Genomic DNA, 56004 nt, shown 5'->3' with positions numbered 1-56004 from the left:
TCGACCATCGCCTCCGTGGCCGGCGGGAACATCGCCACGTACTTCCAGATCGACGACCCCGTGAAGCCCACCACGGTGTCGACGCCGAGCCGCGCCGCCAGCCGGGCGGTGTGCTTCATCTCCTCCGCGGCGCGCTGCCGCACCCCCTCCGGGTCGCCGTCGCCCCACACGACGTCCGGCAGGATGTCGCGGTGCCGCTCGTCGATCGGGTCGTCGCAGACGGCCTGGCCCTTGAGGTGGTTGGAGATGGCGTACACCTTCAGCCCGTGCCGCTCCAGCAGGTCGAGACGGGACTGCACGTACGCGTCGTCGTCCCACCGCCACGGGTCCAGGTGGTCGCCCCAGCAGGCGAGCTCGAGGCCGTCGTAGCCCCAGCCCGAGGCGAGGCGGGCCACCTCCTCCAGGGGCAGGTCGGCCCACTGGCCCGTGAACAGGGTGATCGGTCGTGCCATGGTGCGGTTCTCCTCGTCGAGACGGCGGTGCGGGTGGTGGCGGCGAGCTGGTGACGTGGGAGCGGGGCGTGGTCAGCCGGGCAGGTCGACCCAGGCGTGGCCGGCGTCCGAGCTGCGCTCGACGGCGTCGAGCACGCGCTGCACGGCGAGCCCGTCGGCGAACGACGGGGTCGGCTGCTTCCCCGCCGCCAGGTCCTCGACGAGGTCGACGACCTGGTGGGTGAACGCGTGCTCGTAGCCGAGACCGTGGCCGGCGGGCCACCAGTGCCCGCCGTACGGGTGCTCCGGCTCGGTGACGACGATGCGGCGGAAGCCCGCGACCTCCGCGTCGTCCTCGGCGTCGAAGTAGTGCAGGAGGTTCATGTCCTCGAAGTCGAAGGCGAGCGAGCCGCGGGTGCCGCTGACCTCGAGCCGGATGGCGTTCTTCCGCCCCCACGCGTACCGCGTGGCCTCGAAGGTCGCCGTCCCGCCGCCCGACAGCCGGCCGAAGAAGATCGCGGCGTCGTCGACGGTGACCGGGCCGGTGCCCTCCCCCGCCTCCCCCGACAGGCCGGAGAAGGACGCCGGGACCGGCCGCTCGCGCACGAACGTCTCGAGCATGCCCGCCACGCCGACCAGCCGCTCCCCCGTGACGAACTGGGCCAGGTCGACCACGTGCGCGCCGATGTCACCCAGCGCCCCCGACCCGGCCTTGGCCTTGTCGAGCCGCCACGACAGCGGCGTGGCCGGGTCGGACAGCCAGTCCTGCAGGTACTGCGCGCGCACCTGTCGCACCTCGCCGATCCGGCCCTGCTCGACCAGGCGTCGCGCGAGCTGGATCGCCGGGACGCGGCGGTAGGTGAACCCCACCGCCGCGAACACCCCGCGCGCGGCCGCGGCGTCGGCCGCGCGGACCATCTCCTCCGCCTCGGCCACCGAGTTCGCGAGCGGCTTCTCGCACAGCACGTGCTTGCCCGCCTCGAGCGCCGCGACGGCGATCTCGGCGTGCGTGTCGCCCGGCGTGCAGACGTCGACGAGGTCGACGTCGTCCCGGGTGACGAGCTCGCGCCAGTCGGTGACGGCGTCGTCCCAGCCGAGCCGGTCCGCCGCCGCGCGCACCCCCGCGGCGGTGCGGCCCGCCACGACCCGCATCCGCGGGGCGAGCGGGAGGTCGAAGAACCGCGGCGCCGTCCGCCACGCCTGCGAGTGCGCGGCCCCCATGAACGCGTATCCGACCATCCCGACGCCCAGCGTCGGCGTGCCCCCTGCCGTGGCGTGCTCGCTCATCGAGCGACCTCCGTTTCCTCGTGCGGCTGTCGTGCTTCCGTGCGTGCTCTGCGGGTCGGGCCTGACGTCAGGACCGGAACCCGATGGACATGTACTGGTCGACGTTGTCCGCCGTGACCACCGGCGCGTACAGCTGGGTGGTGCGCGGGACCCCGGCCGAGACCAGGTCTCCCATGTTCTTGTTGTGCACCACCAGGCGGGCCAGCTTGATGCCGTCGGCCGCCTGCGTCGACGGGTAGACGACGGTCGCCTTCAGCACCGAGTCGTCCGCCTGGATGTGCTCCATGACGTCGAGGGACCCGGCGCCGCCGACCATGAAGAACTCGTCCCGGCCGGCGTTCTCGATCGCGGCGAGGACGCCGACACCCTGGTCGTCGTCATGGTTCCAGATGGCGTCGATCTGGGGCTCCGCCTGCAGCAGGTTCGACGTCGCCGTCTCCCCGCCCTGGACCGTGAAGTCCGCCGCGACCCGGCGGTCGACGTCGAGCCCGCAGTCGGACAGCGCGTCCTCGAACCCCTTGCTGCGGTCCTGGGTGAGCGGGAGCGACTCGATGCCCTGGATCTCGGCGACGATCGCGTCCGGGTTGTCGCCGAGCTGCTCGCAGATGTAGGTGCCGGCGCTCACGCCCATGCCGTAGTTGTCGCCGAGCACCGTGGCGCGCGCGGCGAACGGGCTGGAGAACTCGCGGTCGACGTTGATGACCGGGATGCCGGCCTCCATCGCCTTGGTCGCGACCTCGGTGAGCGCGGCGCCGTCGAACGGCAGCAGCACGATGGCGTCGACCTTGTCGTTGATGAACTGCTCGATCTGGCTGATCTGCACGTTGACGTCGTTCGTCGCCTCGGCCTGGCGGAGCTCGACGTCGGAGTACTGCTCGGCGGTGTCGACCGCCGACTTGGTGATGGCGCCCATCCAGCCGTGGTCGGCGGCGGGGGCGGAGAAGCCGATGACGACCTTCTCGCCCGGCTCGTCGTTGCCCTCGGCGGCGACCTGCGGGGCGGCCGAGCCCTCGTCCTCGGGCGGCTCGTTGCTGGTGCAGCCGGCGGCGAGCAGGACGGCGGTCGCGGCCGTCGCGGCCAGCGCGACGACGCGACGGCCACGGGTAGGACGCTCCAGCGCGGTGCGTGCGGACATGTGATCATCCTCGATTCGGTCCGGCCGTCCCGGGCGGGTGGCCCGGTGCGGGATGGTGCTGGGGTGGAGCTGGGGTGGTGCGGGGAGGTTCGGGAGGGCGGTGCGTCAGGTGGACGCGGAGCGCCGGGCGAAGCGCTGCTGGAGCAGGACGGCGACCACGATGATCGCGCCCTTGGCGACGTTCTGGGCGGAGATCGACAGGTTGTTGATCGTGAAGACGTTGGTCAGCATCGCGAAGATGAGGACGCCGATGACGGTGCCCACGATCGTGCCGCGGCCACCGATGAGCAGCGTGCCGCCGACGACGACGGCCGCGATCACCTCGAGCTCGTAGTACAGGCCGTTCGTGGAGGTGCCCGCGGTGGTGCGGCCGAGCATCATCACGCCCGCGATGCCGGCGGCCAGCCCGGACAGCGCGTAGACGTACAGCAGGTGACGCTGCACCTTGATGCCCGCGAGCCGCGACGCCTCGAGGTTGCCGCCCACGGCCACCGTGCGGCGGCCGAACGTGGTGCGGTTGAACAGGAACCAGCCGGCGACGGCGACCACCGCGAAGATCCACACGAGCACCGGCACGCCGATGAAGTCGGCGCGGAAGAAGTCCAGGAAGCCGTCCACGTTGACGACCTGCGTCTGGCGGCCCGAGATCATCTCCGCGAGGCCGCGGGCGGCGATCATCATCGCCAGCGTCGCGATGAAGGACACGACCTTCCCGTACGCGATGATCAGGCCGTTGACGATGCCCGCCGCGGTGCCGACCACGAGCGCCGTGAGCACCATGACCGTCCAGTGCACGTCCTCGGCCATCGTCTGCGTGGCGAGCGTGCTGGCCCACACCGAGGCGAGCCCCGTCAGGGAGCCCACCGAGAGGTCGATCCCCCCGGCCGTGATGACGAACGTCATCCCGATGGCGAGGACCCCGGTCACGGACGCGAGCCGGAGGATGGTCATGACGTTGTCGAGGCTGGCGAAGCGCTCGCCGCCCGTGATCACGCCGACGACGGCGACGAGAGCCAGGGCCACGACGAGCCCGATCGTGCGGCCCGCCGGGCCCGACAGCCACGAGGGCCGCGACGTGCCGGCGGCCGGCGACTCCACCTGGGTGCTCATGCGGTGGTTCCTTCCATGACGAGGTCGAGCACGCCGTGCTCGTCGATGTCCTGCGCGGGTGCCCGGTGCACCACCCGCCCTTCGGAGACCACGAGCACGTGGTCGGCGAGGCCGAGGACCTCGGGGATCTCGCTGGAGACGACGACCACCGCCGTCCCGGCGTCGGCGAGGCGGCGCACGAGCGCGTACAGCTCGGACCGCGCGCCGACGTCGACGCCGCGGGTGGGCTCGTCGAGGAGCAGCACGTCGCAGCCGTGCACGAGCCATCGCCCGAGCAGGGCCTTCTGCTGGTTGCCGCCGGAGAGGGTGCGGGCCGCCCGGTCGACGTCGGTGGGCCGCAGGTCGAGGGCGGCCACCTGCTCGCGCGCCGCCGTGCGCTCGGCGCGCTCGTCGAGCCAGCCGCCGCGGGCGAACCGGGCGAACGTCGAGAGGGTGACGTTCCGGTAGACGGGCTCGTCGAGGACGAGGCCCTGGCTCTTGCGCTCCTCCGGGCACAGCCCGATGCCGGCGGCGACCGCGGTGTCGACCGAGCCCGCGCGCAGGGCGCGGCCCTTGACCGCGACGGTGCCCGACGACCGGCGGCGCGCGCCGTAGAGCGTCTCGAGGATCTCCGACCGCCCGGCGCCGACGAGCCCGGCCAGGCCGACGATCTCCCCGGCCCGGACCTGGAACGACACGTCCTCGAACGTGCCCGCGAGGCCCAGTCCCTCGACGTCGAGCACCACGGGCGCGTCGTCGGGGACGCCGGGGCGCTCGGGGAACGCGTACTCGACGTTGCGGCCGGTCATGAGCCGGATGAGCTCGGTCGTGGGCGTCGTGGCGGCCGGGAGGTCGCGGCCCACCGTGCGCCCGTTCTTGAGGACCGTGATGCGGTCGCCGATCTCCCGGATCTCCTCGAGGCGGTGGGAGATGTACACGACCGCGACGCCCTGGGCCGTGAGCGCGCGGACGACGCGGAACAGGTTCCGCACCTCCCCGGCGTCGAGCACGGCGGATGGCTCGTCCATGACGATGACGCGCGCCTCGTGGGAGAGCGCCCGCGCCATGGACACGACCTGCTTGCCCGCGGCGGAGAGCTGGCCGACCTCGCGGTGGGGCGAGATCTCGGGGTGGCCGAGGCGTGCCAGCAGCTCCCGGGTGCGGGTGGCGACCTCGCGGCGCTGGGTGAACCCGCCGCGCGCGAGCTCGTGCCCGAGGTACACGTTCTCCGCGACGGTGAGCCCGTCGACGACGTCGAGCTCCTGGTAGATCGTCGCGACCCCGCGCTGCAGGGCCGCGACCGGGTGCGGGACGACGACCTCCTCGCCGTCGAGCACGATCCGGCCCGCGGTGGGCTGGTGCGCCCCGGCGAGGACCTTGATGAGCGTGGACTTCCCGGCGCCGTTCTGCCCGAGCAGGCAGTGCACCTCGCCCGGCAGCACGTCGAGGTCCACCCCGTCGAGCGCCTTGGCGCCCGGGAAGTGCTTGACGATGCCCTCCATGCGCAGCAGAGGGGCGGGGGCGTCGCTGCCCTCCGGCGGTGCCGCGTCGTCGCGGTCCACGTCGACCATGGCTCGAACCTAGGACGCACTTCTGTCGATCGTCAAGCAAAAGACGGGTGTTATTCGATCGTGATTGACTACGGTCATGACGGAAGGCGCAGCGGCCGGACCTCGCACGCCCGGGGCCGGCGAGATGTTCCAGCTCCTGCGCGACGGCCGGGCCCGCACCCGCGCCGAGCTCGCGACCCTCACCGGCCAGGCCCGGTCGACCGTCGCGGGGCGGATCGACGCGCTCATGGCGGCGGGCCTCATCGCCCCTGCCGGCGAGGCCACCTCGACCGGGGGGCGCCCGCCCGCCACCTTCGCGTTCAACCCGTCGTCGCAGGTGGTGCTGGGGGTCGACCTCGGTGCCACCCACGCCCGGCTCGCCGTGACCGACCTCGCGTCCACCGTGCTCGCCGAGCTCGACGCGCCCCTCGCCATCGCCGACGGACCGGAGCCCGTGCTCGGCTGGGTCGCGGACACCGGGCGCAAGCTGCTCGAGACCGCGGGGCGCTCCGTCGGCGACCTCGCCGGCGTGGGCGTCGGCCTGCCGGGCCCCGTCGAGCACGCGACCGGGCACCCGAACAACCCGCCGATCATGCCCGGCTGGGACGACGCCGACGTGCCCGGCATCCTCCGCGGCCACTTCGACGCCCCCGCGCTGGTCGACAACGACGTGAACATCATGGCGCTCGGCGAGCACCGCATCGCCTGGCCCGACGTCTCCGACCTCATCCTCGTCAAGGTCGCCACCGGCATCGGCGCGGGCATCATCGCCGACGGCGCGCTGCGGCGTGGCGCCCAGGGCGCCGCCGGCGACGTCGGGCACATCGCCGTGCCCGGGGCGGAGGACATCGTGTGCCGGTGCGGCAACGTCGGCTGCCTCGAGGCGATCGCGAGCGCCCAGGCCCTGGCCGTGCGGCTCGGCGCCGAGGGCCTGGACGTGTCCGGCCCCGCGGACGTCGTCGCGCTGGTCCGCGGCGGCGACGTCACCGCCGGCCGTGCCGTGCGCCAGGCCGGGCGCGAGATCGGCAGCGTCCTCGCGGCGACGGTCAGCCTGCTCAACCCCTCCGTCATCGTGCTCGGCGGCATCCTCGCCGAGGCGGGCGAGCACCTCCTCGCCGGCATCCGCGAGGTCGTCTACCGGCGGTCGCTGCCGCTGGCCACCCAGCACCTGCGCATCGCCGTCGCGCGCACCGGCGCGCAGGCGGGCGTGCTCGGAGCGGCCGCCATGGCGGCCGACCACGCCTTGTCGCCCGACGCCGTGGACGCGCTGACCGCCTGACGCCGCCGTCCGTACGATGCGCGGCATGACCTCGGCGTTCACCGGACTCCTCGCCTACCCGATCACCCCGCTGGCCGAGGACGGGGAGGTGGACCTGGACGGCCTGGAGGCCCTCGTCGGCGCGGCCGTGTCCGCCGGCGCGGACGGCGTCGTCGTGCTGGCGACCTCCGGCTCCGGGGTGTCGTTCGACGACGACGAGCGCGACGCCGTGGTCCGGATCGCCGTGGCGGCCGCGGGCGGCGCGCCGTTGCACGTGGGCGCCGCCGCGGAGTCGGCGCACCGGGTCGTCGCGCGGGCACGCCGCGCCCGCGAGGCCGGTGCCGCCGGGCTGGTGCTGCCCCCGTTCGCGTACCTCCCGCTCGACGACGCGGAGGTGCGCGCCCTGTACGCACGGGTCGCGGCCGCCGTGCCGGGCACGCCGGTGTGCTTCTACAACAAGCCCGTGCAGCTCGGGTTCGACGTCTCTGCCGAGATGCTCGCGGCGCTGCACGACGACGGCTCCGTGGTCGCGGTGAAGGACCCGGCGTCGCAGCCGTCCCGACCGGGCGGACGCGTGGCCGCGCTGCGGACGGCGGGGGTCGCGGTGGGGCTCAGCGGCGACACCGCGCTGATCGGCGACGCCGAGCCCGCGGACGCCTGGCACACCGGGCTCGCGGCGCTCGCGCCGGCCGAGTACGTCGCCGTCCGGCGGGCCCGGGTCGCGGGGACCGTTGCCGCCGACGCGGCACGGGACTGGCTGCTCGACGTCGCGCGGGCCGTGGCGGACACGGGGCGCCCGGTCGCCGCGCTGCACGCCGTCGCCGCCCTGCTCGGTACGCCGACCGCGCCGCCGCGCGACACGCTCGTGCCGCTCACGGCCGCGGACGACGCCGAGCTGCAGGCCGTCGTCGCGCGACGCCCCTGACGCACCGCCGGACGTCAGGACGTGCGGTCGAGGACCGCGACGTGCAGGTCCAGCAGGGCCGCCGTGCGCTCGCTCGGGCCGCGGCCGAAGCCGCACTCCGTGGCGACGCCGACGGTCCGGTCGCCCAGCACCTGCGCGGCCGCGGCCAGCCGGCGCGCGGCCCCCTCGACGCCGTCCTCGTGGTGCAGGACGCCGAGGTAGAGCTCGGTGGCCGGGTCGAGCGCGAGGTCGCCGAGCGGCGCGACGTACGCGACGTCGTCGCGGTCGATCGGGACGGGCAGGTGCACCCACGTGATCGGGCGCGGGAGGGCCGCCACCAGGGCGTTCGCCATCTCCACGAGGTGTCCCGTGTCGGCCGGCTCGACGAAGTGCTTCTCGGCCACGTCGCCGTAGCAGAGGTGGAAGCCGAGCTGGACCCCCTCGGGCACGTGCGCCGCGAACCGCGCCGCGCGGGCGGCACAGCCGCGCACGACGTCCTCGTCCCCGCCGGCGTCGCGATCGAACCAGGCCCGCGCGGCACCGCCGCCGAGGTTCGCGCCCTCGACGAACGCGAACTCGGTGGCCAGGTCCACCTGCACCGCGAGGTCCTCGGCGGGGATCGCGGCGACGATCTCGTCGAGCTCGCGCACCAGCGCCGCCTCGTAGACCGGGTGCACCGCGGCACGGTCGGCCGGCGCGACGAACGTCGTGACCGCGGCCAGCGGCGACGGCAGGCAGACCTGGAACCGCGTGCCGGGCGCGATCACGCCCTCGGCGCGCAGGGCCGCGAAGTCGGCGTACGACGCGAGCGCGGCCTCCGCGTAGCCCAGCGGCCCGAACCGGAGCTCGTCCGCCGGCACCGAGCCGTCGAGCACGTGCGGCCGCACGTCGAAACCGGCCACGACGACGGGCGCGTCGCCCACGCGCACCAGCCCGTCGACCACCTCGAACCGCGCGCCCTGGAACAGGATCCAGTGGAACCGCTCGCCCACCTCGCCGTCCGGGATGCGGCGGGCGTGGGGGCCGAGCCGCGTCGCGACCGTGCGCAGCGTGTCGCGCGCCGAGGGGAGGTTCACGGAACCCACCAGGTGGGCGCCGCGCAGCGTCAGGGTCGAGGCGGTCTGGGGCGAGGAGAGCGTGTCGGGCACCCGCGCATCGTAGCTCCGGGCGTCAGACCTCCTCGGCGGCGTCCGCGCTCTCCTCTGCGCCGTCCTGCGCACCATCGCCCAGCGCGGCCGGACCGCCCTGCAGCAGGCGCGTGAACGCCGCCTCGTCGAGGATCGGCAGGCCGAGCTCCTCCGCCTTCGCGGCCTTCGACCCGGCGTTGGCGCCGACGACGACGTAGTCCGTCTTCTTCGACACCGACCCGGCCGCCTTGCCGCCCGCGGCCAGGACGGCCTCCTTGGCGCCGTCGCGGCTGTAGCCCTCGAGCGAGCCGGTGACCACCACCGTGAGCCCGGCGAGCGGCCCGGTCGGGCCCTTGTCGGCCGCTGCCGCCATCGCCTCGGGGCCCGGGTGGTCGGGGATCCACGTGCGCACCCCGGCCGCCTGCCAGCGGTCGACGATCTCGCGGTGCCACTCGACGTCGAACCAGGCCAGCAGCGCGTCGGCGATGATCGGGCCCACGCCCTCGACGGCGGCCAGCTCCTCGCGCGACGCCGCCCGGATCGCGTCGAGCGAGCCGAACCAGCCCGCGAGCGCCCGGGCCGCCACGGGCCCGACATGGCGGATGTTGAGGCTGACGAGGATGCGCCACAGGTCCTTCGTCTTGGCCAGCTCCAGCTCCTCGAGGAGCTTGGTGGCCGCAGCGGTGGGCTCGAACTCGGGCAGGGCCTCGCCCGCCGCCTCGGCCTCGGCGCGGCGGGCCCTGGTGACCGTGACCTTCTTGCGGAACGGGGTGCGGCGCCGCGCGACGCCGTCGTCGTCCGCCCTGGGCAGCCCCGTCTCGGCGTCGCGCACGACGACCTCGATGGGCAGCAGCTGCTCCAGCGTGAGGTCGAACAGGCCCGCCTCCGTGCGCAGCGGAGGCACCTCGGGCACCTCGGGCTGCGTGAGGGCCGACGCCGTGACCTCGCCGAGCGCCTCGACGTCCAGCCCGCCGCGCGAGCCGATGTGCTCCACCCGGCCGCGCACCTGCGCCGGGCACGTCTCGGCGTTGGGGCAGCGCAGGTCGACGTCACCCTCCTTCATCGCCCGCAGCGGGGTGCCGCACTCGGGGCATTCGGCGGGCATGACGAACTCCTCGCGCGGGTAGCCGTCGTCGGCCAGCGCCGTCACCGGGCCGAGGATCTCGGGGATGACGTCGCCCGCCTTGCGCAGCACGACCATGTCGCCGATGCGCACGCCCTTCGCCTTCACCACGTCCTGGTTGTGCAGGGTCGCCTGGCGCACGGTGGAGCCTGCGACCAGGACCGGCTCCATCACCGCGTACGGGGTGGCGCGGCCGGTGCGCCCCACGCCCACCTGGATCGCCACGAGGCGGGTCGTGACCTCCTCGGGCGGGTACTTGTAGGCGATCGCCCAGCGGGGGGCGCGGCTCGTCGCGCCGAGCCGGCGCTGGTCGTCGAGGGCGTCGACCTTGACGACGATGCCGTCCAGCTCGTGCTCGATGTCGTGCCGGTGGGCGCCGAACCACTCGATCATCTCGACGACGCCGTCGACACCCTCGACCACCCGGTTGTGCGGGGAGACCGGCAGCCCCCACCGCGCGAAGTGCTCGTACGCCTCCGACTGCCGGGCCAGCTCCGTGTGCTCGCCCGCCGTCCACTGCAGCGCGCCGATCCCGTGCACGTACAGGCGCAGGGACTCGACGCGGGCGACGCCCGCCTCGAGCTCCATGCCCTCCTTCTTGTCGAGCAGCTGGCGAAGCCCGCCGGCCGCCGCGTTGCGCGGGTTGGCGAACTGCGGGAAGCGGCGGAGCGCCGCGACGCGGGCCCGCTCCTCGTCGAACGGGCGGGCGGCGGAGGCCCGGCCCTCGTGCCGCGCCCGCGACTCGGCCACGACGCGCTCGCGCAGCTGCCCCTGCAGCTCGTTCAGCCGCTCGAAGGAGGCGACGGGGATGAAGACCTCGCCGCGGACCTCGACGAGGTCGGGGTGTCCGTCGCCCGCCAGCCGCCGCGGGATGTCGGCGATCCGCAGCGCGTTCTGCGTGACGTCCTCGCCCGTGCGGCCGTCGCCGCGGGTCGCCGCGCGCACCAGGCGCCCCTTCTCGTACAGCAGGGCGATGGCGAGCCCGTCGATCTTCACCTCGGACAGGTAGCCGACGTGCTCCGCGCCCAGGTCGCGGGCCACGCGCGCGTCCCACGCCCGCAGCTCGTCGACGGAGAACACGTTGTCGAGGCTGAGCATCCGCTCGACGTGCTCGACCGTCGCGAAGCCGGCGGCGGCCGCGCCGCCCACCCGCTGCGTCGGCGACTCGGGCGTCTGGAGCGCCGGGTGCGCGGCCTCGATCGCCTCCAGCTCGTGCATCCGCGCGTCGTACTCCGCGTCGGACACCCGGGGGGCGTCGTCCTCGTAGTAGGCGCGCTGGTCCTCCTCGACGAGGGCGACCAGCTCGGCCCAGCGACGCTGGGCGGCGGCTTCGTCGAGCAGGGTGTCCGGCGCTGAGTCGAGGCCGGTGTTCTCGGTGTCCGTCACGGGCCCATCTTGCCGCGCGCCGCCGACACCGGCCGGGTCGGGCGCCCCGTCCCGCCCGACCTGCGAGAAGGCCTGTCCCGATCCCTGTCCGAACCGCTACGATTCTGGCGATTTGGCCCCTCTCGACCGACAGCAAGGACGCTCATGAAGATCGCCGTCGTCGGCGCCGGCTTCGCCGGCCTGGCCAGCGCCAAGGTGCTCCGCGAGTTCGGGCACGACGTCACCGTGCTCGACAAGGCCCCCGACGTCGGCGGCGTGTGGAGCGCGAGCCGCCGTTACTCGGGCCTGACCACGCAGAACAACAAGGGCTCGTACGCCTTCTCGGACCTGCCCATGCCGAAGGACTACCCCGAGTGGCCCAGCGGCCAGCAGGTGCAGGCGTACCTCGAGCGGTACGTCGACCTCCACGACCTGCGCGGCTCGCTCCGGCTGTCGACCGAGGTCGTGCGCGCGGAGCTCACGCCCGCGGAGGACGGCTGGTCCGTCACCGCGCGGCGCACGGGCGAGCCGGTCGGCGAGCCGGAGCGCTTCGACCACGTCGTGGTCGCGAACGGCATCTTCTCCGACCCGGTGATCCCGCGCTTCGAGGGCCTGGCGCAGCTGCTGCGCGCCGGCGGCAAGGTGGTCGCCTCGAGCCAGCTCACGTCCCTCGAGGACGCGCGCGGCAAGCACGTCGTCGTCGTCGGCTACGGCAAGTCCGCGTGCGACGTCGCCGCCGAGATCGCCCCGGTCGCCGCGAGCACCCAGGTCGTGGCGCGGCACCTGCTGTGGAAGCTGCCCAAGCGGCTCGGCAACGCGCTCAACTACAAGTACCTCCTGCTCACCCGCATGGGCGAGGGGCTGTTCCGCTACGAGACGCTGTCCGGGGGCGTGGAGAAGTTCCTGCACGGGCCGGGCGACGGCGTCCGCCGGTCGATGCTCGCCAGCGTCGGCGCGGTCTCGGTCAAGCAGTTCCGCCTGAAGGAGCTCGGGCTCGTGCCGCGCGGCGAGTTCGCCGACATCGCCCGCTCGACGGTCTCGCTCGCCACCGACAGCTTCTTCGAGCAGGTGTCCGAGGGACGGATCGACGTGCACCGCGAGTCCGAGATCGAGCGCTTCGCCGTGGACGACGACGGCGCCCCCGTCGCCGTGCTCGACGACGGCACCACCGTGCGCGCCGACCTCGTGGTGTGCGGCACCGGCTTCCACCAGCGCGTGCCGTTCCTCGACGACGACCTCCAGGCGCGGCTGCTCGACGACCGCGGCAACTTCCAGCTCTACCGGCAGGTGCTGCCGCACGACGTGCCGCACCTGACGTTCGCCGGGTACAACTCGTCGCTGTTCAGCCCGCTGTCGGCCGAGGTCGCCGCGCTGTGGACCGCCGCCCACCTGGCCGGCGCCGTCGACGTCCCCCCGGTCGAGGAGCGCCGCGAGCTCGTCGCGAGCCGCGTGGACTGGATGGAGAAGCGCACCGAGGGCAAGCACGCCCGCGGCACCAACGTCATCCCGTTCTCGCTGCACCAGATCGACGAGATGCTGACGGACCTCGACCTGCAGCTGCCCGCGGCCACCCGCGCCGGCCAGTGGCTGCTGCCGGTGGACCCGAAGGCGTACCGGCACCTGCCCGGCCGGCTGCGCGAGCGGATCGGCTGACGCGGCCGGTCACCTGAAGCGCACGGGGAGCGCGCTCGGGTAGCGCACCCACGCGGAGCGCACGGGCACGACGTCGGCCGGCGCGACGGTCAGCTCCACGTCCGCGACCCGGGCGAGGAAGTGCCCCACGACCGTCCGGGTGATCAGCGGCGCCGTGCGGTGCGCCGGGCACGCGTGCGCGCCGGTCCCCCACGTGAGGTGGAAGCGCGCGTCGGCCTGCTCCCACGGGTCCGCGGCGCGGACGGTGCGGTCGGCGTTGGCCGCCGCCACCGCCGGCACGACGGCGTCGCCCGCCGCGATCGCCTGGCCGCCCAGCTCGCCGTCGGCGAGGGCGTAGCGCGGCCGCAGGTGCGGCAGCGGGGGCGCGTCCCGCGCCACCTCGTCGAGCGCGTCGTCGAGCGAGAGGCGGCCGCCGTGCAGACGGCCGGCGAACCCCGGGTCGGCGAGCAGCCGCTGCACCGCGGTCGCGATCCACGCGATCTCGGCGTCGTGCGCCGTGGCGAACACGAGCGCGACGGCGGCCATCACCTCGAGGTCGTTCTCGTGGGCGGGGTGGGCGAGCAGCGCGGACGTCAGGTCGTCGCTCGGCTCCGCGCGACGCCCGGCGACGAAGCCCGCGAGCAGGTCCTCCGCCTCGAGGGACGCCGGGTACGCGTCGTCGGTGCCGGAGCGCTGGGCGACGGTGAGCTCGTGCATCCGGCGGGCGTCCGCGAGCGTCATGCCGAGCAGGTCGGCCAGCACCCGCACCGGCACGTCGACGGCGTACTCCGCCACCAGGTCCGCCGTGCCGCGGGCGGCCAGGCGGTCGAGCACCGAGGTGCAGGCGACGTCCGCCGTCCGCCGCACGCGCTTGTCCTCCACGGCGTCGAGCGCGTCGGCCAGGGGTGTGCGCAGGCGCCGGTGCTCCGCACCGTCCCGGTCGTGGGCGCCGTCGCGCGAGGCGAGCAGCGCGCGGGTCGCCGAGCGCCGCCCGACGAGTCCCTCCGCCTCGTACCGCCAGTGCCGCGCGTCGCGGGAGAACATCGCCTCGTTGCGCAGGACGGCGGCGACCTCCGCGTGGCCGAGCGCGAGCCACGCGGGCACGCCCGGCTCGAGGTCGACGGGCGCGAGGGCCCCCCAGCGCGAGCGCAGCGCCTCGTACCGCGCCGCCGGGTCGGGCGCGCCGACCAGGTCGGCGAGGAGCGGCCGGTCGGCCACGTCCTCGAGGCGCACCACGCGCACCGCGCCGGTGAGGCTCATGCCGCGGCGCCCGCGCGGGCGAGGCGCACCGCGTGCGCGACGAGCGCCTGGAGCGCCTCGACGGCCTGCCGCCGTTCGCGCAGGTCGCCGGCGACGACGGGGGTGTCCGGCGGCAGGTCGAGCGCGGCGCGCACCGCGTCGGTGCCGTGCCGCGGCGCGTCCGGGAACTCGTTGACGACGACCGTGACCGGCAGCGCCGTGTGCTCCTCGAGCTGGTCCAGCACCTCGAAGCTCTCCTCCAGGCGGCGCGTGTCCACGACCACGAGCGCGCCGACCGCGCCGTCCGCCAGCCCCGCCCACAGGTCCCAGAAGCGCTTCTGCCCGGGCGTGCCGAACAGGTAGAGGGCCGTGGTGCCGCCCACCGTGACGCGCCCGAAGTCCATCGCGACCGTCGTCGTGCTCTTCTCCCCCAGCCGCGGGTCGACGCCGACGCTGGCCGCCGTGATCGTCTCCTCCGTGCTCAGCACGGGGATCTCGCTCACCGCGCCGATGAGCGTCGTCTTGCCGACGCCGTACGCGCCGACGACGAGCACCTTCACCGAGCGCTCGACCGTGGGCGCCAGGTGCAGGGAGGCCGGGTCGACGGGCGGTGCCTCAGAACCGGCGGAGACCATCGAGGACCTCCTCCAGCAGGCCGACGCCCGGCAGGTCGTGATGCGCCGACGACCGGACCGCCAGGTAGCCGGCGTCGAGCAGGTCGGAGGCGAGGACGGCGACCAGGCTGGTGGGCAGGTGCAGGTACGCGGCGAGCTCGGCCAGGGCGAGCGTGCCGCGGCACGTCTCGAGCAGGGCGCGCTCGTGCCGCCCCGCGCCGACGGGCAGCTCGCGGCCGTCGTCCACCGCGCACAGCAGCGTCTCGGGCCGCAGCGTGTTGCGGCTGGGGTGCGCGCGCCCGCCCGTGAGGACGTACGAGCGCACCGGGTGGTCGCGGTAGCCGCCCGTCATCGCGTCCCCTCCGCAGCGGGAACGGCGGGCACGCCGGCGGGCGTGGCTGCGGGGCGCAGGACGTCCGTGCCGAGCGTCCGCTCGCCGATCATCAGCACCTGGGCCTGCATCTGCTGGGCCACGAGCCCCGGGTCGACCGCCGCGTCGGTGACGACCGCCAGCCGCGAGCCGTCGCCCGCGCCGCGCACGAAGAGGAAGCCGCCGTCGAACTCGACGAGCACCTGCCGCAGCGCGTCGCCGGCGCCGAACTCCCGGCCCATGCTCATGCCGAGCGCCACGAGGCCGGCGCACGCCGCCGCGACCTTGTCGGCCGTGTCCGGCGGCGTGACGTCCGTGCGGACCTTCACCAGGCCGTCCGAGCTGAGCACGACGACGTGCCGCACGCCGCGCACCCCCGCGACGAGGTCGAGCATCCAGCTGTCCGGGTGCGCGGGCGCGGGGGTCGCGTCGGTGGTCGAGGTCGTCATGTGTCCTCCGAGGTCACGTCCGGCACGGCGGACGGCTGCTGGCTGGGATGGTCGGTGGTCGGGGTCCCGGCGGCGTCGTCGGGTGCGCCGGCGGAGGCGTCCCGGTCGGCGGAGAAGAACGCGCCGATCCACGCGCCGGCCTCCTCCGCCGTCTGTGCCGGGACCGCCGCGGTCGGGGCGGTCGGCGGCGCGCCGGGCACCGCGCGCTGGGTCCCCGTGGCGGGGCCGCGGCGCGAGCGCCGCTGCGGCAGGGTCGGGGCGCCGTCCGGCCCCGGCGTCCCGCCGCCGTGGGCCTCGGGCGCCGCCGGCCCGGGCCGCACCTCCGGGGCTGGCTGCTGCGGCCAGGGCTCGTCGACGCTCGGGGCGAGGGTGTCGGGCGCCGCGGCGGCCGCGGTGACGAGCTCGGCCGGCACCATGACCACGGCGCGCAGGCCGCCGTACACGGACTCCGTGAGGTCCACGCGCAGGTCGAGGGCACGGGCGTACGAGCCCACGACCGCGAGGCCGGTCTGCGGCACCTCGCCGAGGTCGGCGATGCCGACGGACCGCGCGCCGGACGCGACGGCGCGCACCCGCTCCAGCTCGCGGGCGGCCATCCCGACGCCGCAGTCGTCGACCTCGACGACCGCGCCCCGCTGCACCTGCCGGATCGCGACGAGCACCTGGGTGCTGGGGGGCGAGCACTGGGTGGCGTTGGCGAGCAGCTCGGCGAGGACGTGCACGACCGGCTCGACCGCGCGGCCGACCACGGCCAGCCCCGGGTCGCCGGACACCTCGACGCGCTGGAACGCCGTGATCCGGCCGGCGGCCGCGCGCACGACGTCCGGCAGGGCGAGCGGGTCGTCCCACGTCTGCCCGGGCCGCCGGCCGCACAGCGCGACGAGGTTCTGCGCCTGGCGCGCGTGCTGCGCGGCGGCGTGGTCGATCCGCATGGAGGTCTGCAGGACGTCCGGGTCGGCCGCGTGCCGCTGCACCATCCGCGCCGCCTCCTCCTGGATGCGGTGCGCCGACGCCTGCACCTTGCGCCCCAGGGCGACGACGGCGGTCTCCACGGCGGAGCGCTGGTCGTCGCGGGCCTCGCGGGTGCGCGCGAGCTCGGCCGTCGCGTCGTCCAGCGCACCGGCGGCGGCGGCGAGCTCCGCCGCGCGCGCGTCGCGCTCCGTCCGCAGCACGGCGCGGTCGCGGTCCCCGCGCGCGACGGCGCGGGACAGCGCCACCACCGCGACGACGACGAGCAGCGCGGCGGCTCCGGACAGCGCCGCCGCCCCCTCGGGCGGGAGCCGGTCGCCGAGCACCGGCACCGCCGCGAGGCACAGGACGGCCGCGGCCGCGCAGAGCTGGGCCGGGACGCGCGCCGTCGCGCGCGAGCCGGCAGAGGTCGTCGTGCTCACCGCACCCCCGTGGGTGGAAGGGTCGGGTCCCGGCGGCGGTGACCGTGCCGCGCGAAAGCGGCTTTTTCCGCGAAACCCTTGGATCGTCCATAGCGGGATCAATGCCCTGACCAGGAGTTTCTACCACGGGCACCCCCCGGGTGAAAGGCACCGCCACCCCTCGGCGCGCCCGGCGGCTAGGGTGCCGGACATGACCGCCGAGCGACTCGAGCCCGCACCACCGTCAGCCCTGGACGCCGCACCGCCGACCCCGCTCGACCCGACCCGCCCGGACCCGTTCGCGTGGCTCGAGGAGGTCGAGGGCGCCGAGGCGCTGGCGTGGGTGCGCGGCCGCAACGACCACGCGCACGCGACCGTCGGAGGCGCCCCCGGCTTCGCCGCGACGGAGGCGGCGGTCCGCGAGGTGCTCGACTCCGACGAGCGCATCCCCGACGTCTCCCGGATCGGCGACCACCTGTACAACTTCTGGCGCGACGCGGAGCACGAGCGCGGGATGTGGCGCCGCACCACCCTCGACTCGTACCGGACCGACTCCCCCGCCTGGGAGACGGTGCTCGACCTCGACGCCCTCGCCGCGGCGGAGGGCGAGAGCTGGGTGTGGCACGGCGCGTCGCTGCTGCGCCCGACGCCCGCGCAGCTCGCGGCGGGCGAGCCCTCGCGCCGCGCGCTGGTCGACCTCTCCCCCGGCGGCTCCGACGCGGACGTCACGCGCGAGTTCGACCTCGTCGACAAGCGGTTCGTCCCCGCCGCCGAGGGCGGGTTCGAGCGCGACACGGCGCGCGACGACGGTCGTACCGGCGCCAAGGGCGGCCTGGCGTGGGCCGACGAGGACACGGTGTACGTCTTCACCGACTTCGGCCCGGGCACGACGACGCCGTCCGGCTACCCGCGGACCGTGCGGCTGTGGCGGCGCGGGACGGCGCTCGAGGACGCGCCGCTGGTGTACGAGGGCGCCGACGACGACATGTACATCTCCGCGCGCCGCTCGCGCACGCCCGGCTTCGAGCGCGACCTCGTGAGCCGCTCGATCGCCTTCTACCGGTCGGAGACGTTCCTCGTCGAGGCGGTCGGGACGCCCGAGCAGCGGCTGGTGAGGATCGAGGTGCCCGAGTCGGCGGAGGTCGGCTTCCACCGCGAGTGGCTGCTGGTGGAGCTGCGCGACGACTGGACGCCCGCGGCCACCACCTACGCCGCCGGGTCGTTGCTGGCCGCGCCCGCGGACGCGTTCCTCGCCGGCTCGCGCGACCTCACGGTCCTGTTCGCGCCCACGCCGTCGACGTCGCTGGTCGGTGCCTCGTGGACGCGCCACCACCTGGTCGTCAACGTGCTCGACGACGTGAAGAACGCCGTGCACGTGCTCACCCCGCCCGCCGACACGTCCCTCGACGCGGCGGCCGGCGTGCCCTGGACCCGCTCGGAGCTCCCGCTCGGCGGCGGGCTGCTCACCGTCGGGGTGCGCGCCGTCGACCCCCTGGACGGCGACGACGTCTGGGTCACGACCACCGGGTACCTCACGCCGTCCACGCTCGCGCTGGCGACCGTCGCCGGTCCCGACGCGGAGCCGGGCGAGCCGGAGCCGCTGAAGGCCGCGCCGGCCTACTTCGACGCGGACGGCATGGTCGCGGTGCAGCACTTCGCCACCTCCGACGACGGCACCCGCGTGCCGTACTTCGTCGTGGGCCGCCAGGACCTGGTCGAGCCCGCCGACCCGACGACGCCGGGGACAGGGCCGGGCACCGCGCCCACGCTGCTGTACGGGTACGGCGGCTTCGAGATCCCGCTGCTGCCGGGCTACTCCGGCACGGTGGGGCGGGCGTGGCTCGCCCGCGGCGGCGTGTACGTCGTCGCGAACATCCGCGGCGGCGGCGAGTACGGCCCCGCGTGGCACCAGGCCGCGCTGCGCGAGCGCCGGCACAAGGCCTACGAGGACTTCGCCGCCGTCGCGCGCGACCTCGTGGCCCGCGGCATCACCACGCCCGAGCACCTCGGCGCGCAGGGCGGGTCCAACGGCGGCCTGCTGGCGGGGAACATGCTCACGCAGTACCCGGACCTGTTCGGCGCGGTCGTGGTGCAGGTGCCGCTGCTCGACATGTTGAGGTACTCCCACCTGCTCGCCGGCGCGTCGTGGGTGGCTGAGTACGGCGACCCCGACACCGAGGACTGGGAGTTCGTCCGCACCTTCTCGCCGTACCACCTGCTCGACGGCGACCGCAGCTACCCGCCGGTGCTGTTCACGACGTCGACGAAGGACGACCGCGTGCACCCCGGCCACGCGCGCAAGATGGCGGCGCTGATGCTGGCCGCGGGCGGGCCGGCCGGGCGGGACGTGACCTACTACGAGAACGTCGAGGGCGGCCACGGCGGCGCCGCCAACAACGCGCAGGCCGCGCACATGTCCGCCCTGGCCTGGACGTTCCTGCACGAGCGCCTGGCCTGACCGGCCGGTCCCGGCGGGCGAGCCCGCCGGGACCCGGCGTCAGGCCGGCCCGAGCGCCGCGCGCACGGACGTCCACGACGCGAGCTGCGCGCGCACGTCCTCCCGCGACTCCGTGGCCAGGGCCTCGGCGTAGGCACGCTCGAGCAGGTCGTCGACGAGGACCTTCGCGCCGGTGGCGGCCGACTCGACGGCCGCGGCCACCATGACGAGGCTGAGCACGTTCTCGTGCACCTCGCCCATGGGCGTGGGACCGCCGTCGAGCGCCGCCAGGAAGGTCGCCAGCGACCCGGCGATCCCGTCACCGGGGTCCACGCCCTGCGCCGCGTCGTGCGGCCTGTCACTCGGCCCCTCGACGACCGGCTCGTGGTCGCCGTCCCAGAGGGCGGTGCCGTCCCGCCCGGAGAGCCGCCAGGCCCCGTTCCACGACGTCTCCTGGCCGGGGCTGCACCAGCTGCCCGTGTAGGAGTAGCGGACGCCGCCCGTCATCTCGAACACCGCGGTGGCCGCGGCGTCGCCGGCGTACCAGCTCCACGACGGGTTGAACTCCTCGCAGTACACCGAGACGGGCTCGGCGCCCAGCAGGAACCGGGCGGTGTCGAAGGGGTGGATCGCCATGTCGAGCAGCAGCGGGTGCGCCATCGCGTCGCGGAACCCGCCGAAGCGGGGCGCCTTGAAGAACTCCGTGGTGAGCACCCCCAGGTCGCCCAGCGTGCGCGCCTGCTCCCGGAAGGCGAAGAGCTGCCGGTTGTAGCGGCGCGACTGGCTCACCACGAAGAGCTCCCCGGTCACCTCGGCGGCCGCGGCGAGCGAGAGCGCGCGCGGCACCGACTCGGCCACCGGCTTCTCGCCGAGCACGGGCAGCCCCGCGAACAGCGCGGCCGTGGTGACGGGGTGGTGCGCGGCCGGGACGGTGACGTTCACGACCGCGCGCGCCCCGGTCTCCCGGGCGAGCGCGACGGCGTCCGTCCCGACCGGGACGTCCGCCAGCCCGGCCTCCGCGAGCGCCCCGCGAGCCGCGTCGAGGTCGAGGTCGACGACGCCGGCCAGCTCCGCCCCCGGCTCGGCCCGGATGGCGGACAGCCACGCCCGGCCCATGCCCCCGGCGCCGACGAGGACCAGCGGGGTGCTCACAGCCCGGCCTCCGCCGCGGCGGCACGAGCGTCGTCGTTCAGCGCGCCGCCGTAGCCCTGGCCGCGGTAGAAGTCCTCGGTCTCGTAGCGCAGCAGGGTGGGGGTGGTGCGCTCGGGGCGCAGGGTCACGGCCCACTCGACGGCGTTGGAGATGACCTTGCGGACCCCGTCGTGGAAGTACGTCGGGTACTCCTGGTCGCCCGGGCGGAAGTAGAAGATCTTGCCGAAGCCGCGCCGGTAGGTGATGCCGGAGCGGAAGACCTCGCCGCCGGAGAAGGTGCTGAGGAAGACGGTCTCGTCCGGGGCGGGGACGTCGAAGAACTCCCCGTACATCTCGTCCTCCTCGATGATCATCGGGTGCGGGATCCCCTGGGCGATCGGGTGGGTCGGGTCGACCGTCCACACCAGCTCCCGGTCGTGCTCGGCGCGCCAGCGCAGGGTGCAGGTGGTGCCCATGAGCTTCATGAAGATCTTCGACCAGTGGCCGGAGTGCAGGACGACGAGCCCCATGCCCTCGAGCACGTGGCGGTGCACCCGCTCGACGACCTCGTCGGAGACCTCGCCGTGCGCGGCGTGCCCCCACCAGGTGAGCACGTCGGTGTCGCGCAGCACCTCCTCGGTGAGCCCGTGCTCGGGGTCGTCGAGCGTCGCGGTGCGCACGCGCACGCCGGCGCCGAGGTGCTCCTCGATGCCCTGCGCGACGGCGCCGTGCATCCCGTCGGGGTAGCGGGCGGCGACGGACGGCTCGAGCTGCTCGTGGCGGTTCTCGCCCCAGACGGTGACGCGGATCGGTGCGGGGGTGGTGGTCATGAGGGTGCTCCGTTTCTCGGGGAGGGTTCTGCGGACAGGTTCTCGGGGAGGTGCCGGGGCGCGCCGCCGAGCCTCACTTGACGGCCCCGCCGGTGGCGCCGGCGGCGACGTACTTCTGCGCGACGACGAGGAGGACGATCGCGGGGACCGACGCGAGGACGGCGGTCGCCATCACCGCGCTCCAGTCGTTGACGTAGGCGCCGAGGTAGTTGTAGATGCCGAGCGTGACCGGCCGGACGTCCTCGGTGGTGGTCAGGGTCAGGGCGAACAGGAAGTCGCTCCAGGTGAACAGGAAGGTGAAGAGGCCCGCCGTGATGAGGGCGTTGCGGCTGATGGGCAGCACGACCGAGACGAACGCGCGGACCGGCCCGGCGCCGTCGACGAGGGCGGCCTCGACGACGGCCGGCGGCAGCGACTGCATGAAGGCGCGGCAGATGAGGATCGCGAACGGGATGCCCGCCGTCGAGTCCGCGAGGATCAGCCCGGGGATCGAGTTCAGCAGGCCGAGGTCGGCGTACGCGCCGTACAGGGCGTTGGCGATGACGATGCCCGGGATCATCTGGCTGATGAGGATGCCGAACAGGACCAGGCCGGCCCAGCGCAGCCGGAACTGGGCCAGCGCGTAGGCCGCCGGGACCGCGATCAGCAGGCTCAGGGCGACGCTGCCGACGGCGACCACGAGGCTCGTGACCAGGTTGGCGCCCTGGTCCGCGAGCGCCGTGCGGTAGCCGCTGAGGTCGGGCGACAGCGGCAGCCAGCCCGTGTCGACGGTCGCGCCGTTCGGCTGCAGCGACGCGTTGACCATCCAGTAGATCGGGAACAGCAGCACCGCGATCACGAGGATGCCCGCCGCGGTGTGGAGCCAGGGGTGTCGGACGGTGTTCATGGGCCTCACTCATCCACGGCGCGCCGGTTCAGGCGCAGATAGACGGCAGCGAAGATCAGCGAGATCACGATGAGGATGTTGCTCACCGCGGCCCCCTGACCGAAGTCGAAGGTGGCGAACGACAGCTGGTAGGACTGCGTGGCCAGCGTCTGGGTGGCGTTCGCGGGCCCGCCGCCCGTCAGCCCGAGGATGATGTCGAGCACCTTGAGCGTGTAGACGACGCCGAGCACCAGCACCACGGTGACGACCGGCCGCAGCATGGGCCACGTGATGTGCCGGAAGGCGCGCCAGCGGGTGGCGCCGTCGAGGGCGCCCGCCTCGTAGAGCTCGTCGGGGATGCCCTGCAGGCCGCCGTGCAGGATGACGGCGTTGAAGGGGATGCCGATCCAGACGTTGACGACGATGACGGTGACCAGGGCCAGCGACGTGCTGCTCAGCCAGGGGACGCCCGTGTCCACGAGGCCGGTGCCGACGAGGACGCGGTTGAGGGCGCCGGACTCGGTATCGAGGATCCACTTCCACACGGCGCTGGCGGCGATGAGCGGGATGAGCCAGGGCAGCAGGATCAGCGACCGCAGGAAGCCGGAGAGCGGGAACCGGCGGCGGAAGAACAGCGCGACCGCCAGGCCCAGCACGAACTGCCCGGCGATGGACCCCACGGTGAACAGGACCGTGTTGAGCAGGGCCGTGCGGAACAGCGGGCTGCCGACGACCTCGCGGTAGTTGTCGAGGCCGGCCCAGGGCGCCGCGCCCGTGAAGAAGGTCGAGATCGTGTAGTGCTGGAAGCCCATCACGACGTTCTGGACCACGGGGTACCCGTAGAACAGCAGCAGGTACAGCACCGCCGGGCCGAGGAACAGAAGCGTGACCAGGCGGCGGTTGCGGTGCCGGGCCCCGGGACGCCGGCCCGAGGCGGGCGCCGGCGCGAGCCGGGGCGGTGCGGCGGGGGTGGTCGTCGTCGTCATACGTACTCCTGGGCTTCCGCGAGGGCGTCCTGCGCCGAGGCCTGGCCGGAGACCGCGAGCTGGACGGCGGTGTACAGGGCGGTCGCCGTCGCCGGCCACTCGGCGCCGAGCTCGGCCGTGCGGGCGCGGGCCCCACGGACGAGCTCCGCGAACGCGGCCATCTCGGGACGGCGCTCGAGGAACGGCTCGATGAGGGCCGGCCTGCCGGGCACGGTGGAGCGCTCCGCCGCCATGGACACGAGGCTCTCGTCCGAGAGGAACTCCGTGAGGACCTGACCGGCGAGCCGCTCCTTGGCGCGGTCCCCGGTGGCGGGCACGCACCACACCTCGCCCCCGAGCGGGGCGACGGGACGCTGGCTGGCCGGGTCGCGCACCGGCAGGGTGACGACGTCGTACTCGAGGCCGTCGATCGCCTCCAGCTCGGGGATCTGCCAGGGCCCGTTGACCATCATGGCGGCGCGCCCGGCGACGAACTGGTCCTTGACGTCCGCCTGGCTCCAGTTCAGCACCGACGTGGACGCGTGCCCGTCGGCGACCGTCCCGGCGAGCAGGTCGAGCCCGGCGGCGGCCTCCGGCGTGGCGATGCGCCGCTCGTCGGCGCCGTTCGACCAGAAGAACGGCAGGTACTGCCAGGTGCCCTCGTAGGTCGCGTTGCCGCAGAAGGCGAGGCCGTAGCGCGAGCCCCGGGTCAGCGCGGCCGCCGCCTCGCGGAGCTCGGCCCAGGTGGTCGGCGGCGCGACGCCCGCCTCGTCCAGGGCACGGACGTCGTAGAAGAGCGCGATGGTGTTCACCGTCGGGGCGAGCCCGTAGACCCGCCCGTCGTAGGTGCCCGCCGAGGTGACGCCCTCGGTGTACCCGTCGGTGGGCACGCCGACCTCGTCGAACGGGCGCAGGGCCGTGGTGGCGGCGATCTGCTGCAGGTCCGGGTTGTCGAGCATGAGGATGTCCGGCAGCGTCCCGGACGACCCCTGCTGGAGCACCCGCTGGATCAGCGAGTCGCCGGCGACGGAGACGCGCTCGAGCGTGACGCCGACCTTGGACGCCGCCGCGTCGAGCGCACCGCCGATCACGGTGCGGTCGGGGTCGTTGGTGTACGTGTCGAGGACGCGCAGCGTCCGCGGCGACGTCGCCGCCCCCTCGGCTCCGCACCCGGCCAGGAGCGCGGCCAGCGGCGCCAGCAGCCCGGCGGCGGTGACGGCCCGGCGCGAGACCGGGCGGTCCGGCCAGGCCGGTGCCCGGGTGGGCACCCCTCCGGTCGTCGTCGATGCGCATCGATGATGCATGAGTCTCCACCTTCCTCGTCATCGGTTCGGGTAGTGGTGCGGGTACGGGTGCCGGGAGGGCTAGCCCGCCGGTCGTGCGGTGCGCGTCGACGCGCGCCGCACCAGCGCCGCCGGCACGAGCTCCTGCTCGCGGCCGCGGGGCGTCTCGCCGTCGAGCAGGGCGAAGACACGCTCCATCACGCGCCGCGAGACGTCGCGCGGTTGCGGCGACGTGGCGGTGAGGCCGTACGGTGCGGCCTCGCTGTCGATGGCGAGGCCCACGAGGTCGGCGTCCCTGCCGGGCACACGGCCCCGGTCGGCCAGCGCGCGCAGCGTCTCGGGGATCGGGCTGGCGACCACGAGCCCGGGCACCCCGCCGGACGCGAGGGCGCCGTCGACCGCCCGCCGCACGTCCGCCTCGCCGGTCGGCCGGTGCCAGCGCAGCTCGACGCCGCGCTCCGCGGCCGTCGCGCGCGCCCCGCGCTCGAAGCGCGGCACGTAGTTGATGCCCTGCGCCGCGACGTCCGGCCGCCAGCCCAGCACGTCCACCGTCCGGTGCCCCAGGTCGGCCAGCTCGGCCACGAGCAGCCGGCCCGCCGCCTCGAAGTCGAAGTCGAGGCAGTCGAGGCCCTCGGCGTCGTCGGGGATCCCGATGAACACGACGGGCAGCGGCAGGCCCCGCGCCACGTCCACGCGGTCGTCGTGGGTGCCGACCTCCATGACGACGAGGGCGTCGCACAGCGAGCGGCCCGCGACGCGGCGCAGCCCGGCCGGGCCCTCGTCGGCGGTCACGAGGAGGACGTCATGGTCGCGACGCCGTGCCGCCAGCAGGATCTCCTCGACGAACATCATGAGCTGCCGCGCGCCGGCTTCCGGGTTGACGGGCACGACGACCGCGATGGTGCTCGTGCGGTGCCCCGCCAGGGCGCGCGCCCCGGCGTGCGGCTCGTAGGTCAGGCGATCGATGGCGTCCTGGACGCGCCGGCGGGTCTCCGGGGAGATCGGGCGCTTGCCGCTCATGACGTACGAGACGGTGCTCTGCGACACGCCGGCCTCACGCGCGACGTCGGCGCTCGTGGGCATCTTCGCCACCGTGCCCCCCGTCCGCGCCGTCGGTCATCGATGCGCATCGATGCGCATCGCCGACGAATGTACCGTCAGCGCCCGGGGCGTGACAAGCGTCACGCCCCGGGCCTGGTCCGCACCGGGTGCCGGCAGGCTCGACGAGCGATCGTCAGGAGTGCGGCACCGTCGCGGTGATGAGGGTGCCGTCGTCCCGGCGGTTGCCGGACAGCGCCCGCAGGCTGGGCCGGCCGGGCCGCACCGGGCCCTGGCCGTCGAGCGGGACGACGACGGGCTCGCCGGCGGTGACCGCCACCTGCTCGCCCCGCACCAGGACCTTCGCGCCGTCGCCCGTCTCGGCGACGAGCTCGAGCTCGTCGGGACGCACCGTGACGCGCAGCCGCGACCCGTGCCACTGCACGCGGAACGTCAGCGCCTCCCAGCCCTGCGGCAGGCGCGGGTCGAACGACAGCACGCCGTCGTGGTCCCGCATGCCGCCGAAGCCGAACGCGAGCGCCGACCAGGTGCCGCCCGCGGACGCCACGTGCACGCCGTCGGCCGCGTTGTCGTGCAGGTTCGCCAGGTCCACGAGCAGCGAGGACACGAAGTACTCGAGCGCGAGCTCGTGGTACCCGACCTCCGCCGCGACGATCGACTGCACCACGCCCGACAGCGTCGAGTCACCGGTGGTCAGCGGGTCGTAGTACTCGAAGTCGGCCAGCTTCTGCTCGGCCGAGAAGTGCTGCCCCTGCAGGAACAGCGCGAGCACCACGTCCGCCTGCTTGAGCACCTGGTACCGGTAGATCACGAGCGGGTGGTAGTGCAGCAGCAGCGGGCGCTTGGTCACCGGCGTCGCGGCCAGGTCCCAGATCTCCCGCTCGAGGAAGTGGGAGTCCTGGGGGTGGATGCCGATGCTGTCCGCGTACGGGATGGACATGTGGTCCGCGGCCCGGGTCCACTCGGTGGTCTCGTGCACGCCCAGGGACAGGCGGTCCGCGAGACGCTCGTAGTCCTCCGGGAACTCCTCGCGCATCGTCTCCACGACGAACGCCGCGGCACGCAGGTTGAACCGCGCCATGACGTTGGTGAACAGGTTGTCGTTCACCACGGTCGTGTACTCGTCGGGGCCGGTCACGCCGTGGATGTGGAAGTTGTCGTCGCCGTTGGCGCGCCAGAAGCCGAGGTCCTCCCACATGCGCGCCGTCTCGACGAGGACGTCCACCGCCTCGCGGCGCAGGAAGTCCGTGTCGCCCGTGGCGCGCACGTACTGCACCAGGGCGAAGCTGATGTCCGCGTCGATGTGGTACTGCGCGGTGCCGGCCGCGTAGTACGCCGACGCCTCCTCGCCGTTGATGGTGCGCCACGGGAACAGGGCGCCCTTCTGCGACAGCTCCTTGGCGCGGCGTCGTGCGGCGTCGAGCATCTGGTAGCGGAACCGCAGGGCGTTGCGGGCGTACCGCGGGCTCGTGTAGGTGAGGAACGGGAGCACGTAGATCTCCGTGTCCCAGAAGTAGTGCCCCGAGTACCCGCTGCCGGTCAGGCCCTTGGCAGGGACGCCGGACCCCTCGGCCCGCGCGGTCGCCTGGGCGAGCTGGAACAGGTTCCACCGCACCGCCTGCTGGATCTCCGGGCGGCCCGAGATCTCGACGTCCGACCGCGCCCAGAAGTCGTCCAGCCAGGTGCGCTGGTGGGTGAACTGCTCCTCGATGCCGCCGGCGCGCACCCGGTCCAGGGTGCGCCGGCACCGGTCGACGAGCTCGCGCGTCGGGACGCCGCGGGACGTGTGGTACGTGACGACCTTGGTGAGGCGGATCGTGTGCCCCGCCTTCGCGTCGACGCGGAACACGTGCTTCGCGAGGTCGTCGTCCACCTGCGTGCGCACGTCCCAGTCGTCCACGGTCTCGAGGCGGTGGTCCGCCGCGACGGCGAGCGTCATGCCCGAGTTCGTGGACCGGTAGGACAGCACGAGCCGCTCGTCGTCGCCCCAGCGCGTCTGCGGCTGCAGCACCCGGCCGGCGAACGCCTCCGCCTTGCGCGGGTCGAAGCCCTCCCCCAGCGACGCGGCGGGCACGTGGTACTCGTCCTGGCCGTCCTGCCGGTTGAGGATCTGCGACGAGATGGCCACGGGTCCGTCGGCGTCCAGCAGCGTGACCTCGAACGTCATGACGCCCAGGTGCCGCTCGACGAACGACACCATGCGCTGCGAGGTCACCTTGACCCGCTTGCCCGACGGCGTGCGCCACAGGATCTCGCGCCGCAGCACGCCGTCGCGCATGTCGAGCGCGCGCTCGTAGTCGACGAGGTCCGCGACCGGCAGCAGCAGCGGCTCGTCGTCCACGTACAGCCGGATCACCTTGGTGTCCGGCGCGTTGACGATGGTCTGGCCCACCTTGGCGAAGCCGTACGCCTCCTCGGCGTGCCGGATGGGCCACGTCTCGTGGAAGCCGTTGACGAACGTGCCGTGCGAGTGGGACTCGCGGCCCTCCTCGACGTTGCCGCGCATCCCGAGGTAGCCGTTCCCCACCGCGAAGAGGGACTCGGTGACACCGAGGTCCTCCGCGGAGAACTCGGCCTCCACGAGGCGCCACGGCTCGGCGGGGAAACGCAGGTGGTCCACGGACCGCTGCTCGTCGGCGGTGCGGCGGATCATGCCCGCCCCTCCTGCCGGTCGGCGGGCGCGTCCAGGATCGAGGCGTCCAGCTCGCCCAGGTCGGCGACCACGCGGTCCGCGCCGTGCGCGGCGAGGGCGCGGGCCCCGACGCCGCGGTCGACGCCGAGCACCAGGCCGAACGGCCCGGCCGCGCCGGCCTGCACGCCCGACAGGGCGTCCTCGACGACGACCGCCTCAGCGGCCGGGACGCCGAGCAGCTCGGCGGCCCGCAGGTACGTGTCGGGCGCGGGCTTGCCCGCCAGGTGCTCGCGCGCGGCGACGTTGCCGTCCACGACGACCCCGAACCGCTCGGTCAGCCCCGCCGCGGCGAGCACGGCGGGCGTGTTGCGCGACGAGGACACGACGGCGACCTGCGCGCCCGCGGCGGTCACGGCGTCGAGGAAGCGCACCGAGCCCGGGTACGGGGCGATGCCCTCCTCGTCGAACATGCGGTTGACGATCGCGTCCTTGCGGTTGCCGAGGGCGCTCACGGTGTCCTCCCCGGGCGCGTCGTCGGCGGTGCCGCGCGGCAGCTCGACGCCGCGCGACGCGAGGAACGTCGCCACGCCGTCGTAGCGCGGCTTGCCGTCGATGTGCGCGAAGTAGTCCGCGGACGTGTACGGCGCGAGGCCGCGGGCCTCGCACCACGGCGCGAACAGGCGCTCCCACGCCCGCATGTGCACCTCGGCGGTCGGGGTGAGCACGCCGTCGAGGTCGAACAGCACGGCTCGGAGGCTGGTCACGGGAGTCCTTCGCGGGTCGGGGTCGGGTCGGGCACCGTGCCCCCTGCGGGCCGACGCCGAGGTTCAGCCTACGCAGTCACCGGGGTGCACCGGGAGCACGCGCCGCGCCTCGGTGAGATCTTCGCGGATCGGTCCCTCGACCGCCCCCGATCCGTCCCGCACGCAGGGCCGGCTCAGGACGCCGCGCGCTCCGCGAGCGCCTCCGCCACCCGCCCGAGGTTCGCCAGCTCCGCGCGATGGGTGTCGACGTCGGCGAGGCTCCGTCGGGGCGCCGCGAGCAGCGTCACGTCGGCCAGCCCGGCCGCGGGCAGCCCGATGCGGCGCCACGGCTCGGCGACCAGGCGGACCAGCTCGCCGAGCTGCGGCCCCGAGCACTGCGAGACGGTGGCGGGCGGCAGCCCGGCCCACAGGCCCATGCCCCGCTCGGTGGCGCGGGCGAGCAGCTCCCAGGCGCGCTCGTTCCAGCCCGCCGACTCCCCCGCGCCGCCGACGTCGGCGAGGTCCAGCCCGACGGCGTCCGCCCCCGCGAGCGCGACGGGCGGCACGCCCACCCAGGTGGCGCCGAGGTGCACGACGACGCGGGCGCCGGCGTCGTGGGCGGCGTCGACGACGGGCCGCAGCCCCTCGACGACGTCGGGCCCGGGCACGGCCCGGAGCCGGGAGTAGCCGGAGAAGCTGGGCAGCACGCCCGCGTGCACCTGTCCCAGCAGCGGCTCGGTGAGCTGCACGACCGGCGTCGCGCCGGGGACCTGGGCCCGCACCTCCGCCAGGTGCCGGCGCACGGCCTCGGCCAGCCCGAGCGACAGGTCGCGGCGGGCGCCGACGTCGGCGAGCACCCGGTCGCCGCGCGCGGACCACAGCTGCGCGGCGAGGGTCCACGGGCCCGTGAGCTCGACGGCGAGCGGGCCGTCGTGGCCGACGGCCGCGACGGCCAGCGCCGACAGGTCCTCCCGCAGCAGGGACTCCGCGCGGCGCAGGTCGGCGCCGGGGTGGTCGGTGAGCTTCCAGCCGTGCGGGCCCAGCTCGACCGGCATCTCCGCCAGCAGCGACGCCGTCCGTCCGACGGCGTCGGCCCCCGGCCCGCGACCGGTGAGCTGGGCGAGGAACGGCACAGGATCGACACCGGTGGGCGACGACGCCAGGTCGTCGAGCACGGTCTGCTGCGCCACGAGCTCGTCACGCACGCCGCCGGGCCAGGGTCCGTGCCCGGAGACCGCGGTCACGCGTCCGCCCCCGCCCCGGCCGGTCGTCCGTCCACGACGTCCACCACGCTGTCACCCGATGTCACCCGATGTCACCTCTCCCACCCCGTCATGCAGCGGCCCACCGCCGCTCTCGAAGGGTAGGAGCACGGTAACGGTCCGACGAAGGAGTCCCGATGTCCGTCATCCTCGACCAGGCGCCCGCCGCACCCGCGGGCCGGGCCTCCGCGTCACCGCTCGCGCAACCCGCGGGCGGGTCACGGGCCGTGCTGTCCACCCCGCGGGCGGTCGCGACGCGCGTGCACGCCAACGCGATGCCGTCGGGCGCGGAGGCGGTGCTGCGACGCCAGCTCGCGCCCGGCTTCCGCAACCACGACGTGCTGCCGGGCTGCGCCGGCGGGCCCGACGCGCTGGTGGCGACCATGCACTGGTTCCACGACGCCTTCGACGAGCAGCGGGTCGAGGTGCTGCACGCCGTCACGGAGGGTGACCTGGTGGCCCTGCACGTCGCGTTCAGCGCCCTGCACTCGGGGTTCTTCCTCGGCGTCGCGCCGTCGCACCGGCGCTTCACCGTGCGCGAGATGCACCTGGTCCGCGTCGCCGACGGGCTCGAGGCCGAGCACTGGGTGATGCGCGACCAGGTGTGGTGGGAGCACGAGCTGCGCCGCTGACCGGAGCCGTCGCACGTCGGGCCGTCCGGCTACTCGTGGGAGACTGCGCCCATGCGGATCACCGTGCGCAACGCCCGTTTCCAGCAGCTGCAGACGCTGCTCACGAACCGCACCAAGCGGGGCCGCGCCGGGGAGTTCCTGGTGCAGGGCGTGCGCCCGATCACGATGGCCGTCGAGCACGGCTGGCAGGTGCGCACGCTGCTGCACGAGACGGACCGCCGGCTGTCGTCGTGGGCCCAGGAGATGCTGCAGGCGACGGGCGCCGAGACGATCGCGATGTCCCCCGACCTGCTCGCCGAGCTCGCCGAGAAGGACGAGGGCGCCAGCGAGCTGCTGGCGGTCGTCGCGATGCCGGACGACGACCTGGCGCGCGTCCCGGTCGGGCCGGCGTTCCTGGGCGTCGTCTTCGACCGGCCCACCCAGCCGGGCAACATCGGCGCGGTGGTGCGCTCCGCCGACGCGTTCGGCGCCGACGGGCTCGTCGTCACCGGCCACGCCGCCGACCCGTACGACCCGAAGGCCGTGCGCGCGACGACCGGCTCCCTGTTCGCGCTGCCCGTGGTGCGGGCGGCCTCGCACGGCGAGGTCATGGACTGGGTGGGTGCGCACCGCGCCGCCGGGCGCCCGGTGACCGTCGTCGCGACCGACGAGGACGGCGACGCCGCGCCCGCCGACGTCGACCTCACCGGCCCCGTCCTGCTCGCCGTCGGCAACGAGACGGCCGGGCTGTCGAGGGGGTGGCGCGAGGCCGCCGACGTCACCGTCGCGATCCCCATGGCCGGGTCGGCCAGCTCGCTCAACGCCTCGAACGCCGCCTCGATCGTGCTGTACGAGGCGCACCGGCAGCGGCTCGCCAGGGGCTGACGCCCGCCCCTGACGCCCGCCACCGCCCACCGGGCGGTCAGGGGCGCACGACGGCGCGGCAGCTGCGCAGGAACGAGTCGGCCACCCGGGCGGGGTCCCCGAGGTAGCCCGCGACCATGACACCGTCGCGCAGGAGCATGAGGTCCTCGGCGACGGCGGCGGGGTCGGCCGGGGCGAGCGGGGCGACCAGCCGCGCGAAGGCGTCCTCCCACCACCGGCGGTGGGCGTCGACCGCCCGGCGGACGGGGCTGTCGGCGTCGGGGTACTCCGCGGCGGCGTTGATGAACGGGCAGCCGCGGAACCCGGGGCTGCACGCGACGGCCCCGGTGCCCTCGGCGAGGAGGCGCAGCGTCGCGTCGACGTCGCCGGCCCCCTGCGCGACGGCGGCGTCGACCCCGTCGCGCTCGAGCGCCGCACGGTGCTCGAGGTAGGCGACCACGAGGTCGTCCTTGCTCTTGAAGTGCCGGTAGAAGGTCACCTTCGTGGTCCCGGCACGGTCGATGACCTTGTCGACGCTCACGGCCCGCAGCCCGTGCGCGTAGAACAGCTCGTTCGCCGCCTCGATCAGGCGCTCTCGCACGGACCCCTGCACGGTCGCGATCATACGTGCCCTCCTTGCCCGGCCAGCGGCCTTCCTCTTGCGCTCGACGCCCCGCCGTGTGTACGGTCCCGCTCGGTAGAGTGACTAGTAAGTCTACCTCTGTCCGTCCTCAAAGGAATGAGCCCATGACCACCACCGTGGAACCCCCCACCGCCACCGCCACCGCCCTGCGGAACCTCTACCTCGTCCGGTTCGGCTTCGCCGTCGTCTGGGCGGTGCTGCTGTTCGTCACCGCGTCGAGCATCGGCCCGGTGAGCACGGCGCTGCTCGTGCTGTACCCGCTGTTCGACGTCGCCGCGGCGGTCGTGGACCTGCGGGCCTCGAAGGCCGCGCGCCCCGCCGTCGGCCTCCGGGTGAACGTCGTCCTCAGCCTGCTGACCGCCGTCGCCCTCGGCTTCGCCGTCACCTCCGGCATCCCCGCCGTGCTGCGTGTCTGGGGTGCCTGGGCGATCACCGCCGGGATCGTGCAGCTCGTCGTCGCCGTCCGGCGCTACCGGCTCGGCGGCCAGTGGGCCATGATCCTCAGCGGCGGCATCTCCGTGCTCGCCGGCGGCGGGTTCGTCATGATGGCCGGCGGCCCGGACGCGGCGCTGACCTCGCTCGCCGGGTACGCCGCGCTCGGCGGCGTCTTCTTCCTCGCTTCCGCCCTCCGGCTCCACCGCGTCGCGCGGGCCGCACGATGACCGCGGCGTACGACGTCGTCGTCATCGGCGCCGGTCCGGTCGGGGAGAACGTCGCCGACCGGGTGGTGCAGGGCGGCCTCACGGCGGTGGTCGTGGAGCGCGAGCTCGTCGGCGGGGAGTGCTCCTACTGGGCCTGCATGCCGACCAAGGCGCTCCTGCGCGACGCCGCCGCGCTGCGCGCCGCCCGGAGCCTGCCCGGCGCCCGCGCGGCCGTGACAGGCGAGCTCGACACCACGGCCGTGCTACGGCGTCGCGACGAGTTCGCCGCCCGGTGGGACGACGGCGGCCAGGTCGCCTGGCTGGAGCAGGCCGGGATCGACCTCGTCCGCGGCACCGGGCGGGTCGCCGGCACGCGCACCGTCGAGGTGACCGGCGCCGACGGGTCCACGGCCACCCTCGAGGCGCGGCACGCCGTGGTGGTCGCCACAGGCAGCGGCGCCCGGCTCCCGGAGATCCCCGGGCTGGCCGACGCCGCCCCGTGGACCAGCAGGGAGGCCGCCGCGGCGCAGGCCGTGCCCGCGCGGCTCGCGATCGTCGGCGGCGGCGTCGTCGGCGCCGAGATGGCGACGGCGTACGCGGCCCTCGGGGCGCACGTCACCCTCGTGGCCCGGGACGGGCTGCTGCCCGCCGTGGAGCCGTTCGCGAGCGACCTCGTGGCCCGATCGCTGAAGGCGGCAGGCGTCGTGCAGCACCTACGGACCGAGCCCGTGCGCGTCCACCGCGACGCGCAGGGGGTGGTGCACATCCTCCTCGCGGACGGCGCCGCCGTCGATGCCGACGAGGTGCTGGTCGCGACCGGCCGCCGGCCGGCCACCGGCGCCCTCGGCCTGGACCGGCTCGGGCTCACCCCGGGCGACTGGCTGCGCGTGGACGACTCCCTGCGCGTCCTCGGCCCCGACGACGCTCCGGTGGGCGACGGGTGGCTCTACGCCGCCGGCGACGTCAACCGGCGCGCGCTGCTGACCCATCAGGGCAAGTACCAGGCCCGGGCCGTCGGCGACACCATCGTCGCCCGCGCCCGGGGCGCCGCCGTCGACCTGTCCCCCTGGGGCCGGCACGCCGCCACGGCAGACCTGCGGGCCGTGCCGCAGGTCGTCTTCACCGACCCGGAGGTCGCGACCGTCGGGCACACCGTCGCCTCCGCCGCGGCGGCCGGGCTCCGCGTCCGCGCCGTCGAGCACGACCTCGGATCTGTCGCCGGCGCGGCACTGCACGCCGACGGGTACACAGGGCGGGCCGCCATGGTCGTGGACGAGGACCGGCAGGTGCTCGTCGGCTTCACCGCGGTCGGGCCGGACGTCGGCGAGCTGCTGCACGCCGCGACGGTCGCCGTCACCGCCGAGGTGCCGCTCGACCGGCTGTGGCACGCCGTCCCCGCCTACCCGACCGTCAGCGAGGTCTGGCTGCGGCTCCTCGAGGCGTACGGACGGGACGCGACGCTCTCCGCGCCCTAACCACGCCAGGCGTCGGCCACGGTCGCCTGGCCGAGCACCTGCGTGCCGCGGTAGACGACGACCGACTGCCCGGCGGCGACGCCGCGCAACGGGGTGCCGGTGAGGTGCAGCTCCAGGCCCGGCACGCCGTCGTCGGCCACGGCCCCGTCCCGGCCCGGCGTGCCGGTCGTCACGCGCACCCGCGCGGGGACCGGCGCGCCGTGGGCGCGGACCTGCACCTCGACGTCGTCGACCCAGGCGGCGGGCGGCGGGGCGAACCAGACGGCCTTCCCGGCGGCGACCCGGTCCACGCTCAGCAGCTCGGCCGGGCCCACGACGACGGTGTTGGTCGACGTCTGCACGTCCACGACGTACCGCGCGCGCCCGTCGGCGGCGGGGGTACCGAGGCCGAGCCCCTTGCGCTGGCCGACCGTGAACGCGTACGCGCCGTCGTGCTCCCCGACGACGGCGCCGTCGGTGTCCACGACCTCCCCCGGGCGCGAGCCGAGCCGGTCGCGCAGGAACCCGCGGGTGTCGCCGTCGGCCACGAAGCAGATGTCGTAGGAGTCGGGCTTGGCGCTCACGGACAGGCCGCGGCGCTCGGCCTCCGCGCGCACCTCGGCCTTGGAGGCGAAGCCGCCGAGCGGGAACATCGCGCGCGCCAGCCGCTCCGGGCCCATCACGGCCAGCACGTACGACTGGTCCTTCTCGTCGTTCGGCGACCGGTGCAGCTCGCGGGTCACCGTGCCGTCGGGGGCCTCGTGCGTCACGACCCGCGCGTAGTGGCCGGTGGCGACAGCGTCGAAGCCGAGGGCCGTGGCCTTGTCGAGCAGGGCCTCGAACTTGATGTGCTCGTTGCAGCGCACGCACGGGTTCGGGGTGCGGCCCGCCTCGTACTCCGACAGGAAGTCCGCGACGACCGTCTCCTCGAACCGCTCGGACAGGTCCCACACGTAGTACGGGATGCCGAGCACGTCCGCGGCCCGGCGCGCGTCGCCGGCGTCCTCGATGGAGCAGCAGCCGCGCGAGCCCGTGCGGAACTGGTCGCGGTTGCGGCTCAACGCCATGTGCACGCCGACGACCTCGTGGCCCGCCTCCACGGCGAGCGCCGCAGCCACGGCCGAGTCCACGCCGCCCGACATGGCGGCCAGCACCCTCATGCCGTGCCCCCCGCGCCGGCCGGCGCGGAGACCAGCCCGGCCGCGCGCGCCCGCTGGACCACCTGGGGCAGCGCGGCGACGAGGCGCTCGACGTCGTCGGCGGTCGACGTCGCGCCGAGCGAGAAGCGCAGGGCGCCGCGCGCGTCGAGCTCCGGCACGCCCATCGCGAGCAGCACGTGCGACGGCTGCGGCACGCCCGCCTGGCAGGCGGACCCGGTGGAGGCCTGCACGCCCGCGGAGTCCAGCAGGTAGAGCAGCGAGTCGCCCTCGGCGCCGGGGAAGGTGAAGTGCGCGTTGCCGGGCAGCCGGGCGGCGGCGCCGTCGTCCGAGCCCGGGTCGGGCCCGCGGAGCACCGCCTCCGGGTCCGCGGCGCGCACGCCGGCGACGAGCCGGTCGCGCAGGGCGCTCAGGGCCGCGGCGCGCTCGTGCCGCGCGGCGACGGTCTCCACCAGCGCGACGGCGAACGACCGGATCCCGGGCACGTCGAGGGTGCCGGAGCGCACCCCGCGCTCCTGGCCCCCGCCGTGCAGCACCGCCTCGAGCGGCAGGTCGCGGCGGGCGAGCAGCGCGCCCACGCCGAGCGGGCCGCCCAGCTTGTGCGCGGTCACCGTCATGGCGTCCACGCCGGAGGCCGCGAAGTCGACCTCGACCTGGCCCACGGCCTGCACCGCGTCCGTGTGCACGGGCACCCCGTGCTGGTGCGCGAGCCGGACGACGTCGCGCACCGGCTGCAGCGTGCCCACCTCGTTGTTGGCCCACATCACCGAGACGAGCGCGACCTCGTCGCCGTGCTCCGTCAGCTCGGCGCGCAGGGCCGCGAGGTCCACGCGGCCGTCGCCGTTCACCGGCAGCAGGACGATCTCCGCGCCCGCGTGCCCCGCGAGCCAGAACGCCGGGTCGAGCACCGCGTGGTGCTCGACGGCGGAGACCAGCACGCGGGTGCGGCGCGCGTCGGTGCGGCGCCGGCCCCAGAAGATCCCCTTGATGGCGAGGTTGTCGGACTCCGTGCCGCCACCGGTGAAGATCACCTCGCTGGGCCGGGCGCCCAGCGACGCCGCGACGGACTCGCGCGACTCCTCGACGGCCCGGCGGGCTGCCCGCCCCGCGGAGTGCAGCGAGCTCGCGTTGCCGGTCCGGCCGGCCTCCGCGACGTACGCCTCGAGCGCCGCCCGCGACATGGGGGTCGTGGCGGCGTGGTCGAGGTAGGCGCCCGCGGGAGCCTCGAGGGTGGTCACGGTCCCCCAGTCTACGAACTGTTCCCCCGGGCTCCGCGAGGGGGCCCGAGTCACCACGAGGTGGTCCGAGTCACCACGAGGTGGTCCGCCCGTGCCGAGGTGGTCCGTGCCCCCGCGAGGTAGTTCGAGAACCCGCGAGGTAGTCCAGCTCTCGCCGAGGTAGTGGTCTGGTCCACTACCTCGGCGAGACCGGAACTACCTCGGCGAGACCGGAACTACCTCGCGGTCAGCGGTGGCGGGGCCAGGGGAACGGGCCGGGGCCGTCCCAGCCGTCGCCCTTGCCGTTCCCGTGACCGTTCCCGTGACCGTTGCCGTTCCCGTGACCGTTGCCGTTGCCGTGGCCGTTGCCCGGGTGCTCGCCGCGGCCGGCCTTGTAGACCTGGATCGTGGACGGCCGCGGGCCGCGCCACGCGCCGGCCGGAGCCCGCTCGCCCTCGGCGAGGTAGTCCGGGAAGTAGGAGTTCTGGGCGGCGGTGCTGCCGTTCTCGCCCGGGTGCTGGACGTTGACGTAGACCATCGCGTCGCGGGAGTCCACGACCGGCCCGCACGTCTCGGCCTCTCGCGGCACCGACAGGAACTGCTCGACGCGTCCCCGCTGGCGCCCGGTGAGCGTGACCTTGAACAGCCCGTCGCACTTCTGGATCGTCGACGGCGCGCCGTCGGTGGAGATCCACAGGTTGCCCTCGGCGTCGAACGCGAGGTTGTCCGGGCACGAGATCGGGGACACCTTGTCGGCGGGGAAGCCGGAGAAGTACGTCGAGTCGTTCACGGACGGGTCGCCCGCGACGAGCAGCAGGTTCCACGTGAACGTGGTGGCGGTCTGGTCGCCGCGGTCCTCGATGATCTCCACGACGTGGCCGTCGCGGTTGGTGGTGCGCGGGTTGGGCTCGGTGGCGCCCTCCTTGCCCTCCTTGCCGCGGTCGGTGTTGTTGGTGCACGCCACGTAGATGCGGCCGGTGAGCGGGTTGGGCTCCACGTCCTCCGGACGGTCCATCTTGGTGGCGCCGACGGCGTCCGCGGCCAGCCGCGTGAAGACGAGCACCTCCTCCGTGGTCATGCCCGGCACCTGCGACTCGCCGTCCTTGACCAGCGCCACCCACTCGCCCGTGCCGTCGAAGGCGCCGTCGGACGGGACCGCACCCGTGCCGTCGATCTCGGACGCCGGGGAGTCGCCCCGGAACCGCGCGACGTACAGGTCGCCCTCGGAGAGCAGGGTCTTGTTGTGCCGGCGCGCCCCGCGGCTGCTGCCCTCGCGGAAGCGGTTCTTCGACACGAACTTGTACACGTAGTCGAAGCGCTCGTCGTCGCCCATGTACGCCACGGCGTGGCCGCGCTTCGACAGGATGACGTTGGCTCCCTCGTGCTTGAAGCGGCCCATCGCCGTGTGCTTCACCGGCGCCTCGTCGGGCTCGTACGGGTCCACCTCGACGATCCAGCCGAAGCGGTGGCTCTCGTACTCGTAGCCGGGGTTGCGACCGTCGAACCGCGGGTCGTCGAGCTCCCAGCCGTAGCTGGTCGCCTTGTCGGCCAGGCCGTACCGCGCGTCCCGCGGGTCCTTGCCGCTGACGCGGAAGTTGGCGTTGTAGTTCTCCTCGCCGGAGACGACCGTGCCCCACGGCGTGGTGCCGCCCGCGCAGTTGTTGAGGGTGCCGCGCACGCGGGTGCCGCTCGGGTCCTCGACCGTCTTCATCAGGTAGGAGCCTGCCGCCGGGCCGTCCACCCGGAACTCGGTCTCCACCGTGATGCGGCGGTTGTAGCGGCTGATCCGCGAGTACGTCCACGGCGAGCCCTCGCGGTCGCGACGCACCTCGACGACCGACAGCCCCCAGGCGGCGCGCTCGATCGCGCGCCGCGTGGCCGCGTCGTACGACGCGTCGAACATGATCCCGGCGTTGGTGTACTCGTGGTTGCTCACGAGCAGGCCGCGCGTGCCGCGCTTCGTCTTGCCGCCGCGGGGGCGGACGTCGTCCGGGTCGGCCGGCAGGATGTCGAGGTAGTCGACGTTGTAGCCGAACTGCTTGGCCTGCTGCTCCGGCGTCTGGTTCGCCGCGTCGAACGCGCGGCCGCCGGGCAGGATCGGGTCGCCCCAGCGGATGATCGGCGACCACTCGTACCCCTCGGGCACGACGAAGGCGTCCACGCCGGCGTCCTGCGGCACGATGGCGCCGAAGGCGAGGCCCTTGCCGGAGCCGCGGCCCGCGGCAGCTCCGGAAGACGTGACGGCGCCCGCGCCTGGCGCGCCGGCGACCTGCCCGCCGACGACGACGGTGGCGGCCGCGGCGGCGAGGCCGCCGAGCATGACGCGGCGGGACAGGGCCCGCGCCGCGACGTCGCGGAAGTACTCGTTGGCGGACTCGTTGGGCGCGGGGTGCGAGCACGCGTCGGCGCACTTGAGGCGGCACGTGACCGCGCTGCGCTTGCCGCGGGCGTAGTGGGGGGTGTGAGGCGTGGCCGCGAGCTCCAGCAGCGGGCGCGACTCGGGGGCGATCGTCATCGGTGGCACTCCTGAGATAGGGCGGTGACGGGACCGGGGGTGACGAGCCCGACGGTAGGGAGCACCGATGGCGTCACGTCGTCGTGACACCGACCCTCAGGTGAACAGCAGGTGACCTGCTGGCTCGTCGCCGTCGCGGCCTCTCCGCGACCAGTCAGCCGAGCGAGGCGACCCACTCCGACGTGCCGTCGTCGAAGCCCTGCTCCTTCCAGATCGGCACCTCGGCCTTGAGCTCCTCGACCAGGTCCGACGCGGCGGTGAACGCCGCCTGGCGGTGCCCCGCGGCCACGGCCGCCACCACCGCGACGTCGCCGATCGTCAGGTCGCCCGTGCGGTGCACGACGGCGACGCGGACGCGGTCCCCCTTCGCCGCGGCCGTGCGGTGCGCGACGCGCTCCGCCACCGTCCGCAGCACCGTCGCGGCGTCCGGGTGCGCCTCGTAGTGCAGGTGCGCGACGCCGCGACCGCCGTCGTGGTCACGGACGTACCCGGTGAACGTCGCCACCGCGCCGCACGCGTCGTCGCGCACCAGCGCGCTCAGCTCCGCGAGCAGCGGGTCCAGGGGCGCGTCGACGACGTCGGCGCGCAGCACGGCGGCATCCGCGGGCGCGTCAGGCTCCTGGTCCACCGGCGTGGGATGGTCGCCGCCCGCGAGCTGGTCGACGGCGTGGGTGAGCACCTCGGCGAGCGCGTCGAGGCCGTCGGTCACGCCGCCGACGGAGCCGGGCAGGTTGACGACCAGCGTGCGGCCGGCCACCCCGGCCACGCCGCGGGACAGGGCCGCCGCCGGGACGGCCCGCTTCGTGGGGTCGGTGGGCGCGAGCGAGCGCGCGCGGACGAGCTCGGCGATCCCCGGCACCTCGCGGTCCAGCACGGCGCGCGTCGCCTCGGGGGTGCGGTCGCGCGGGCCGAGCCCCGTGCCCCCGCTGGTGACGATCAGGTGCGGCACGTCGTCGGGGGCAGCGACCAGCAGGTCGGCCAACGCCTCCCGCACGGGCTCGCCGTCAGGCACGACGACGGGCGGCGACGTGCGCCAGCCGCGGGCCGCGAACCACGCGACGGCCGCCGGGCCCGACCGGTCCTCGTACTCCCCCGCCGCGGCCCGGTCGGAGGCGACGACGACGGCGACGCGGTGCTCGGGGTGCCTGCCGCCGTGCCCCTCGTGGCGCTCGCGCGTGCCGGTCATGCGTCCTGCCCGTGCGTCTCGGAGGACGTCGCCGGGCGCGACCAGTCGCCGGACTTGCCGCCCGACTTGGCCACCACCTGCACGTCCGTGAGCACGGCCGCCTTGTCGACCGCCTTGATCATGTCGTAGAGCGTCAGCCCGGCGACGGTGACCGCCGTGAGCGCCTCCATCTCGACGCCGGTGCGGCCGGTGGTGCGCACGGTCGCGGTGATCGCCACCGTGCCGGAGCCGTCGGAGGCGGGCACGACGTCGATCTCCACGCCGGAGATCGGCAGCGGGTGGCACAGCGGCACGAGGTCCGGGGTGCGCTTCGCGCCCAGGATCCCCGCGATGCGGGCGGTGGCGATCGCCTCGCCCTTCGGCAGGTCGCCCGACGCGATCCGCGCGACGACGTCGGCCCGCGTGCGCAGCACCCCGGCCGCGGTGGCCTCGCGCTTCGTCACGTCCTTGGCGGAGACGTCGACCATGTGCGCCGCGCCGTCGGCACGGTAGTGGGTCAGGCCCTGCGTCGGGTCGGCCGGGTCGGTCGAGGGATCGGTCAACGGAGCTCCTGGTAGTCGACGGGTTCGCCGGCGTCGAGGTGCGCGACGCCGGGCGGCACGTGCACGAGGACCGTCGCGGCGGCGAGGTGGGTCAGCAGGTGCGAGCCGGGGCCGCCGGTCATGTGCACGCGACCGTCGGCGTCGAGCTCGCCCCGCCGCACCTGGTGCAGCGCGGGGGGTGAGTCGAGCGGCTCGGCGAGGGCTGCGCGACCGGTGGCCCGGCGGGCGGGCGCCGCGCCCGTCGCCGCGGCGAGCACCGGGCGCAGGAACAGCTCGAACGACACGTACGCGCTGACCGGGTTGCCGGGGAACGCGACGAGCGGCACGTCCTGCCCGGAGCCGAGGGTCACCGTGCCGAGGCCCTGCGGCCCGCCCGGCTGGACGGCGACGTGCCCGAACCAGGCGCCCGTGAGGGTCTGGCGCACCACCTCGTACGCACCGGCGGAGACACCGCCGGTCGTGACGACGAGGGCCACGTCGCCCGGCGCGTCCGCGAGCACCCGGAGCAGCGCGTCGGGCCGGTCCGGCGCGACGCGGGTCGTGACGCGGGCGCCGGCCTGCCCGAGCGCGGCGGTGAGCGCGGCGCCGTTGGCGTCGTGCACCTGCGCCGGGCCGAGCGGCGCGCCCGCGGGGGCCAGCTCCGACCCGGTGGAGACGAGCAGCACGTGCGGCGGTGCGGCGACGTCGACGGTCGTGACGCCCGCGGCGACGAGCGCGCCGAGCTGGGGTGCGCCGAGCGGCGTCCCGGCAGCGACCAGCACGTCGCCCGCCGCGACGTCGGAGCCCGCGGCGCGCACGAACGTGCCCGGCGCGACGGGGGCGGCGAACCGGACCGTCGCGACGGTCTCCGGGTCCGGGAAGCGCGGCGGGTCGGCGTCCTCGATCCGGACGACGGCGTCGGCGCCGGCGGGCACCGGCGCCCCGGTCATCACGGGAGCCGCGGCGCCCGGTTCCAGCGGCGGCGGCCGCGTCCCGGCGGGGACGGGCGCGACGACGGGCAGGACCACCGGGCCGGACGCGCCGTCCAGGTCCGCCGAGCGCACCGCGTAGCCGTCCATCTGGGAGTTATCGAAGCCGGGCAGCGCGACGGCGGCCGTCGCGTCGCGCGCCAGCACCCGGGGCGAGAGCCCGGCGCCGGCGCCGACCTGCGTCAGCAGGGTCGAGATGTCGACCCGCGCGGACGCCCGCCCGCGCGCCGCCGCCAGCGCGGGCTCGACCAGCTCCGCCACCGCGGCGGCGTGGTCGGCCACCGACCGTCGCCGCGTCACGTCGTCATGCACGGGCGTCAGCCTATGTCCCCCGCCGCCCGTGGTCCCCGGCGAGCTCCGCCCCCGCAACACTCCCCGCAGATGCGGGGCTATGCTTCCGATCGTGCCGCACATGCGAGTTTCGGAAGCGTCCGTGTACCTCGGTGTCAGCGACGACACGGTGCGCCGGTGGATCGATCGCGGGCTGCTCGGGTCCACGACGGACGCGTCGGGCCGCAAGGTCGTCGACGGGTACGAGGTGGCGATGGTCGCGCGCGAGCACGCGACCGTCCCGGCGCTGCCGGGCGGGATGAAGAGCTCCGCGCGCAACCGCTTCGTCGGGCTCGTCACGGACCTGCAGGTGGACACCGTGATGGCGCAGGTGGAGCTGCAGTGCGGCCCGTTCCGCGTGGTGTCGCTCATGAGCAGCGAGGCCGTGCGCGACCTCGGGCTGGAGCGCGGCTCCGTGGCGGTTGCGGTCATCAAGTCGACGACCGTCGTGATCGAGGCCGAGGCATGACCGGCCCCCGACCGAGGAGACGCATGAGGAAGCACATCGCCGCCGGGGTGGCGGCCCTGTCGATCGGCGCTGCCGTGACGGCGCTGGCGGGCTGCGGCACGACGGCGTCGGGGGACGACGGCGCGGAGGCCGGCACGACGACGCTCACGGTGTTCGCCGCCGCGTCGCTCAAGGGCTCGTTCGAGGACCTCGCCGAGCAGTTCGAGGCGGCCCACGAGGGCGTGGACGTGCAGCTGAGCTTCGCCGGGTCGTCGGACCTGGTGGCGCAGATCCAGCAGGGCGCGCCGGCTGACGTGTTCGCCTCGGCGGACACCGCGAACATGGACAAGCTGGTCGCCGACGACCTGGTCACGGACCCCCAGGACTTCGCCACCAACACGTTGGAGATCGCCGTCCCGCCGGGCAACCCGGCCGGCGTCGAGACGCTCGACGACCTGGCCGACCCCGCGGTGAAGCTGGTGCTCTGCGCGCCGGAGGTGCCGTGCGGGGCCGCCTCCGCGAAGGTCGCCGACGCCGCGGGGCTCGACCTGACGCCGGTGAGCGAGGAGCAGAGCGTCACCGACGTGCTCGGCAAGGTGACCGCGGGCGAGGCCGACGCCGGGCTGGTGTACGTCACGGACGTCGCCGCCGCGGGCGACGACGTCGAGGGCATCGAGTTCACCGAGTCCACCAGCGCGGTGAACACCTACCCGATCGCGACGGTGGCCGACACCGACCACGCCGACCTCGCGCAGGAGTTCGTCGACCTCGTGCTGTCCGACGACGGGCAGCAGACGCTGTCCGGCTTCGGCTTCGCGGCACCCTGACCGCCCCTCGCGGCCCTGACATCTCCGTGACACGCGCATGACCACGTCCCCCACCGACCGCCGCCTCCGCCACAGCCCGGAGGCGGCCGTCGGCCTGCCGCGGTGGGCCTTCGTGCCCGCCGCGGTGGGCGGACTGTTCGTGGTGCTGCCGCTGGTCGCGATGGCCACGCGGGTCGACTGGTCGAGCTACTGGTCGCTGATCACCAGCGAGTCGGCGCGGGCCGCGCTGCTGCTGAGTCTCCAGACGTCGGCGGCCAGCACGGTGGTGTGCCTGGTGCTCGGCATCCCGATGGCGCTGGTGCTGGCGCGGTGCCGCTTCCCCGGGATCGACCTGCTGCGCTCGCTGGTGATGGTGCCGCTCGTGCTGCCGCCCGTGGTCGGCGGCATCGCGCTGCTCTACACGTTCGGCCGCCGCGGGCTGCTCGGGGAGACCCTCGAGGTCGCCGGCCTGCAGATCGCGTTCTCGACGACGGCGGTGGTGCTCGCCCAGACGTTCGTCGCGCTGCCGTTCCTCGTCACGAGCCTCGAGGGTGCGCTGCGCACGGCCGGCGCCCGCTACGAGGTGGTCGCGGCGTCGCTCGGCGCACGTCCCACGACGGTGCTGCGGCGCGTGACGCTCCCCCTCGTGTGGCCGGGGCTGCTGTCGGGCGCGGTGCTGTCGTTCGCCCGCGCCCTCGGCGAGTTCGGCGCCACCATCACGTTCGCCGGCAGCCTCCAGGGCGTCACGCGCACCCTGCCGCTGGAGATCTACCTGCAGCGCGAGACCGACCCCGACGCCGCGGTGGCCCTCTCCCTGCTGCTCGTCGTCGTCGCCGTCCTCGTCATCGCCGCCACCAGGCAGGGTCAGCGGGACCGGAGCCCGCTGTGACGCTCACCTTCGCCGCCACGCTGCCGGCCCGCGGGTTCGACGTCGAGCTCGACGTCCCCGAGGGCCGCACCCTCGCGCTGCTCGGTCCCAACGGCGCGGGCAAGTCCACCGCGCTCGGCCTCGCGGCCGGGACCCTGCGGCCGCACGACGGCGAGATCGTGCTCGACGGGCGCCCCCTGGTGCGCGCCGAGGCCGGCCTCACGCGCACCTGGGTGCCGCCGCACGCCCGGCAGGTCGCGCTGCTCGCGCAGGAGGCCCTGCTGTTCCCGCACCTGACCGTGCGGCAGAACGTCGCGTTCGGCCCGCGCTCCCAGGGCGCCCGGCGCCGGGACGCGGACGACGCCGCCGGACGCTGGCTGGAGCAGATCGGGCTCGCGCACCTCGCCGACCGCCCGCCGTCGACCCTGTCCGGCGGGCAGGCCCAGCGCGTCGCCGTCGCGCGGGCGCTCGCGGCCGAGCCCCGGCTGCTGCTGCTCGACGAGCCGATGGCCGCGCTCGACGTCGACGTCACGCCCGCGCTGCGCCAGGCGCTCAAGCAGCTCCTCGCCGACCAGACCGCGATCATCACGACCCACGACGTCCTCGACGCCCTGCTGCTGGCCGACGAGGTCGCCGTCGTCGAGGGCGGGCGCGTCGTCGAGCGCGGCCCGACCGCCCAGGTGCTCAGCCGCCCGCGCAGCGCGTTCGCGGCGAAGATCGCGGGGCTCAACCTCCTGGCCGGGACGTGGACCGGCGACGGCGTCCGCACGCCCGCCGGGGAGATGGTGCACGGGCACGGCGATCCCGACGCCGCGGTCGGCGCGCCCATGACCGCCGTCTTCCGCCCCGCCGCGGTCGCCGTCTACCTCGACGAGCGGCACGGCTCCCCGCGCAACACCTTCCGAGGCACGGTGACCTCGCTGGAGCCGCGGGGCGACCTCGTGCGCGTGCGCACCGACCACCTCGCCGCCGACGTCACGCCGCAGTCCGCCGCCGAGCTGTCCCTCGTGCCCGGCGCGCGGGTGTGGCTGTCGGTCAAGGCGGCCGAGGTGGACGTCTACCCCGGGTGACGCCCCCCGGGCGTCAGACGCTCGGGTAGGGCCGGTAGACCTCGTCGACCCGCAGGAACGTGTCCGAGAACGACTCGGGCCGCACCTCCCCCTCCAGGATCCCCTCGAGCAGGTCGGTGGCGCTCAGGTCGAACCTTTCCCAGCTCTCGCCGTCCCCGTCCTCCACGTACACCGGGTACGCGTCGGCGCTGGCGCCCGGGTCGACGCGCCAGAACAGCGTCTCCCCGTTGCCCGTGTTGGCCCAGGCGAGGAGCCGGCTGTCCTCCGGCAGGTCGTCCGGCCGGAACTCTGGGTCGTCCTCCCAGAGGACGAGCAGGTCTTCGAACACGCCGGGCGAGGCCAGGAGGTCATGTACTCGCTCCTGCTCCCACGTGGCCTTCGAGACGCCCGGTCTCGGTCTGGCCCGGCGCCCTTACCGTCCGGCGTCCATTCTTCTCACTCACGGACCGAGACGAGAATCCAGGTCTCGTCTTCCTCGGAGGTGACCGCCACCGATACGGTCCGACCCACGTTGGTGGCAACGAAGTCCGGCTCGCCGTCGCGAGGCCCGAGATCGAGAACGCGGGCGTCAGCACCAGCCTGCACGCGAAGCCACGCTGCGTCGTGAGTACCGGTCGCGCTGACGCTGAGGAGAAACTCGCCCGACGACGACACGAGACCGGTCGTGTCGACGACCCGAGCCCACGCGGTCTCGACCGCCGACGGATCGGGGTCGCCGTCGGCGATACGGACGGTCGGGACCGCCGAGACCGACGAGAACGCCCGCCAGACGGCACGCACCTCCTCGACGGTGCCCTCCGTCCCGAGCGCCTCGAAGCCCGCACGTCGGACAGTCTCAAGAGGGTCGGTCACAGCCCTCAGCCTTCCGGGCCTGCACGCGGCTATGAGCCTGTTCGGCGGGGAGAAGCATCGCCGGGGGTAGACCCCGGCGATCATCTTCGGGGGCATTCAGGAGGACCCTCAGGGCTTCGGGCTCGATCCGCTCGATCACCAGGCTGAAGGTGCCTTTCACGGGTTCCTCCTCATGTTGTCGATGATGCCGCCAGCGGGTCCCATCCCACCCGGTAGGTACTGCTGTCGAACACCTCGACGACGGCCACGCACCCTTCGTGGGCCCCAGCCGGGGCGTCGACCTGGTGGGCGGCCGGAGCGCGGTGACCCGTGGCGACGAGGTCGTGGACGTCCTCGGCATCCCGGAGCAGACCGACCAGCTCGCCCAGGAGATCTGGAGCCCGTGGGGCGACTTCACGATCTCGTCCTCGAGCTCGAGGACACTCAGGCCACGGATCCCCTGGCCGATGATCACCAGGTCGCGGAGGTACCACACGAGCCGTTCCGCACGCGTCGCGTCGACGGCCGCGAGCGGCTCCTCGCCAGAGCTCTCCCGCAGGTCTCGGTCGACCCCTTCGAGTGCCATCAGTCCTCCACCGGTTCCGGGCCGCCGCGCCCCCGCACCGTCGCTTCTCGGTAGGCCTCGAACCCCGCGTCCGTCGTCACGAATCTCAGGACGTGCTCGCCGATGTCGTCGTACGGATCCGGGCCCTTCCAGCAGCGCTCGTCGAGGAGCGTCCTGCGCGCCTCGTCCGAGGTGAGACGGCGTGCGTCGTCGAAGTCGAGAGACCACGGGCCCCTCGCGACCTCGATCAGGCCTGAACGCAGCAGCGCGACCAGCGTGTCGATCCGTCGATCGGTGGGACCCGTGGCCCGGTCCTGCCAGGTGATCTCCCACAGTCCCGACACGTCCTCGTACCCGAGCCACAAGAGGTCGATGATCTCCCGGTCCATGACGGAGTCCCACTGCTCCTCTGACGTGTGCGAACGGGGCGTCGATGCCCTCGGTCTGGTGGTGACCATCGTGGCGCACCTGGTGGGTGGAGCATCGACGTGTTTCACAGGCCGACGGACGGCACGTCAGGACGTCGCCCCGCCCGCGCCCGCGCGCCACCGCACGTCCAGGCTCGTGTCCAGCCTCAGGTCCAGGCCCCCGCAGGTCAGCGACTACGCGAGGGGCGCGAGCTCCAGCCGGTAGCCGCGCTTGACGACGGTCTTGACCAGGTCGCGGCGGCCGGTGGCGTCGCGCAGGCGGGCGACCGCGACCTCGACGGCGTGCGGGTCGCGGGAGCTGCCGGGCAGCACGTCGAGCACCCGCTCGCGCCCCACGACGTCGCCGCCCGCGGAGGCGAGCAGCCGCAGCACCTCGACGCCGGTGGGCGACAGCGGCAGCACCTGCTGGTCCAGGACGGCGACGCGGGCCCGGATGACGAGCGGCCCGGCGACGGTGGCGAGGGCCACGGACTCGAGGTGCTCGTAGTGGCCGACGATCGACCGCACGAGGGCGCCGAGGCGGCCGCGCTCGGGCTGCAGGGTCGGGATGCCGCGCGACTCCAGCGGGCGCGCGGTGACGGGCCCGACCGCGGCGGCGACCATCGACCCGTCGGCGAAGCGCGCCACGACCGCGTCGCGCAGGCCCTGGCTCTCGACGGCGCGCAGCCACGCCTCGGCGCCGGGCGCCGACGTGAAGGCGACGGCGTCGATCTCCCCCGCCGCGGCGGCACGCACGGAGGCCTCGACGGCGGCCGGGTCGGGCGGCGGCCCCCACCGGTACACGACCAGCGCGGACACTCGCGCGCCCGCCTTCTCGAACACGACGTCCAGCCCGTCGGCGCCCGCCCCGTGGTGCTGGATGGCGACGTGCAGCCCGCTCACGCCCTCGCTGAGCAGCACCTCGGCGACCTCGGCCGACGTCTCCGACTCCGCGACCCAGTCGGCCTGCAGCCCCGCGGCCTGGATCGCGCCGCGCGCCTTGGGGCCGCGGGCGACGATCCGCGACCTGCCCAGGACGGCGAGCAGGTCGTCGGCGAGGCCGTGCGCGTCGGCGGCCTCGATCCACGCGCGGAACCCGACGCCGGTGGTCGCGACGACGACGTCCGGCGGGTCGGCGACGAGGGTGCGCGTCGCGGCGATCAGGGCGTCGTCGTCGACGTGCGGGATCATGCTCAGCGCCGGAGCGTGCCGGACGGAGGCGCCGCGGCGCTCCAGGGCGGCGGCCAGCTCGCCCGAGCGGCGGTCGGCCGTGACGAGCACCGTGCAGCCCGCCATCACCTGGCCCAGCGCCGGCCGGGGGCCCGGCGCGGTGTCAGCCACCGGCCTGCCCTGCGGCTCCTCCTGCGTCACGCGCGACCTCCAGCAGCTCCTCGTGGGCCACGTCGCCGATCACGACCACGGCCGGCGCGCGGACCCCGACCTCCTCGGCACGCTTGGCGGCCAGGTCGAGGGCGACGCGCGTGACCCGCTGGTCGGGCAGCGAACCGCGTTCCACGATAGCGACGGGCGTTCCCGGCGCGGCGCCCGCGTCCAGCAGGCGGGCGACGATCCCCGGCAGCGCGGCCACGCCCATGAGCACGACCAGCGTCGCCGCCCGCGAGGTCACGCACGCCACGGAGACTTCGTCGAGCACGTCGCCGCCCGCCCCGCCGTCGCGGGTGTGGCCCGTGACGACGTGGAACGCCGTCGTCGTGCCCCGGTGCGTCAGCGGCACCCCGGCCAGCGCGGGCGCGGCGAGCGCGGACGAGACCCCGGGCACCACCTCGACCGGCACCCCGGCGGCGCGGCAGGCCGCGACCTCCTCCCCGCCGCGGCCGAAGACGAAGGGGTCGCCGCCCTTGAGGCGCACCACACGCTGGCCGGCGAGGGCGCGCGCCACGATCAGCGCGTCGATCTCCTCCTGCGGCAGCGTGTGCCGGCCCGGTGTCTTGCCGACGTCGACGACCTCGACGCCGGGGCCCAGGTCGTCGAGCACCTCGCGCGGCACCAGGCGGTCCGCGACGACGACGTCGGCCGTCGTCAGCGCGCGCCACGCGCGGTAGGTGAGCAGGTCGGCGGCGCCCGGTCCGGCACCGACCAGGGTGACGCGGCCGGGGGCCGCGCCGGACGTCGTCATCCGATCCCCACGTGCACGACGCCGCCGGACACGACGACCGGGTACGACGCGAGGTCCCCCGCCAGCCCGCCCCGGGGCTCCTTGCCCGCCGCGTCGAGGCAGCGGCCCGTGTGCAGCTCGAAGACCTGCTTGTACACGGGCGACGCCACCGTGGGCGTGCCGCCGCGGGTCCCGACGATGCCGCGCGACATGACGTGGGCGCCCGAGTACGGGTCGAGCTGCTGCACGGCGCAGACCGTGCCGTCGAGCAGGCGGAACAGCGCGACCTGCAGCTCCTCGCCGTCGGAGCCGGTCACCAGGGCGGCGGCGCCGCGCTCGGGGGCGAGCGCGTCCAGCCGGCAGACGGCGGTCCAGCCGGGGCCGTCGACGAGGGTCGTGACGGTGCTCGTCTCGGTGGGGATCGGGGTCAGGGCGGTCATGCGCGCACCTCCAGGGTGGGGCCGGCGACGAGGACGGGGCTGGTGAGGGCGGAGACGAGCTCGGGGTCGACAGGGCCGTCAGCGCCGGACGCGACCTCGTCCGCGGTGGCCGGACGCTTCTGCCCGCGCTCCGGCACGTACGCGAGCGTCGGGTCGGGCGTGGTCGGGGCGTTGACGAAGGAGCCGAACCGGGCCAGCTTCTCGGGGTCCTCGAGCACGGCCTTCCACTCGTCCTCGTACCCCTCGACGTGCTGCGCCATGGCGGCGTCGAGGTCCGCGCCGATGCCGAGGGAGTCCTCGACGACGACCTGGCGGATCGCCTCGAGGCCGCCCTCGTACTCCTCCACCCAGGGGGCGGTGCGCTGGAGCCGGTCGGCGGTGCGGATGTACAGCATGAGGAAGCGGTCGATGGTGCGCAGCAGCTCGGCCGACGAGAGGTTCTCGGCGAAGAGCTGCGCGTGCCTGGGCGTCTGCCCGCCGTTGCCGCCCACGTAGACGTTCCAGCCCTGGTCGGTGGCGATCACGCCGACGTCCTTGCCGCGCGCCTCCGCGCACTCGCGGGCGCAGCCGGAGACGCCGAGCTTGAGCTTGTGCGGCGAGCGCAGGCCGCGGTATCGCAGCTCGAGCTCGACGGCCATGCCCACGGAGTCCTGCACGCCGTACCGGCACCAGGTCGACCCGACGCACGACTTCACCGTGCGCAGCGACTTCCCGTAGGCGTGCCCGGACTCGAACCCGGCGTCCACGAGCCGCCGCCAGATCTCCGGGAGCTGCTCGACGCGGGCGCCGAACATGTCGATCCGCTGCCCGCCGGTGATCTTCGTGTAGAGGCCGAAGTCCTTCGCGACCTGCCCGACGACGATCAGCCCCTCGGGCGTCACCTCGCCGCCCGGCATGCGCGGCACCACGGAGTACGTGCCGTCCTTCTGCATGTTGGCGAGCATGTGGTCGTTGGTGTCCTGCAGGGTCGCCTGCTCGCCCGCCAGGATGTGCCCGTTGCCGAGGCTGGCCAGGATGGACGCCACGGTGGGCTTGCAGATGTCGCAGCCGCGGGCGTCGGGCACCCGGCCGAAGCGGGCGATGATCTCGCTGAACGTGTGCAGGTCGGCCACGCGCACGGCGTCGAAGAGCTGGGCGCGGGAGAGCTCGAAGTGCTCGCACAGCGCGTTGCTCACCTCGACGCCGGCCTTGGCCAGCTCCGTCTTCGTCAGCTTGGTGACCAGCGGCAGGCAGGCGCCGCACGTGGTGCCGGCGCGGGTGCACGCCTTGACCCCCGCGACGTCGGTGCACGCGTGCTCCGTCACGGCGCCGCGGATCGTGCCCGCCGAGACGTTGTTGCAGGAGCAGACGTTCGCGTCGTCGGGCAGCTCGAGGGTGGGTGCGCCGCCCGCACCCTCGGGCAGCAGGAACGCGCTCGGGTCGCCCGGCAGCTCGGCGCCGAGCATCGGCCGCAGCGACGCGTACGGACCGGCGTCGCCGACGAAGACGCCGCCCAGCAGGGTGCGCGCGTCGTCGGCCATCACCAGCTTGCTGTAGACGCCCCGCAGCGGGTCGGCCCACACGATCTCGACCGACTTCTCGGTGCGGCCGTGCGCGTCGCCGAAGCTCGCGACGTCGACGCCCGACAGCTTGAGCTTGGTGGCAGTGTCCGCGCCAGGGAACGTCGCCTCGCCGCCGAGCAGCCGGTCGGCCACGACCTCCGCCATCGTGTTGCCGGGCGCCACCAGACCGAGGCAGCGGCCCTCGATGCACGCGACCTCGCCGATCGCCCAGACGTGCTCGTCGGCGGTGCGGCAGGTGAGGTCGACGACGGCGCCGCCGCGGCCGCCGACCTCCAGGCCGGCCGCGCGGGCGAGCTCGTCGCGGGGCCGCACCCCGGTGGCCATCACGACGACGTCCACGTCGAGCCGCCCGCCGTCCGCGAAGTCCATCCGGCCCACGTGCCCGGTGCGGCGGTGCGGGCGGATCGCCTTCGTCGCCGTGTCGGTGCGGACGGAGATGCCCTTGTCGTTGATGAGCCGCTTCAGCGCGTGCCCGCCGCCGAGGTCGATCTGCACGTCCATGAGGTGCGTGCCGAACTGGATGACCGTGGCCTGCGCACCGAGCGCCTTGAGCGCGCCCGCCGCCTCCAGCCCGAGCAGGCCGCCCCCGACGACGGCGCCGCGCACCGGCCGCTCGACCACGCCGCCCCGCGTCTCGACGCGCCCCGCCTCGCGCTTCGCCTCCACCCAGCCGCGCAGCGCGGCGACGTCGTCGATGGTGCGGTAGACGAAGACGCCGGGCAGGTCGTTGCCGTCGATGGGCGGCATCGCGGCGCTCGATCCCGTGGCGAGCACCAGCTCGTCGTAGGCGTGCACCCGGCCGAGGCGGTCCGTCACGGTGCGGGCCTCCCGGTCGATCGACGCGACCGCGCAGTCCCGGTGCAGGTCGACCAGCGGGTCGTCCCACAGCGCCGGGTCGCCGAGCGTCAGCTCCTCGGCGTCGCGCACCTCGAAGTAGCGGGTGAGGCCCACGCGGTCGTACGGCTTGCGCGGCTCCTCGGCGAAGACGGTCACGCGCCACGCGCCGGCGTCGTCGCGGGCACGGAGGGCCTCGACGAACCGCTGCGCGACCATGCCGCCGCCCACGACGACGACGTGCCGCCGGTCGACGCTGCCTGGGGTGGGGGGCTCGCTGCTCATGACCCGAACGTAGGGAGCCGCCGTGTCGCCGCCGTCAGGCCACGGTTACCTCACGGGAACATCTGCCTCACGCGCGAAACATCCTGCGCGAGAGGGTCGGGTGCTCACCACCCCGGGACGACCTCCAGCGGTCCCTCGTCCGGGGTCGGGACCTCGAAGCCGTCGTGGTACGCCGCCGCGACCTCCGGCGTGAGCACGACGTCGTGCGGGTGCGCGGCGGCCCGGGCGGCCACGCGGGCGAGGGCGACGTCGCGCGGGGTGTCGACCAGGACGACCAGCGTGCTCGCGCCGTGCGCCGCGCCGAGGGCCCGGTACTCGTCGCGCGCGGAGCGCGACCAGAACGACGAGTCGACGACGACGTCGCGGCCCTCGTCGAGGAGCGTCGCGACGCGGGACCGCAGCGCGTCGGCCACCCGGCGGGCGTCGTCGTCGGGCAGCGGGTGCACGGCGGGGTGCCCGGCCTCCCACGCGATCTCGTCGACCGCCGCGACCGCGTAGCCGTCGGCCACGAAGCGGCGGGCGTGCGTGGACTTGCCCGCCCCGGCGGGCCCGCACAGCAGGACGAGGTGCGACACGGTCGTGACGCTACCCTCGCTGACCATGCCGACGACGATGCCGAGGACGCAGCGCGACCCCCGCACGACGACGAACCCGCTGGTCCGCGCCGTCGGGCGCTGGCTCGGCCGGGTCAACGCCCGGCACCCGTGGAACCACAACGACCACTTCCACGGCTGGATCCTGCGACGGCTGCCGCGCCGGAGGCACCGCGCGCTCGACGTGGGGTGCGGCCTCGGCGCCCTCGTCGGCCGCCTGCGGGCCTCGGGGGCCACGGTGGTGGGCCTCGACGTGGACGGGCCCGTGGTCGAAGCCACCCGCGCCCGGTTCGCGGGCGACCCCGGCATCAGCGTGCGGCACGGGCGGTTCGAGGACGTCCCCGCCGAGGGCTCGTTCGACGTCGTGACCATGGTCGCCTCCCTGCACCACATGGACCTCGAGCCCGCGCTGCGGCACGCCGCCGGGGTGCTCGCGCCCGGCGGCCGGCTGCTGGTGGTCAGGCTGGCGCGGATCGGCGCGCCGCGCGACCTGGCCGTCGACCTGGTCTCGTCGTTCGCCAACCCGGTCGTCGGGCTGGTCAAGAACGCGCGACCGGCCCGCGACGTCCGATCCCCTGTCGACGACGGCCCGCCCGCGCCGGTGCGCGACGCGCGCGAGACGTACGGCGAGGTCCGCGAGACCGCGCGCCGCGTGCTGCCGGGAGCACGGTTCCGGCGGCGGCTGTTCTTCCGCTACACGCTCGAGTGGACCTCCCCGACCGCCTGATCCTCCGTCTCCGGCCCCGCCGGTCGCGCCCGGGCCAGCCACTCCACCAGCCCGCACACGGCCTCGGTGCAGCTGCCGCAGCCGGTGGTGGCACGGGTGGCGCGCGCGACGTCGCCCTGGGTCGACGCGCCGTTCGCCACGCAGGCGGCGATGTCGTGCTTGGTGACGCCGTTGCAGCGGCACACGGTGGCGTCGTCGGGCATGTGCTCCGGGCTGGTCGCCGGCTCGGCGGCGGGCATGACCGGTGTGAGCAGCAGGAACGCCGGGTCGGCGGGCACGGGGGTGCGGCGGGTGTAGGCGGCGGTGAGGTCGGCCGCCACGCGGGCGTCACCCACGCACGTCGCGCCGACCAGGACGCCGTCCGCCACCACGGCCTCGACGTAACGGCCCGCGGCGGGGTCGCCGAGGCGCACGGCCCGCTCCCCCGGCGCCGGGACGCGGCCGGACCCGCAGCGGCCCATCGCGACCACGCTGAGCGGCCCGGCCTTGACCTTGACGACGTCCGTGCCCCGGGTGTCGACGCCGCCGGCCCGCGCCCCCGGCGCACGCGACGACAGCAGCGTGCCGAGGCGCACCGCCATCGACGGCCCCGCGCCGTCCCCGGGCAGGCGCAGGTGCTCGCGCGGCCCGGCGGGCACCGCCGCGGCGGGGCGGGGCCGCGCCGCGAGCACCACCAGGTGCTCGGCGAGCCGGCGCGCCTGGTCCCAGCCCTCCGCGACGAGGCCGCGCGAACCCTCCGGCGGCTGCGCACAGTCGCCGACGGCGAAGACCCGGGGGTCGGTGACGCTCGCCAGGTCGGGGCCCACGACGACGCCCCGCTCGACGGCGAGCCCGGACCGCCGCGCCAGCGCCGTCTCCGGCGCGGTGCCGCAGGCCAGCACGAGCAGGCCCGCGCCGAGCGTCTCCCCCGGCTCGGTGGTCGCGCCGTCGAGCCGCACCCCGACCGCCCGGCCCCCGACGACGAGCACCTCCTGCGGCCGCACCCCCGTGCGCACCGCCACGCCCGCCGCCTCCAGGCCCGCGCGCAGCACGGCGCCCGCCTGGTCGTCGAGCTGCCGGTCCATCGGGGCGCCCGCGCCGTGCACGAGGGTCGTGGGCAGCCCGCGCCCGGCCAGACCGAGCGCCACCTCCACGCCCAGCACGCCGCCGCCGACGACCACCGCGCGCGGGGTGTTCACGGTGGCGGCGACCACCTCGCGGGCGTCGTCGAGCGTGCGCAGCGCGTGCACCCCGGCGGGCAGGGCCGTGGCGTCCGTGCCGAGGCCGGGCACGTCGGGCAGGCGTGCGGCCGCGCCGGTGGCGAGGACCAGGTGGTCGTAGGGGTGGCGGGTGCCGTCGTCGGCCAGGACGACGCGGGCGACCCGGTCGACGGTCACCGCGGTGGTGCCGCGCAGCACCCGGGTGCGGCCGTCGTTGACCAGGGGCATGCCGATCGCCGCCACGTCCGTGCGCCCGGCGACGACGTCGGACAGCAGCACCCGGTTGTACGGCTCGTACGGCTCGGCGCCGAGCACGGTGACGTCGAGCGCGCCGTCGGCGTCGCGCCGGGACAGCTCGTCGGCGAGGCGCGCGCCCACCATGCCGTGGCCGACGACGACCACCCGGTGCGGCACGCGCAGGCCCTGCTGCGGATCGCTCATGCGGGGACCTCCACGGTCTCGACGTGCTGGGCCTCCACGGCCGGGGCGGGCACGGCCGGTGTCACCGACACCGCGCAGACCTTGAACTCCGGCATCGCGGAGACCGGGTCGACGGCGTCGCTCGTGAGGCGGTTGACGCTGCCCGCGCCGCTCCAGTGAAAGGGCATGAAGACGGTGTCCGGGCGGACGGCGTCGGTCCAGCGGGCGGTCGCCTCGACGGCCCCGCGGGCCGAGACGAGGCGCGCCCGGCCGCCGTCCGGCACCCCGACCCGCAGCCCCAGCAGCGGGTGCAGCTCGACGTACGGCTCCGGCACCAGCCGCTCCAGCTCGGGCACGCGGTGCGTCTGCGCGCCCGACTGGTAGTGCTGCAGCACGCGCCCGGTGACGAGGTACGTCGGCGCGTCGGGGCGCACGTCGTCGGCCGGCCCGGCGTGGTCGACCGCGACCATCCGGGCGCGACCGTCCGGCGTCGCGAACCGGTCCAGGAACACGCGCGGCGTCCCGGGGTGCTGCTCCCGTGCGTTGTCAGGATGC

General features: G+C 75.0%; 51 protein-coding genes (2 of these 51 running past the window's edge). 13 read left to right on the top strand and 38 right to left on the bottom strand.

The features are described from left to right. From ACFQ80_RS05520 to ACFQ80_RS05500, 5 genes are all read right to left on the bottom strand, one after another. Positions 1–452 carry the beginning of a sugar phosphate isomerase/epimerase family protein gene (locus ACFQ80_RS05520; RefSeq protein ID WP_429766845.1) on the bottom strand. 550 nt of this gene lie to the left of the window's left edge, so 452 of the gene's 1002 nt are visible here — the first part of the coding sequence; it begins with the start codon at positions 450–452; its stop codon lies beyond the left edge, outside the window. Between the two features lie 72 nt (positions 453–524). Beyond that, a complete protein-coding gene (locus tag ACFQ80_RS05515; RefSeq protein WP_430562863.1) occupies positions 525–1718 on the bottom strand; it encodes a Gfo/Idh/MocA family protein in 1194 nt (397 codons plus the stop codon). A 67-nt stretch (positions 1719–1785) separates the two neighbouring features. Further along, positions 1786–2853 carry a substrate-binding domain-containing protein gene (locus ACFQ80_RS05510; RefSeq protein ID WP_430552101.1) on the bottom strand — a complete coding sequence of 356 codons (1068 nt, stop codon included), beginning with the start codon at positions 2851–2853 and terminating at the stop codon, positions 1786–1788. Positions 2854–2958: 105 nt separating this feature from the next. Beyond that, positions 2959–3963, bottom strand: coding sequence for an ABC transporter permease (locus ACFQ80_RS05505; protein WP_430552100.1), 1005 nt, complete (start codon positions 3961–3963; stop codon positions 2959–2961). Further along, positions 3960–5513, bottom strand: coding sequence for a sugar ABC transporter ATP-binding protein (locus ACFQ80_RS05500; RefSeq protein WP_430562862.1), 1554 nt, complete (start codon positions 5511–5513; stop codon positions 3960–3962). Before ACFQ80_RS05500 ends, ACFQ80_RS05505 begins: the two co-directional genes overlap by 4 nt. Positions 5514–5589: 76 nt before the next feature. Here ACFQ80_RS05500 and ACFQ80_RS05495 point away from each other — a divergent pair, with 76 nt between their 5' ends. Next, positions 5590–6771 carry an ROK family transcriptional regulator gene (locus ACFQ80_RS05495; RefSeq protein WP_430552098.1) on the top strand — a complete coding sequence of 394 codons (1182 nt, stop codon included), beginning with the start codon at positions 5590–5592 and terminating at the stop codon, positions 6769–6771. Between the two features lie 25 nt (positions 6772–6796). Continuing rightward, entirely contained in the window at positions 6797–7675 is an 879-nt protein-coding gene (locus tag ACFQ80_RS05490; protein ID WP_430552097.1) for a dihydrodipicolinate synthase family protein, read from the top strand. Between the two features lie 14 nt (positions 7676–7689). Here ACFQ80_RS05490 and ACFQ80_RS05485 read toward each other — a convergent pair whose 3' ends face one another. Together ACFQ80_RS05485 and ligA are read right to left on the bottom strand one after the other, a co-directional pair. After that, positions 7690–8802, bottom strand: coding sequence for a hypothetical protein (locus ACFQ80_RS05485; RefSeq protein ID WP_430552096.1), 1113 nt, complete (start codon positions 8800–8802; stop codon positions 7690–7692). A 22-nt stretch (positions 8803–8824) separates the two neighbouring features. Continuing rightward, the gene (gene ligA, locus ACFQ80_RS05480; RefSeq protein ID WP_430562861.1) at positions 8825–11290 is read right to left on the bottom strand and encodes an NAD-dependent DNA ligase LigA; all 2466 of its coding nucleotides are present in this window, start codon (positions 11288–11290) and stop codon (positions 8825–8827) included. A 144-nt stretch (positions 11291–11434) separates the two neighbouring features. On the opposite strand from ligA, the gene ACFQ80_RS05475 reads away from it, so the two are divergent. Further along, positions 11435–12922 (top strand): flavin-containing monooxygenase, encoded by a 1488-nt coding sequence (locus tag ACFQ80_RS05475; RefSeq protein WP_430562860.1) that lies wholly within the window; start codon positions 11435–11437, stop codon positions 12920–12922. A gap of 9 nt (positions 12923–12931) precedes the next feature. Here ACFQ80_RS05475 and ACFQ80_RS05470 read toward each other — a convergent pair whose 3' ends face one another. From ACFQ80_RS05470 to ACFQ80_RS05450, 5 genes are read right to left on the bottom strand one after another with little or no spacing between them, the layout of a single operon-like run. Next, a complete protein-coding gene (locus ACFQ80_RS05470; RefSeq protein ID WP_430562859.1) occupies positions 12932–14161 on the bottom strand; it encodes a hypothetical protein in 1230 nt (409 codons plus the stop codon). Further along, positions 14158–14775, bottom strand: a complete 618-nt coding sequence (locus ACFQ80_RS05465; RefSeq protein ID WP_430562858.1) for an ATP/GTP-binding protein — start codon at positions 14773–14775, stop codon at positions 14158–14160. The genes ACFQ80_RS05470 and ACFQ80_RS05465 overlap by 4 nt, the downstream gene beginning before the upstream one ends. Beyond that, on the bottom strand, positions 14756–15106 hold the full coding sequence (locus ACFQ80_RS05460; protein WP_430552091.1) for a DUF742 domain-containing protein: 351 nt from the start codon (positions 15104–15106) through the stop codon (positions 14756–14758). The genes ACFQ80_RS05465 and ACFQ80_RS05460 overlap by 20 nt, the downstream gene beginning before the upstream one ends. Further along, the gene (locus tag ACFQ80_RS05455) at positions 15103–15573 is read right to left on the bottom strand and encodes a roadblock/LC7 domain-containing protein (protein WP_430562857.1); all 471 of its coding nucleotides are present in this window, start codon (positions 15571–15573) and stop codon (positions 15103–15105) included. Before ACFQ80_RS05455 ends, ACFQ80_RS05460 begins: the two co-directional genes overlap by 4 nt. Continuing rightward, positions 15570–16964: an ATP-binding protein gene (locus ACFQ80_RS05450; RefSeq protein WP_430562856.1), complete on the bottom strand. Its 1395-nt coding sequence runs from the start codon at positions 16962–16964 to the stop codon at positions 15570–15572. Before ACFQ80_RS05450 ends, ACFQ80_RS05455 begins: the two co-directional genes overlap by 4 nt. A 190-nt stretch (positions 16965–17154) precedes the next feature. Here ACFQ80_RS05450 and ACFQ80_RS05445 point away from each other — a divergent pair, with 190 nt between their 5' ends. Continuing rightward, positions 17155–19401 (top strand): prolyl oligopeptidase family protein, encoded by a 2247-nt coding sequence (locus tag ACFQ80_RS05445; protein WP_430562855.1) that lies wholly within the window; start codon positions 17155–17157, stop codon positions 19399–19401. Between the two features lie 39 nt (positions 19402–19440). Here the strand turns inward: ACFQ80_RS05445 and ACFQ80_RS05440 are convergent, their stop codons facing one another. The 9 genes from ACFQ80_RS05440 to ACFQ80_RS05400 all read right to left on the bottom strand — a co-directional run bounded on the left by ACFQ80_RS05440 (position 19441) and on the right by ACFQ80_RS05400 (position 30132). Next, complete coding sequence (locus ACFQ80_RS05440; protein WP_430562868.1) at positions 19441–20496, bottom strand: Gfo/Idh/MocA family protein; 1056 nt, start codon at positions 20494–20496, stop codon at positions 19441–19443. Between the two features lie 32 nt (positions 20497–20528). Next, positions 20529–21341 carry a ThuA domain-containing protein gene (locus ACFQ80_RS05435; protein ID WP_430562854.1) on the bottom strand — a complete coding sequence of 271 codons (813 nt, stop codon included), beginning with the start codon at positions 21339–21341 and terminating at the stop codon, positions 20529–20531. A 73-nt stretch (positions 21342–21414) separates the two neighbouring features. Further along, positions 21415–22227, bottom strand: a complete 813-nt coding sequence (locus tag ACFQ80_RS05430; RefSeq protein ID WP_430552086.1) for a carbohydrate ABC transporter permease — start codon at positions 22225–22227, stop codon at positions 21415–21417. 5 nt (positions 22228–22232) lie between these two features. Next, the gene (locus ACFQ80_RS05425) at positions 22233–23192 is read right to left on the bottom strand and encodes a carbohydrate ABC transporter permease (RefSeq protein WP_430552085.1); all 960 of its coding nucleotides are present in this window, start codon (positions 23190–23192) and stop codon (positions 22233–22235) included. Further along, a complete protein-coding gene (locus ACFQ80_RS05420) occupies positions 23189–24439 on the bottom strand; it encodes an extracellular solute-binding protein (RefSeq protein ID WP_430562853.1) in 1251 nt (416 codons plus the stop codon). The genes ACFQ80_RS05425 and ACFQ80_RS05420 overlap by 4 nt, the downstream gene beginning before the upstream one ends. A 96-nt stretch (positions 24440–24535) precedes the next feature. Next, on the bottom strand, positions 24536–25537 hold the full coding sequence (locus tag ACFQ80_RS05415) for a LacI family DNA-binding transcriptional regulator (RefSeq protein ID WP_430562852.1): 1002 nt from the start codon (positions 25535–25537) through the stop codon (positions 24536–24538). Positions 25538–25688: 151 nt separating this feature from the next. Further along, on the bottom strand, positions 25689–28166 hold the full coding sequence (locus ACFQ80_RS05410) for a glycoside hydrolase family 65 protein (RefSeq protein ID WP_430562851.1): 2478 nt from the start codon (positions 28164–28166) through the stop codon (positions 25689–25691). Continuing rightward, positions 28163–28909 carry an HAD family hydrolase gene (locus ACFQ80_RS05405; protein WP_430552082.1) on the bottom strand — a complete coding sequence of 249 codons (747 nt, stop codon included), beginning with the start codon at positions 28907–28909 and terminating at the stop codon, positions 28163–28165. The genes ACFQ80_RS05410 and ACFQ80_RS05405 overlap by 4 nt, the downstream gene beginning before the upstream one ends. Positions 28910–29082: 173 nt before the next feature. After that, positions 29083–30132, bottom strand: coding sequence for a hypothetical protein (locus ACFQ80_RS05400; RefSeq protein WP_430552081.1), 1050 nt, complete (start codon positions 30130–30132; stop codon positions 29083–29085). A 155-nt stretch (positions 30133–30287) separates the two neighbouring features. On the opposite strand from ACFQ80_RS05400, the gene ACFQ80_RS05395 reads away from it, so the two are divergent. Together ACFQ80_RS05395 and ACFQ80_RS05390 are read left to right on the top strand one after the other, a co-directional pair. After that, complete coding sequence (locus ACFQ80_RS05395) at positions 30288–30782, top strand: ester cyclase (RefSeq protein WP_430552080.1); 495 nt, start codon at positions 30288–30290, stop codon at positions 30780–30782. 51 nt (positions 30783–30833) lie between these two features. Then, positions 30834–31646, top strand: coding sequence for a TrmH family RNA methyltransferase (locus ACFQ80_RS05390; RefSeq protein ID WP_430552079.1), 813 nt, complete (start codon positions 30834–30836; stop codon positions 31644–31646). Positions 31647–31683: 37 nt separating this feature from the next. Here ACFQ80_RS05390 and ACFQ80_RS05385 read toward each other — a convergent pair whose 3' ends face one another. Continuing rightward, positions 31684–32250, bottom strand: coding sequence for a TetR/AcrR family transcriptional regulator (locus ACFQ80_RS05385; protein ID WP_430562850.1), 567 nt, complete (start codon positions 32248–32250; stop codon positions 31684–31686). 122 nt (positions 32251–32372) lie between these two features. Here ACFQ80_RS05385 and ACFQ80_RS05380 point away from each other — a divergent pair, with 122 nt between their 5' ends. Beyond that, on the top strand, positions 32373–32930 hold the full coding sequence (locus ACFQ80_RS05380) for a hypothetical protein (protein WP_430562849.1): 558 nt from the start codon (positions 32373–32375) through the stop codon (positions 32928–32930). Beyond that, positions 32927–34384, top strand: a complete 1458-nt coding sequence (locus ACFQ80_RS05375) for a dihydrolipoyl dehydrogenase family protein (RefSeq protein ID WP_430562848.1) — start codon at positions 32927–32929, stop codon at positions 34382–34384. Before ACFQ80_RS05380 ends, ACFQ80_RS05375 begins: the two co-directional genes overlap by 4 nt. Here ACFQ80_RS05375 and mnmA read toward each other — a convergent pair. The 6 genes from mnmA to glp all read right to left on the bottom strand — a co-directional run bounded on the left by mnmA (position 34381) and on the right by glp (position 42260). Then, entirely contained in the window at positions 34381–35523 is a 1143-nt protein-coding gene (gene mnmA, locus ACFQ80_RS05370) for a tRNA 2-thiouridine(34) synthase MnmA (protein ID WP_430562847.1), read from the bottom strand. The genes ACFQ80_RS05375 and mnmA overlap by 4 nt on opposite strands. Further along, the gene (locus tag ACFQ80_RS05365; RefSeq protein WP_430562846.1) at positions 35520–36758 is read right to left on the bottom strand and encodes a cysteine desulfurase family protein; all 1239 of its coding nucleotides are present in this window, start codon (positions 36756–36758) and stop codon (positions 35520–35522) included. The genes mnmA and ACFQ80_RS05365 overlap by 4 nt, the downstream gene beginning before the upstream one ends. A gap of 226 nt (positions 36759–36984) precedes the next feature. After that, positions 36985–39252 carry a PhoX family protein gene (locus ACFQ80_RS05360; RefSeq protein WP_430562845.1) on the bottom strand — a complete coding sequence of 756 codons (2268 nt, stop codon included), beginning with the start codon at positions 39250–39252 and terminating at the stop codon, positions 36985–36987. 154 nt (positions 39253–39406) lie between these two features. After that, positions 39407–40438: a molybdenum cofactor biosynthesis protein MoaE gene (locus ACFQ80_RS05355; protein ID WP_430562844.1), complete on the bottom strand. Its 1032-nt coding sequence runs from the start codon at positions 40436–40438 to the stop codon at positions 39407–39409. After that, positions 40435–40905: a cyclic pyranopterin monophosphate synthase MoaC gene (gene moaC / locus ACFQ80_RS05350; protein ID WP_430562867.1), complete on the bottom strand. Its 471-nt coding sequence runs from the start codon at positions 40903–40905 to the stop codon at positions 40435–40437. Before moaC ends, ACFQ80_RS05355 begins: the two co-directional genes overlap by 4 nt. Positions 40906–40976: 71 nt before the next feature. Next, positions 40977–42260: a gephyrin-like molybdotransferase Glp gene (gene glp / locus ACFQ80_RS05345; RefSeq protein WP_430562843.1), complete on the bottom strand. Its 1284-nt coding sequence runs from the start codon at positions 42258–42260 to the stop codon at positions 40977–40979. Between the two features lie 91 nt (positions 42261–42351). Here glp and ACFQ80_RS05340 point away from each other — a divergent pair, with 91 nt between their 5' ends. From ACFQ80_RS05340 to ACFQ80_RS05325, 4 genes are read left to right on the top strand one after another with little or no spacing between them, the layout of a single operon-like run. Continuing rightward, a complete protein-coding gene (locus ACFQ80_RS05340; protein WP_380241837.1) occupies positions 42352–42747 on the top strand; it encodes a TOBE domain-containing protein in 396 nt (131 codons plus the stop codon). A 23-nt stretch (positions 42748–42770) separates the two neighbouring features. Continuing rightward, entirely contained in the window at positions 42771–43553 is a 783-nt protein-coding gene (gene modA / locus ACFQ80_RS05335; protein WP_430562842.1) for a molybdate ABC transporter substrate-binding protein, read from the top strand. Between the two features lie 37 nt (positions 43554–43590). Continuing rightward, the gene (locus ACFQ80_RS05330) at positions 43591–44421 is read left to right on the top strand and encodes an ABC transporter permease (protein ID WP_430562841.1); all 831 of its coding nucleotides are present in this window, start codon (positions 43591–43593) and stop codon (positions 44419–44421) included. Beyond that, a complete protein-coding gene (locus tag ACFQ80_RS05325; protein ID WP_430562840.1) occupies positions 44418–45470 on the top strand; it encodes a sulfate/molybdate ABC transporter ATP-binding protein in 1053 nt (350 codons plus the stop codon). The genes ACFQ80_RS05330 and ACFQ80_RS05325 overlap by 4 nt, the downstream gene beginning before the upstream one ends. Before the next feature lie 13 nt (positions 45471–45483). Here ACFQ80_RS05325 and ACFQ80_RS05320 read toward each other — a convergent pair whose 3' ends face one another. From ACFQ80_RS05320 to ACFQ80_RS05285, 8 genes are all read right to left on the bottom strand, one after another. Next, positions 45484–45798: a hypothetical protein gene (locus ACFQ80_RS05320; protein WP_430562839.1), complete on the bottom strand. Its 315-nt coding sequence runs from the start codon at positions 45796–45798 to the stop codon at positions 45484–45486. 107 nt (positions 45799–45905) lie between these two features. Continuing rightward, complete coding sequence (locus tag ACFQ80_RS05315) at positions 45906–46418, bottom strand: hypothetical protein (protein WP_430562838.1); 513 nt, start codon at positions 46416–46418, stop codon at positions 45906–45908. Between the two features lie 468 nt (positions 46419–46886). Continuing rightward, positions 46887–47255, bottom strand: coding sequence for a hypothetical protein (locus ACFQ80_RS05310; protein ID WP_430562837.1), 369 nt, complete (start codon positions 47253–47255; stop codon positions 46887–46889). Positions 47256–47468: 213 nt separating this feature from the next. After that, a complete protein-coding gene (locus ACFQ80_RS05305) occupies positions 47469–48569 on the bottom strand; it encodes a uroporphyrinogen-III synthase (RefSeq protein ID WP_430562866.1) in 1101 nt (366 codons plus the stop codon). 37 nt (positions 48570–48606) lie between these two features. After that, entirely contained in the window at positions 48607–49410 is an 804-nt protein-coding gene (cobA, locus tag ACFQ80_RS05300) for a uroporphyrinogen-III C-methyltransferase (protein ID WP_430562836.1), read from the bottom strand. Then, a complete protein-coding gene (nirD, locus tag ACFQ80_RS05295) occupies positions 49407–49829 on the bottom strand; it encodes a nitrite reductase small subunit NirD (protein WP_430562835.1) in 423 nt (140 codons plus the stop codon). Before nirD ends, cobA begins: the two co-directional genes overlap by 4 nt. Beyond that, positions 49826–52510 (bottom strand): nitrite reductase large subunit NirB, encoded by a 2685-nt coding sequence (nirB, locus tag ACFQ80_RS05290; protein WP_430562834.1) that lies wholly within the window; start codon positions 52508–52510, stop codon positions 49826–49828. Before nirB ends, nirD begins: the two co-directional genes overlap by 4 nt. Before the next feature lie 104 nt (positions 52511–52614). Next, positions 52615–53112, bottom strand: coding sequence for an AAA family ATPase (locus tag ACFQ80_RS05285; RefSeq protein WP_430562833.1), 498 nt, complete (start codon positions 53110–53112; stop codon positions 52615–52617). On the opposite strand from ACFQ80_RS05285, the gene ACFQ80_RS05280 reads away from it, so the two are divergent. Continuing rightward, positions 53111–53830, top strand: coding sequence for a class I SAM-dependent methyltransferase (locus ACFQ80_RS05280; RefSeq protein ID WP_430562832.1), 720 nt, complete (start codon positions 53111–53113; stop codon positions 53828–53830). The two genes, ACFQ80_RS05285 and ACFQ80_RS05280, sit on opposite strands and share 2 nt — an antisense overlap. Here ACFQ80_RS05280 and ACFQ80_RS05275 read toward each other — a convergent pair. Next, positions 53797–55470: an FAD-dependent oxidoreductase gene (locus ACFQ80_RS05275; RefSeq protein WP_430562831.1), complete on the bottom strand. Its 1674-nt coding sequence runs from the start codon at positions 55468–55470 to the stop codon at positions 53797–53799. The two genes, ACFQ80_RS05280 and ACFQ80_RS05275, sit on opposite strands and share 34 nt — an antisense overlap. Beyond that, positions 55467–56004 carry the end of a molybdopterin oxidoreductase family protein gene (locus ACFQ80_RS05270; protein WP_430562830.1) on the bottom strand. It continues 1730 nt past the right edge of the window, so the window shows 538 of its 2268 coding nt (coding positions 1731–2268); its start codon lies beyond the right edge, outside the window; it ends in the stop codon at positions 55467–55469. The genes ACFQ80_RS05275 and ACFQ80_RS05270 overlap by 4 nt, the downstream gene beginning before the upstream one ends.

It is taken from the genome of Isoptericola sp. NPDC056578, from assembly GCF_042793275.1.
In the GTDB taxonomy this organism is placed as follows: domain Bacteria; phylum Actinomycetota; class Actinomycetes; order Actinomycetales; family Cellulomonadaceae; genus Isoptericola.
The sequence above is the reverse complement of the archived record's forward strand: the minus strand, read 5'-3'. Positions and strand labels throughout refer to the sequence as shown.

What these genes read in the sequence shown, in the direction of transcription:
- ACFQ80_RS05515 (WP_430562863.1), bottom strand. Translation starts at nt 1,718, where the DNA reads ATGAGCGAGCACGCCACGGCAGGGGGCACGCCGACGCTGGGCGTCGGG.
- ACFQ80_RS05510 (WP_430552101.1), bottom strand. Translation starts at nt 2,853, where the DNA reads ATGTCCGCACGCACCGCGCTGGAGCGTCCTACCCGTGGCCGTCGCGTC.
- ACFQ80_RS05505 (WP_430552100.1), bottom strand. Translation starts at nt 3,963, where the DNA reads ATGAGCACCCAGGTGGAGTCGCCGGCCGCCGGCACGTCGCGGCCCTCG.
- ACFQ80_RS05500 (WP_430562862.1), bottom strand. Translation starts at nt 5,513, where the DNA reads ATGGTCGACGTGGACCGCGACGACGCGGCACCGCCGGAGGGCAGCGAC.
- ACFQ80_RS05495 (WP_430552098.1), top strand. Translation starts at nt 5,590, where the DNA reads ATGACGGAAGGCGCAGCGGCCGGACCTCGCACGCCCGGGGCCGGCGAG.
- ACFQ80_RS05490 (WP_430552097.1), top strand. Translation starts at nt 6,797, where the DNA reads ATGACCTCGGCGTTCACCGGACTCCTCGCCTACCCGATCACCCCGCTG.
- ACFQ80_RS05475 (WP_430562860.1), top strand. Translation starts at nt 11,435, where the DNA reads ATGAAGATCGCCGTCGTCGGCGCCGGCTTCGCCGGCCTGGCCAGCGCC.
- ACFQ80_RS05470 (WP_430562859.1), bottom strand. Translation starts at nt 14,161, where the DNA reads ATGAGCCTCACCGGCGCGGTGCGCGTGGTGCGCCTCGAGGACGTGGCC.
- ACFQ80_RS05465 (WP_430562858.1), bottom strand. Translation starts at nt 14,775, where the DNA reads ATGGTCTCCGCCGGTTCTGAGGCACCGCCCGTCGACCCGGCCTCCCTG.
- ACFQ80_RS05460 (WP_430552091.1), bottom strand. Translation starts at nt 15,106, where the DNA reads ATGACGGGCGGCTACCGCGACCACCCGGTGCGCTCGTACGTCCTCACG.
- ACFQ80_RS05455 (WP_430562857.1), bottom strand. Translation starts at nt 15,573, where the DNA reads ATGACGACCTCGACCACCGACGCGACCCCCGCGCCCGCGCACCCGGAC.
- ACFQ80_RS05445 (WP_430562855.1), top strand. Translation starts at nt 17,155, where the DNA reads ATGACCGCCGAGCGACTCGAGCCCGCACCACCGTCAGCCCTGGACGCC.
- ACFQ80_RS05440 (WP_430562868.1), bottom strand. Translation starts at nt 20,496, where the DNA reads ATGGGCCGGGCGTGGCTGTCCGCCATCCGGGCCGAGCCGGGGGCGGAG.
- ACFQ80_RS05435 (WP_430562854.1), bottom strand. Translation starts at nt 21,341, where the DNA reads ATGACCACCACCCCCGCACCGATCCGCGTCACCGTCTGGGGCGAGAAC.
- ACFQ80_RS05430 (WP_430552086.1), bottom strand. Translation starts at nt 22,227, where the DNA reads ATGAACACCGTCCGACACCCCTGGCTCCACACCGCGGCGGGCATCCTC.
- ACFQ80_RS05425 (WP_430552085.1), bottom strand. Translation starts at nt 23,192, where the DNA reads ATGACGACGACGACCACCCCCGCCGCACCGCCCCGGCTCGCGCCGGCG.
- ACFQ80_RS05415 (WP_430562852.1), bottom strand. Translation starts at nt 25,537, where the DNA reads ATGCCCACGAGCGCCGACGTCGCGCGTGAGGCCGGCGTGTCGCAGAGC.
- ACFQ80_RS05410 (WP_430562851.1), bottom strand. Translation starts at nt 28,166, where the DNA reads ATGATCCGCCGCACCGCCGACGAGCAGCGGTCCGTGGACCACCTGCGT.
- ACFQ80_RS05395 (WP_430552080.1), top strand. Translation starts at nt 30,288, where the DNA reads ATGTCCGTCATCCTCGACCAGGCGCCCGCCGCACCCGCGGGCCGGGCC.
- ACFQ80_RS05390 (WP_430552079.1), top strand. Translation starts at nt 30,834, where the DNA reads ATGCGGATCACCGTGCGCAACGCCCGTTTCCAGCAGCTGCAGACGCTG.
- ACFQ80_RS05385 (WP_430562850.1), bottom strand. Translation starts at nt 32,250, where the DNA reads ATGATCGCGACCGTGCAGGGGTCCGTGCGAGAGCGCCTGATCGAGGCG.
- ACFQ80_RS05380 (WP_430562849.1), top strand. Translation starts at nt 32,373, where the DNA reads ATGACCACCACCGTGGAACCCCCCACCGCCACCGCCACCGCCCTGCGG.
- ACFQ80_RS05375 (WP_430562848.1), top strand. Translation starts at nt 32,927, where the DNA reads ATGACCGCGGCGTACGACGTCGTCGTCATCGGCGCCGGTCCGGTCGGG.
- mnmA (WP_430562847.1), bottom strand. Translation starts at nt 35,523, where the DNA reads ATGAGGGTGCTGGCCGCCATGTCGGGCGGCGTGGACTCGGCCGTGGCT.
- ACFQ80_RS05360 (WP_430562845.1), bottom strand. Translation starts at nt 39,252, where the DNA reads ATGACGATCGCCCCCGAGTCGCGCCCGCTGCTGGAGCTCGCGGCCACG.
- ACFQ80_RS05355 (WP_430562844.1), bottom strand. Translation starts at nt 40,438, where the DNA reads ATGACCGGCACGCGCGAGCGCCACGAGGGGCACGGCGGCAGGCACCCC.
- moaC (WP_430562867.1), bottom strand. Translation starts at nt 40,905, where the DNA reads ATGGTCGACGTCTCCGCCAAGGACGTGACGAAGCGCGAGGCCACCGCG.
- modA (WP_430562842.1), top strand. Translation starts at nt 42,771, where the DNA reads ATGAGGAAGCACATCGCCGCCGGGGTGGCGGCCCTGTCGATCGGCGCT.
- ACFQ80_RS05330 (WP_430562841.1), top strand. Translation starts at nt 43,591, where the DNA reads ATGACCACGTCCCCCACCGACCGCCGCCTCCGCCACAGCCCGGAGGCG.
- ACFQ80_RS05315 (WP_430562838.1), bottom strand. Translation starts at nt 46,418, where the DNA reads ATGCCCCCGAAGATGATCGCCGGGGTCTACCCCCGGCGATGCTTCTCC.
- ACFQ80_RS05310 (WP_430562837.1), bottom strand. Translation starts at nt 47,255, where the DNA reads ATGGACCGGGAGATCATCGACCTCTTGTGGCTCGGGTACGAGGACGTG.
- ACFQ80_RS05305 (WP_430562866.1), bottom strand. Translation starts at nt 48,569, where the DNA reads ATGGCGGGCTGCACGGTGCTCGTCACGGCCGACCGCCGCTCGGGCGAG.
- cobA (WP_430562836.1), bottom strand. Translation starts at nt 49,410, where the DNA reads ATGACGACGTCCGGCGCGGCCCCCGGCCGCGTCACCCTGGTCGGTGCC.
- nirD (WP_430562835.1), bottom strand. Translation starts at nt 49,829, where the DNA reads ATGACCGCCCTGACCCCGATCCCCACCGAGACGAGCACCGTCACGACC.
- nirB (WP_430562834.1), bottom strand. Translation starts at nt 52,510, where the DNA reads ATGAGCAGCGAGCCCCCCACCCCAGGCAGCGTCGACCGGCGGCACGTC.
- ACFQ80_RS05280 (WP_430562832.1), top strand. Translation starts at nt 53,111, where the DNA reads ATGCCGACGACGATGCCGAGGACGCAGCGCGACCCCCGCACGACGACG.
- ACFQ80_RS05285 (WP_430562833.1), bottom strand. Translation starts at nt 53,112, where the DNA reads ATGGTCAGCGAGGGTAGCGTCACGACCGTGTCGCACCTCGTCCTGCTG.
- ACFQ80_RS05275 (WP_430562831.1), bottom strand. Translation starts at nt 55,470, where the DNA reads ATGAGCGATCCGCAGCAGGGCCTGCGCGTGCCGCACCGGGTGGTCGTC.